A 57,671-nucleotide genomic window follows, 5' to 3' on the forward strand; every position below is an offset into this window, starting at 1 on the left:
TCTAAATTTGTTTGCATCATCTAGCGAACTAGAATCTGCTGTTAGAACTCAATCTGTACGAGTGCCCACACAGATGATTGCTTCATATTTTTAAAGAACGTTTCGAAACATTTCGTTGTTTCGAGGGATGTGCATTTTAAGCATTCCCATTTTTTTGTCAACACTTAATTTTGAATTTCTTTATAAGAAGTTTCGAACTTAAGTTTTACTTGACACTAACTCGTTGCTGCTTTGCTTTTCAGCGTAGCGCCCCGTGTCAGTGGGGTCGCATTATAGGGCGATCCGATTTTAGTGCAACTCTTTTTTCGATCTTTTTGATCGTTCGAACAAACATTAACCAAAACCCACTTTTTAGTATAAAAACCATGCAAAAAAGGACAAATCTTACTATCAGAACTATATTAATTATTGCGAAGTTTAATTAACTCGTTAAGATAGCTAACTCACTTGTTAAATTAATGTTTAACCTTCTTTCAATTGGTATATTTATATGAAGTCTTTTGATCATAAAGCAATTTTGATCACTTTGGTTATTGCAGTAGCGAGCTTTTTCATTGTTGATCTTGCATTAAGCTCTACTCAGCTCGACGCTGCTCTTATGCTTGCCGCAGGTATTATCATCGGTGGCGTAATAAGCCAGTTTTTAAAAAGTGATACACAACAAGAAAAACAATCAAACTTATCAACCACTACATTATATGTAGGTAATCTACCATATCGAGCCAACGAACATGTTGTCCGCGAGCTTTTCGAAGAGCAAGGGCAAGTATTTTCAGTTCGCCTACTTAAGGATAAAAACACAGGCAAACGACGTGGTTTTGGTTTTGTTGAGATGTCTAAGCAAGATGCAGAAAAGGCGATTACTCAACTCAATGAACGTGAATTTCAACAACGTACATTAAAAGTAAGAGAAGCAAAGCAAAAGCCTGAAGGTGAGATGGATCACTCACCCGCTTAATTAATCTTTATTTAAATTAATAATAGAGATTACTTCTTTACTACCCATTACTGGTGCCGTTGCATAGAAACGCACTTCCGATGCACTCGGCACCTTTTCTCCTACTACTATTTGACTTCCCAACAATGACACTGCGCGATTGGCTATTGCTTTGCCAGAATCAACCAGCTCCACATGCTTCTGTAAGCAATTCTTGATATCGTGAGCTATCAACGGAAAATGTGTACATCCCAACACTAGCCTATCAACAGTGGCTGGAATGTTAAGCCGAGCTATTTCCGCGCAAAGTGCCTCTTTATCCAACTCGTTATGCCAATAAAAGTGCTCAGCGATCCTTACAAGCTCCGTTGAATGCAAAGTTTCAACTTTACAACCTGAGGTAAAATCCATGATGAGCTTATGTGTATAAGCATTATTTGACGTTGCCGGTGTTGCCAATAGTGCGATGTGCTTGGTCTTTGAACTAGACGCAGCAGGCTTAACAGCAGGAACCACACCTATAATTGGAATCTGGGTATGTTTTCTGGCTTCTTCCAACGCGTATGTTGAAGCGGTATTACATGCAATAACGATAAGATCAACATTGCCCAAGTATTGCTGTTGCCAACGAATAAGTCCCTTGATACGTGATTTGATTAGCTCTTGAGGCTGAAGGCCATATGGGAGAAAAGCGTTGTCCATAACATAACTAAATGAAACCCCCTGCAAACATGCCTTTAAGTGCGACAGCACACTGGTGCCACCGATCCCCGAATCGAAAACCAAAATATGCGACAAACTTCATACCTCAAATCAATGAAGTATGAAGTTTGCCATGAGTCCTCGCGAAAATAAACTGGCTTAGCTTGTTTGTTTTTGCTCAACTTGCTCTTTATTTAGTTCATTCAGTTTACTAAAAAAGCTACTAGCATAATCCAAAAATTCATTTAGTCTCGACTGACCTTCATTCATCCAAGCAAGCAGGTTTGGCAACTCATTATCGGCATTGAGTCCCTTAGCTTGCTCTTGCACATCTGCTAACTGCTTATTCAGTGGCATAAATGCCTTCTCTAAGTCTTTCATTGGATTGCCTTGCTGATATTGAGCAATCGCAGCAGATGTTTTACTTTGTCTTAAATCCATCGTGAAATTAGTGATCTGATCTGAGTTTAAGCTAAGCGACTTTGCCAAATCGAAAGCTTCATCGTATTCACCACCGAAAAAAGAATCACTGACATTACGGATATCTTCCATCATATCGTTAATTGCCTGCTGCTCCTCTTCGTTCAGCTCACCATTTACCTTAATTGAGAAACTGACTTCGTGAGAGGACTTAGTGCCATATGCCATGCCATAATCATTACCTTTTTGCGCAACACTCGCAGCGGCTCCCTGAGCATACGCATCGGAGAATGAAATAACGACTTCATCCCCTTCAGCTGTAGTAAATGCATATTCAGCCTGATTAGAAAGGCTCGCAAACTGTGCGGCACTGATCGCTAATGCCTTTGGCGACTTTTCTTCAAACAATTCTTTTTCAAAATCATCTAAACCTTTAAAAATCCCTTCTCGTGATTTTTCAATACCATCTTCGATGTCGGAATTGAAAGCGCCCATGCCTTTTAACTCTTCGCTGGCTTCATCAATACCCTGTAGCACGCCCTTACGTGCCCCATCTAGCATGGATTTCAATTCGTCATCATTTTTGCCGTCGACTTTGGCTTTCTTCACTGCCCCCTGAACAAAATCGAGTACATTTTTGACAATAGATTCAAAATCAAATAGTGGCTTGTCTTTTTTATCTTGTGTCGGCTTCTCAATCCCCAACGCTTCTGCAAGCTTATCATCAAGAATTTTAGCTGCTAGCTTAGATTTATTCCCCGCATAGCTGTCCGAATTAATTTGGATATTTGGTCCTATCCCTTTGCTCTTTCCAGGCTTATGCTGCATCGCTGGATTGAGCAACTGATTTAATTGCCCGATTTTCATGGTATGCCCTCCAATATATTAGTTAGATTATCGGCATATTTGCGCAAAGCTAAAGTATAATGATTAAAAAAACAGCAAACCAGACGCATCAGTGATGCTAGACTGGACAAATTAGCAACGCTCCCTAAAATAGCGCCTCTTAATTCAACATAGATGGTTTTAGCATGGCAGTAATAAAAATTGATGATTCAGCATACGAGCAACAGTTAGCAGATAAAGCTGAGCGTATCACAACACAATTTGCACAGTTTGATGCACCTGCACTTGAAGTGTATGAATCTGCAACTCGCCATTACCGCCAGCGCTGTGAATTTAGAGTATGGCATGAGGGTGAAGATCTGTTTCACATCATGTTTGACCAGCAAACAAAAGAAAAGATCCGTGTTGATAGCTTTGATCCTGGTGCGCCGCTTGTCAATGAAATGATGCAGGTGATGATACATCAGCTGAAAGGCAACGAAATATTGCGTCGTAAACTGTTTCAGATCGACTACCTCACGACACTGAGTGGTGAAGTACTGATCAGCTTGCTTTATCACAAGCAGTTAGATGAAGCGTGGCAAACCGCGATGCAGACATTGAGAGCCGAGTTGCAACAAACCTATAAAGTTGATTTTATCGGTCGTGCTAGAAAACAAAAGGTTGTGTTTGGCAACGACTATGTAACTGAAAAACTAAACGTTAACGGTATAGAATATATTTATCAGCAGGTTGAGAACAGCTTTACGCAACCGAATGCGGAAGTGAATCAGAAAATGCTAGCTTGGGCGCAGTCCATTAGTGAACCGCTAAGCAACGACCTATTAGAGCTTTATTGTGGTAACGGTAACTTTTCAATCGCATTGGCAGGCTCATTCAATAAAGTGCTGGCTACTGAGATCTCTAAATCATCAGTAAAGTCTGCACAATTTAATATTGCAGCAAACAAAGTCGATAACTTAGATATTATTCGCATGTCGAGTGAAGAGTTTACACAAGCCATGAAAGGGCAGAAGTTTTCTCGATTAGATGGTATTGATTTACAGTCCTATGATTGCCAAACGATTCTTGTCGACCCGCCTCGTGCTGGTATGGATGAATTAACCTGTCGCTTAGTCAGCAACTACGACAACATTATTTATATCTCATGTAATCCAGACACATTAGAGCGTGATTTAGCCTTGTTATGTGAAACACATAAAATCGCACGAATGGCAATTTTCGATCAGTTCCCTTATACCCATCATATTGAATCTGGCGTTTACTTAGTGAGAAAGTGATCTCTAACGATTAACGACTGGCTGCCATCGCTGTGATAAGTGCTGGCAGTTGAGTTTCGCTAAAGACTTGAATACCTGATTGCTGTAATAAAGACGCCGTTAGCCCCTGCCCTACTATTTTTTTACCTGTATGACTACCATCGTAAATCAGATTGCTGCCGCAAGACGGACTGGACTCTTTTAACAACGCAAACTTTATATCGTGCTGAAGACAAGCCGCTAGCGCTTTTTTAGCACCGAGTTCAAACGCGGTGGTAAAATCATCCCCTTGTTTACTCAAAACTTTACCATCTGCTATTTCAGCCGATGGGCGAGGTGTTGGTAAACCACCAGATATTTCGGGGCACAGCGGTAAGACCCAATTTTTTTGCCGCCAATACTGCAACGTATTGTCTTGAAGGCTTTGTGAAGAGGCGTCATACCTCACCGGATAACCTAATAAACAGCTAGAAACTAAAACTTTAAACATAAAAAAGCCCCGCAACAATTGCAGGGCTAGTCTAATACAAATTAGATTTTATTTCTTTGCTAAATAATTCACCAAAGCTGCAATTTGCTCAGGCTTAGTCGTACCAGACTCACGAAGCAATAGCTTGTATTTACCGTTTACCACGAACATTGGTACACCTGTTAGCGCGCCTTTATCAGAAAGTGTCTTCTGCATTCGTTGCATTTTTGAAGCTTTAGTACGAACAGAGAAACTGGCATAAAGTTTATCAAACTTCTCTTCTTCAACACCTTGTGCAATAAAGATATCTTTTACATCAGCAAGTTCATTGATTTTTGCGCGCTTGCCATGGATATGATTAAACATGGCTGCAACTATCTTGTCTTTTTGTGGCAGCACTTCAGCAGTTGCAAGTGCTTGTGCCAACACCTGTTGGATCTCAGGCTCTCTTGGACCAACAAAATCTATATGGCTCTTTTTAAACTTAACGCCTTCGTCCAGCTTTGGTTTAACGTCAACGATTAAATTTTCCATTGCGTTACAGGCTGGACAATAAAAAGAAAAATACTCCATTACCTCAGGCTTTTTCGTGCCACGCTCGGCAATAACTTCATAATGCACACCTTCTTCAAATGGCGCAGCCTGAGCAAGAAGAGGAAGCATTAGTGCAACCGCTAAGCCTTTTAATACTTTCAACATACTAACTTTCTCCAGTCCTTATTTTTTTAATAGATATGCGATCAATTCATCAAGCTGCTCTTGGCTCTTGATACCTTTCATTTCGATTCTGTATTTGTCATTTACGATAAAAGTTGGAACGCCTGTAAGCGCACCCGCTTCAGAAAACTTTTCTTGTGCTTTAAGCATGTTATTTTCAGCACTCACAACAGGCATACTCGTTACAGCCTGCTCAAACTTTTCAGCAGAAATCCCATTTAACTCCATTAGTGTTTTCAAATCTTTAATGTCTAACAGTTTGTTTCTTTCAACATGAATAGCATTAAAAATCTTCTCGGCAATCACATCCGCTTTGCCTGCTTGATCAGCAATAATATAGGCATAGCTTAGGTTGCTCTGCGTTTCTGTAGGAACGCCTCGCAGGAAGTTCACATGGCTTTTTTCAAAGTACGCCCCCTCAGGTAAGTTCTTTTCAATCGCTTTTGCAATTGGCTCAAAGCGGAAACAGTGAGGACAGTAAAAAGAGAAAAACTCGGTAACTTTCTCTGATTTACTCTGTTCGGTTGTTAAGGTCGTGTAGTGCTCACCTTCGGTAAAGTCTGAAGCCATTGCTGCAATAGGCAAAAATAGTGCGACTAATGCGATTCTGAATTTCTTTAGCATGTTACTCTCTCTAATTTTAAGGAAATAGGCTCAAACTTGGTTCATCTAATGCGGCAAATTGCTCTTTTAACGCTAGGATCTGTTGTTCCCAGTATTTGTCTGTCGCAAACCAAGAAAAGTTCCGTTCGAATGCAGGATCCTGCCAGCGCTGTGCCAACCAAGCCATATAATTCACCATTCTCATGGCACGTAGCGGCTCAATTAACGCAAGCTCTTTTGAATCAAACGGCATAAATTCTTCGTAACCCATAAGCAGGGTGTCTAACTGTACCAATTGCTCGTTGCGGTCGCCACTTAACATCATCCACAAGTCTTGTATTGCAGGGCCTTGCTGACAATCGTCAAGATCCACCAACATCAATTGATCTCTAGACCACAATAAATTTCCAGCATGACAATCCCCATGAAGCCGAAGTGTTTTAGTAACTTGATACTTTGAGGTTGCTTTGTTAATAACTTGCTCAAGAATAGTAACAAATGGAGTATGTAGATGACTAGGTACTAGCTGGCTTTTTAGCAGTGTTTGTTGCGCATCAACCAAAAAACGCTGGGTATTGAGCTGTGGTCTATGCTCGAATGCTCGCTCAGCCGACAGACAATGCAAGCGCCCTAGATAGCGACCTAAAATTTCTAAGTGGTCTAGATTATCGAGTTCGAACTGGCGTCCACCAACGCTTGGAAACAACGTATAGCGGTAACCTTCATGAAAGTGCAGACTACGCCCAGCAATAATTAAAGGTGCCACAACTGGCACTTCAGCTTCTTTCGCTGCCAGCGCGAACTCATGCTCTTCAAGAATTTGTTCATCCGTCCAACGCGCTGGGCGGTAAAACTTCACTACATAACGCTTGCCGTCCTCAGCACCAAATTGATAAACACGGTTTTCATAGCTATTCAGGGCCAATAACCCCGTTGTAGGATATATCTCAAGTGCCTCAATCGCATCTAAAATAAGATCCGGTGTCAGTGCGTTAAAACTAAAATCGTTCATAATGTTTATAAAAAAGCGAGGTTTTATACCTCGCTTTTACCTTACTCTATTATCTTCCTTTGAAGAAATTGGTCGGCTGCGCCAGCCGCTCTTCTGGATCTTCTTGGTTAATAAGCACAAACTCAAATTCGGTTACTGGCTTTTTCAAATCATATGGATCAATCACAACAGAGAGTGGCACATCTAATGTCGTGCCTGCAGCTAAGTGCACCTCATGCTTACCGATCACCTGATAATTACTTAGACCCGTTATTGCAATAGAAAATTTCTGCTCAACTTGCGCTTTGTTTATCACTTTCAAGGTATAGGTATTTTCTACCAATCCCTCAATATTGACACGATATAGTTGATTTCTATCCCGAATAATATCAAGATCCATCGGCTTACGCATCGCAATATTCGCAACTAATGCACCAGTGATAACGACCAGGATCATTAAATAACCGATTAATTTACCACGTACTGGTTTGGTCTTTTCGCTAGATGATTCTAAATTGCGCTCTGTAGTGTAAGCAATTAATCCGCGCGGGTAGTTCATCTTATCCATAACACCATCACAGGCATCAATACACGCACCACAGTTGATGCATTCATATTGCAAACCATTACGAATATCGATACCGGTAGGACACACCTGAACACACAGGTTACAATCAATACAATCTCCTAGACCTAGCTCTTTTGGATCTTGCTTGCGTCCTCGAGGACCGCGACTTTCACCTCGTTCGCTATCATAAGCGACGGTAAACGTATCCTTATCAAACATGGCTGATTGGAAGCGAGAGTAAGGACAGATGTGTAAACACATAATTTCCCTCATCCAACCGGCATTACCATAAGTACAAATGGTAAACACGATGATGCTAATGACGGAATAAAAACCTGCTGAAAAAGTAAGTAAATCAGGGAGCAATGAGCGGATCGGGGTAAAGTAACCAACAAAAGTGATTGCGGTATACAGTGAAAAGAGTATCCAGCTACCGTGTTTTGCCGTTTTTCGCCAAAACTTGTCAAAATCCATCGGTCTCTGATCTAGTTTTTTCCGTTGGTTTGCTGTTCCTTCAAATTTTTCTTCAAACCAAATAAAAATAAACGTCCAAACGGTTTGCGGACAGGTGTAGCCGCACCATACCCGGCCATAGAAGGTGGTCACCAAGAACAGAGCAAATGCCGCTATCATCAGAATAAAAGCAAAGATAGTCAGATCTTGTGGCCATAGTGTCATGCCAAAAATATTAAACTTCTGCTCAAAAATATCGAACAACACCGCTTGATGGCCGTGAAAGTTTAACCAAGGTAAAACCATAAATGCCAACATACCAATAAAGCCGATACGCCTTCTTAGCAGTTGATGTAGGCCAGACACCGCCCGGACATATATGCGATTACGAGGATTAAAACGATCGGGCGTAGAGCTATTGAGCGATTTCCCTTCAGTGCCACCAATTGGCTTTTGAATTTTTACTTCAGACGGTATGTTTTTAACCTTGATTCTTTCGTTCTCCATGGAAGCTCCTTAGTGCTTTGGAACGAGATGCACTTGCTACAGTGACCTTGAAAAATACAGGCTAAACTATTGCAATGTGCCCCATGACATAGTTTAGCGCTTACTATTATACGCTTTGAAACCCTATGATTAATAGTAAGTTGAGCTAAAACCCACCATAAATGATGAGAGACCTGTTGCGACCTGACAGACAAGTTTATTACACTAGGAACAAGATTTTTGTTAGCTAGATCAAATCAGCGTCAGATTATGAAAAAATTCTTAGTATTAGCCATTATAGTCGTTGCTCTGTTTACTGTGGATCATCCATTGATTAAAGAGCCAAGAGATAGGTTACTCGGTCAAGGCGTTGAAGTGCTAAGCGAGTCCAGCAAAGTACAACGCAGTACGGCTGCAAGAATCGCCAGAGCCAACGTAGTAAAAGCAATTACCATGACAGATGACGAAAAGCGCTATATTGATGAAGCCCTTGCAACAGATGAAAAAGTAAGGCTTTTCCACCTCAAGTATTGTAAAGAAAACGACTATAACTTGTATTTTTACGGCCCCGATCTCGTCAAAATCTGTGAAATTGCAGAGCAAGCCATTCATGAAGCAAAGGGATTATAATGGACTTTAGTCAATTAAATAAAAAGTCGGCAAAATCCTTTAATGATCAAAAAGCACTCATCAAAAAGCTTAGTCAGGGACGTGTTGTCAATTGCCCAAGCTGTCAGCAACCCATAGCACTCAGTTTAAGCCAATCGACGTCAAATAGAGCTGTGGCGCAATGCCAGCAGGGTTGCACATTTATCGAGTTAGATCTCGCATAAAGGTTATTCAAATAGTCCACTATTCACTGCGGCAACTTCGACTAACTCAGCATAAGATGCGGCAAACTCGTCAGCCAATTGCGCTTGAGTTAGTTGAAACTCGGCCAGTGACTGTCCTATTTTGTCACAGTAAATCGTTAACTGTTGCTCACCAAGTGCAAAGAGCCCTAGTTGTTCTGTGCTCACTTGCAAAGCTTGTTTAATATCGTCGGCGAGCGGACTGGACATCAATTGCTCGTAAAAGGGCGTTGCCGCCATTAAAAATCCTTCGGCCCAATTAATTTTTTGCTCAAGTGGTGTTTCACCATTCCAAGGCAATTGAAATTCTGTTTCGTATACCTGCTCAGAAATCTCATGATGTAAGGCCATCAATGCAAACGCAATACTCTCATCTAATTCTGGATCCGCATTGGTTAAAGTCTTAAGCCACTTATCAACCTCAATACCGTTTGGGTCTATGCAGGTAGCAAATAAATATCCTTGTAAAAAAGCGATATCAATAGAAAGCTTGCGCGCAGAAAAGTAGTTTTCTAAATTCAGCTGATCAGCTGCAGTAAAAGAGAAGTCGTGCATAGTGTTGCCTTGAACTTAGGCGCCGTATCAGCGCCTACAAAAATACTTTTATATTAATAACTAAGCTGAGATTAGATTAATACCAATTAGTCTTAATACTTGCTCAATTTGAAGGAGCAAATCTGACGCTAACTGCGTTAAAAATTTCTCATTTAGAACAACTAAATAGCAAAATTTTCGCCTTGCCTACATGGATGTAGGTACCTTGGCAATAGCAGGACGCGTAAGCGGTGTTATCGACAAGATTTTCTCGCCTCAAAATAGGTCACTTAATTAAGCAAATTGGCATAACTAAAGTCTGATATGACAGAAGTATATTATAAATTTACTGGGTAGCGACCTTCGCCATCCGGTCTACCCAAAAACTTAACCGCATCGTGTACTTCTTTTGGTAGACTTGCATCTGGCTTAATATTACCAGATACGCGAAACTGGAAATTGGCAGCAAGTGTCGCATCAGCCTGTAAGCCCAGACGATTTTCAGGGTCAACAAGCACGGCAATATCTCCTGATTTACAATCGAGCTGGCCACTAAGGTCGCCGATACTAAACCAACCATTCATGCCTTTAACATCAATATTTGGACTACTTATCTCACCATTTAGTCCTTCACAGTATGGTGCACCACTTTGGTACTTTTTCACATTGACGATAACACGCCCTTTGGCATCAACCGGCAATGGCAGGGTTACTTGATCCATAGCCTGCTCAACACTGAAACGAAGTGAGGCATTATTTACCATCACTGATTTACTGACTAAATTCGATGAGAAATTAGCTTTTCCTGAGATCTCATTTTTATCTCTCGCATTACCAAACTGTACATTACCTGCCAGATCACCGAGTAGTAAAGCCGACGGTTCAAGCTCCCACTGAACCTGATTCAATTGAATGTTATTGAATCTCACACCGCTCACTTGACCATGCCAAACAGAACCATTTACTGCACCTAGCTGCAAATTAGCTGGCAATTGACCTTTAAAAACTTGCAGCAACACCGCTGCTGGCATAGTAAAAGCACTAAAAATAATAAATGCGAGTAAAAATATAATGAGTAGAGATAGTGTTTTTTTCATAATTATTTCTCTAAAACCAAGCGACTAACACGCACAAAGCCAGGTAAATTCCCTTGTGTAAGGTCTAGGTTTTCTACTTTTACTCCATGCTTATTTGTCAGTTCATCTATCCAAGCAACAAGTTTATTAAATTCCACATCATCGATGGTTAAACGCAGGCTTTCGCCACTAGGTTGCATTTTACTGATATCGATTTGAAAGCGGCCACGGGTGTTATTGACTATCTGGCTGATATTACCGCCGCTAATCACCTGTGCAGGGCTGTTAGATTTCAGCTTATTCACGCTTTGACCAACCCAATTTACGAGCTCGTGATTACGTTTTAGCTTAGCTTCGGCATCGCTGACAGCCTGATTTAAAGGTTTGAATATACCCATTATCAGAACAAAAACGACAAAAATAACGCCGGCAACGATCAGCAGTTTTTGTTCTTGCTCTTTTAAACCACGCCAATAGTTAACTGCTTGCTGCTTCATGCTGCACCTCGAATACGAATTTCACCCACCACAAAGTCACCATCATTGTTCAGGGCCCCCTGTTCAACGCTTACACCGCGTTGCTCTAAAATTGCTTTGACCTGACCAAATATCTGGAACTCTTTTGCGCGCGCTCTAATTCTGAGTTCATTCCTACGTTTGTCGTAACGTAGCGTTTCAGGAGCGAAAGCATCAACCTCTTCATAAATGGCCACAAAATGATTTGTTAATTCGAGCAAGCCGCCTTGCTCCGTACCAGATAAAGCATCAAGCTCATTTTGGATCTGTTTTTTCAATAAGTGCGGACGCACTACTTTATTTGGAAATGCCTGTTGATACATAGCAACCGCTTGGGTTTCTAGCTGATTAGCTTGATGACTTATTACATACAGTTGAGTGCCTTTAATTGCGATAAAGCTCACTACTGCCACGCTCGCCGCTATTAAGCCACTGCGCCAATCACGCCACCACTGCGGTTGCTTTTTCTTCGCAGCGAACCGACCTTGACGCAAATTAAAATCAATATTTGATAATGATTTCGCGAAGATGGCTAAAGGTAAATCGTAATCTTGTTGTTGCGCAGTGAGCGCTATCGTTTCTGAGAAATCACTTGCAGGGCTAAAATGCGCCAGCTGCTCAACACCCGCAATGGCGAGGTACTCGTTAACCCAGCTAAGTTCAGCAGTGCCAACTTGCCAAGCATTGTGTTTGAATAGCCATTGCTGCCCTAACTGCACGGCACTAGTCATCTCTTCATGAAGCGGCAGACATAAGGCGTCTGGTAGCGCTTTACTTACACTGATCCCTGCGTCATCGAAGGCACTAAACCAGCTTTGTAGCCAACTGCTATCACAAATCGCAACATCGATAGTATGTGTGTCGGCTTTCATACCCGGTTTACCAATTGCGATAAATAGCGCATCGATGTCGGTCGCGACATGTTCCTCAAGCATAAATGGTAAGGCTTGCTCTAGTTTCCTATTCCATTTTGCTGGTAATTCTAGCGTGCGTAACTGCACCGCTGTCGCTGGTAGTAACAAAACAACTGGTCTCGTTTGCGCTTTTTCGGCAAGGCTACCAAGCTGTTCACTCCCTTCTAATTCACCACTGGCAATAATTTGTTGTTGTTCTGTTGACCACACTAACCAGTGTATTGTCGCCTGGTGTGACTGATCCACACGGATCAATAATTGTTCTGTCACTCTACGCCTCCAAATTTACGAGCAAGCACGTACGCTTTACCATCTTTTGTTTCTATAATTGATGTGAGAGAAAAGCGTCGCTCATCAAACACAGCTGTTGCTCGCAACTGAAAATAATTGCTGTTAATCGTAAAAATTTTGGAAGTCTTGTTAGGGTCTTTGACCCCTTGATTCGCGACTTCCGTGTAAAATTCATTGATATCGGTAAAACCTTTTTTCGGCCTTGCAGAAATAATAGCTTCAGCACCTGATTTCGATAAACCAGGCATAAGCGCACTGAGTAAAAGCGCTTGTTCTGGCAATATCGTATTGACGTTTACCGCGAGCTCCTCACTACCGGGGATCACGCAAACATAAGGCTTAATTTTTTCCATCACCAGTGGGTTAAAGCCCTTAATCACTCGTAGCTCACTAACAGACGCCATCAAATTATTAGCCGTTAAATAAGGCGTCTGATTAGACATATACTCGTCTTCTTCTGCCCCTGAGCGGTAAGTAATGCTATCTTCGTCAAGCCAATCGTAGACACTATCAGCAAGGGCTTCCTCGCTTTCGTTACTCGGCAAATCCTCAATATTCTTCAAAAGCTCCAATAGCGCAGCATGGGCTGGGTTAGTATTCTTTCCACCAATCTGCTGACCACCTTGGTTATTTCCATTTGTTTGTGACTTTGCTCTCAAGGCATTCAGGTTTAGGCATGCCTGTAAGTCTGTAACTTTACCGCTCAACGTACCATGGTCAACGGGGTAAGGCACTTCTTCACGAGCCCAAGGCTGGTCTAGATTAACGGTATCAGGATCATCTTTTTTCGCTTGTATCAACGCTCTTTTGACTAATTCCTCAGCACCATAGCTATACCACTTGGCTTGTTGCTGAGTTTGAATATTCGAGGCCTTTTGTACCTGCACCATTAAACTACTCGCCATTTCAGCGGCAATTGTCGCTGCCAATGCAACGATGAAAAGTACGATAACAAGCGCTGCACCTTGCTGCTTCATGGCTGTTGCCCCTTATCATCAGCGACACCACTGCCTGGCGTTAAAAATAAACGGCTTATTGGATCCGAGTCTTTTCTTTGCAACGTCACTTTAATCGCTTTAGGTAACGATTTCGACTTCCAATCAGCTTGCCATTTTAGTTTGTCGTCCAAAAATTCAAACTTTAATTCTTCGACATCTTCCAAGATGACCTGCGCGCGTGGCTCTGTTCCATCTAGCTGATCAACGTATATTCGATAAATACGCTCAAGCTTGTCATCGATAACCCGATAGCCCACTGCCTGCAGTTCAGAGCGAGGCAATAAACTAATAGGGTTAGTCCAACCATCACGAACAAAAGCGATACCATCATATTGGCTCTCAAGCTCATACCGGCCATGGATGATATAAGTTGGGCTAAAATCCCCTGCTTCATTTCTGACTTCTCGCTTAGTGATCTGATTAAAATCCTGATCCATCAAGCGGAAAGTCGTTTGTAGACCTTCAATTTCGGCAATTTTTTCCGCTGATGCAGCTTGGGCCTTCAGCGTTGAATCTAAAATTTGGTGAGTCGCCGTCACCACCACCGCTAAAATAGCCAGTGCCAACAATACTTCTATTAGCGTGAAACCACGCTGAGGTGTATGCACTGTCACTACTTACTCCGGTACATAAAAGTGGTGATGTCATACACTGAGTTTTTGAGTTCAGGTTCGCGGAAAACGTGCACGGTGAGCTTTACAAAGCTAGGATCTGCGGTTTGTTGGATATGCTGTTGCCAATACCAAGTGACCCCGGCCATTTCCTCTTCGCCTTTGTTACCATTCTTCCCATGCCAGTCATCGCCTTGCGCACGCAAAAATACCAAGCGATTTTCTGCCACCCACGACGCATAGGTCTGCTCTTCAAGCGAGCCGATATGGTTTATATGTTCGCTTGTTGCTTGCATTGCAGCAATACCAGCGACAGCACAAATACTGAGCGCAACCATGACTTCAAGTAAGGTAAAGCCCAAGCTTTTTCTAGCGTTCATTCTTCAGGTTCCCGCTTCAGCCCTACTGGTGCCATAAATTCACCTTCGACAAAAAATATTGGCTCTTGAAGCTCTTTATTTTCCACACTTAATCTAAATGCGCTGACTTCACCGGAAGATAAAATAAGTACTTGCGGGATCTTGAGCTTTTTAAGTTCAAGCAAATTGTCGTCGTCGCCGCCACTCATCAACTCTCGCCAATTTGCTTGCTCAAGTAAGTTATCTTGAGACCAAGGCAGATCTTCTAAGATTAATTCCACTTTGTACTGCTCAGGCAGCTCAATTGGTTTGTAGATATCGTCGGCTTCGAAAGTTCGCCACTTCTCACCGTCAAAAACCAAAAACTCAATCACACCTTTATCTAAGTGAAAACCAAGTTCAACCTGATTTAGTACTGCAAATTCTGATGCAAGATTAATCGTCCCCTGCACACGCATAGCCATGGTTTCGAGCTCTTCCTCATCACTATCACTGACGGTATAAGTAATGAGGTTTACTGAAAAAGCAATGATCACCAAGACAATAAGGACTTCTAGTAAACTGAAGCCCTTTACCTTAGCTAATGCCGGTTTATGCAGAGGTGCTAACATAGATTAACGTTCGTCTTCCGTATCCCAGTTACCGATATCATCATCAGTTCCAACTTCGCCATCCGGACCCATTGAAAAGATATCGATTTGGCTCATTTCGCCAGGACTTACTAATTGGTAAGGATTACCCCATGGATCTTCTGGAAGCTTAGAAATAAAGCCACCTTCAGGGAAACGTTTTGGTACCGGGTCAATATTGGTTTGCGTTACCAAAGCTTCCAAGCCTTGCTCTGTAGTTGGATAGCGTTTGTTTTTTAGTTTGTACATCTTCATTGCGTCTTCAATCTGACGAATATCTAGACGTGCCTTTTCTTTTGCTGCTTCTTCTTGTTGACCCATCACGTTAGGCGCAACGATAGATAAGATCATACCGATGATAACAAGTACCACCATCACTTCTAGTAGTGAGAAACCTGATTGTTTTTTCACAATGTTTACCTCAATGCTGTTATTGATGACCATGCAAAAACATGCGATGGCCTTTCCTTTTTGACTACAATCCTACGGCTTTGTTCATCGCCATAATCGGCTGAAGAATCGCCATAACTATAAACAGTACAATAATTGCCATCGTCGCTATCATCGCAGGTTCTAGCAACTTCAGCGAGACATTTACCATACTTTCAAATTCTCTTTCTTGGTTATTCGCTGCACGCTCAAGCATCTGTTCTAATTCACCCGACTTTTCACCGCTGGCAATCATGTGCAGCATCATAGGTGGGAACATTTTGGTCTGTTGCAACGACGCTCTAAGGCTTGCACCTTCACTCACACGAGTCGCCGCTTCTGCAACGGAGGCTTTGATTTTTTCGTTCTCAAGTACTTGGCCTGAGATTTTCATGCCCTCAAGTAGCGGAACAGAACTCGATGAGAGAATACTTAAGGTACGCGCAAATCGTGCAGTATTGACACTGCGAGTTACCTTACCAAGACCTGGTAAACTCAGCAGCTTACTATCATACCAAAAGCGGATCTTAGGTTTTTGTAATGCTTTTTTAATCGCGTAGGTGCCAATGACAACCACTGCCAATGTGATCATCCAGTAGTTTTGTACAAAATTACTGGCAGCCATAACCCACTCTGTTGTCCAAGGCAGTGCTTGCTTAGATTTCTCAAAGGTCTTCAAGATCTTTGGTACTACCGTTCCCAATAGAATGGAAACAATCGCGATAGCAAAGATGACCAAAATAATGGGATACACCATCGCTTGCGTAATTTGGCTGCGCATATGCTGGCGCTGTTCAGTGTAATCGGCCAAGCGATTTAGTACTTCATCTAAGTGCCCTGACTTTTCTCCAGCGGCAACCATTGAGCGGTACAAGTGATCAAATACGTGAGGAAACTCCGACATACCATCTGCAAGTGTATAACCTTCAACGACTTTTGATCTTACCGCCATCAGCATACGCTTTAGTCTTGGCTTTTCGCATTGCTCAGCTACAGCCATCACCGCAGCTTCAACAGGTAAAGAGGATTGGATCAAGGTTGCCAACTGGCGCGTGATCAAGGCAAGATCTGATACCGAGGGACGGTAGCCTTTAAAAAGCGTAAAACCACCACTACTTTGGTTTTTATCTTTCTCCGCAGCAGGCAAAACTTCAAGTGGCATCATGGCTTTTTCTCTTAGCATCTGCCTAACTTGCTTCGCCGTGTCTGCTTCTAAAATTCCTTTCTTCTCTTTGCCTTTACCATCTAAGGCGCGGTATTCAAACGCAGCCATTAGCCTTCCTCACGTGTTACACGCATTACTTCTTCTAAGGTTGTTTGGCCAGCAAGTACTCGCGAACAGCCATCTTGTCGGATGCTTGGCGTACGCTTACGAATATACTTCTCAACCGCCTGCTCACCTTTACCGTTATGAATAAGTTCACGGATGGGCTCATCAACGATGAGAAGCTCATGAATACCCGTACGGCCTTTGTAACCATTGAAATTACACTCTTCACAGCCGACTGCACGGAAGATTTGCGTGCCACTGTCTTTGGCCACACCCAGTAGTTCACATTCTCGTTCATCCGCCAAATGCGCTTCTTTACAGTTAGGGCAAAGTGTTCTTACCAATCGCTGTGACAGCACGCCTAGTAGTGATGAACTTAAAAGGAATGGCTCAACCCCCATATCTTCCATACGCGTGATAGCACCAGCGGCCGTATTCGTATGCAGTGTGGATAATACCAAGTGGCCGGTCAAAGATGCTTGAACACCAATTTGCGCGGTTTCTAAATCTCGGATCTCACCAACCATCACCACATCGGGATCTTGACGTAGGATCGCACGTAAACCTCGAGCGAATGTCATATCCACTTTTGGATTTACTTGTGTTTGGCCAATGCCTGGGATTTCATATTCAATCGGATCTTCAACCGTTAAAATATTGCGATCCTTAGAATTGATTTGTGTCATGCCTGCGTACAAGGTCGTACTCTTACCTGAGCCCGTTGGACCGGTAACCAGTATGATGCCGTGAGGCTTGGCTATGATCTCTGCAAACGCATCGCGGTTTGCTTGGGTCATGCCCAAATCTTCGAGATCTAATCGCGCATTATTTTTGTCTAGTAGACGCAGCACCACTCGCTCACCAAAGCTTGATGGCATCGTCGATACACGCACATCCACGGCTCGCCCCGCAATCCGCAGACTAATACGGCCATCCTGCGGCACACGTTTTTCTGCGATGTCGAGCTTAGCCATTACTTTGATACGAGAAACTAATAATGAAGACAATTTACGGTTTGGCTTCAAGACTTCTTTCAGTACACCATCAACCCTAAAGCGAATAACTAGTTCTTGCTCGAATGTTTCGATATGAATATCCGATGCACCTTCTTTTATCGCTTCACTCAACATGGCATTAATTAGCTTGATGATAGGCGCATCATCATCCGCGGCAAGCAGGTCTTCTGTTTGTGGCAATTCTTCAGCAAGCGAGAACAAGTCCATCTCGTTGCCGATGTCTTCCATCATCTGTTGTGTTTCAGAGCTGTCTCTTTGATAAGACGCCTCAAGCATATGCTCAAAGCGTTCTTCATCTAAAGCTTCGAGATGTAATGTCTTTCCTGCAACTCGGCGTACCTCCATCAACGTTTCAAGATCGAGCGTACCTTTGTGAAAGAGCTTAGCCTGATCGCCATCAGGGCTGAGTAACACCCCTTTGCGACGTGCAAACGAAAATGGCAAACGTAAAGTGATTGCTGGGACGGGCGGCATTTCAGCCACCTCACCTAGTATTGGCTCAGCGCTTTGCAGCTGCGCTGCCATCTCTTCAGCTTCAGCTCCTAAATCCGGCGTGACTTTCTCATCAATCATTTTCACGCTCTTTTTTGTTTTGTTCTTTTAAGAACTCTTCATACGTAGGAGGCAGAGTAAGCTTATCATCCCACTTAGGTAAGATTGGCGTGTCTTCAAATGGCATTAGCTCAATGCCATCTTCTCTTTGTTTATGCTGCTCACCACGGATAAAGTTATATTTTGAATGGCTAATTTCATTCATACTGCGGCTATCACGTACAATAGTCGGACGAATGAATACTAATAGATTGCGTTTTTCCTTTTTAGTCCCTGTTGATCTAAATAGGTGACCTAATATTGGAATGTCACCCAATAGTGGTACTTTAGATACACTTTCTTGAACGGTTTCATCAATCAGACCACCTAAGATAACCATGCCGCCATCATCAGCGATAACCGTGGTATTGATAGCACGTTTAGCCACTCGAATATCCACCGACGTCGCACCTTTCACGCTTGATACTTCTTGTTCTATCGTCAGTTGAACCGCTGTGCCATCGTTAATCTGAGGGGTTACTTTTAATTTAATACCCACTTCTTGGCGGTCTACCGTTTGGAACGGGTTTGAATTATTGTCGTTCGCCGTTGAACCCGTAACAATTGGCACTTCTTCACCGACGATCATGGACGCTTCTTCGTTATCCATAGTCGTAACCGATGGCGTGGCAAGAATATTTGAGTTGGTATCAGTAGTTACCGCTTGAATGATTGCACCCCAATCATTCTTGACAATACCTGCGGCTAACCCATTAATACCGCCTAGAACTTTGGCAAGCCCAGTCAAATCGCCCTTAACAGTCTCATCATATTCTGTTGTTTTTCCAGATTCTGTACCTGTTATATTTTTAGTGACTGTTTTGTCACGAGCTTGCTCAGCAGCAACCGCTATGGATCCAATTGGTGCAGTTGTACCGTCATTAAACTGTAGCATACCGCCTTTTTCAGAGATCCATTGTAAGCCAAGGTTAATACCATCGGCTTCAGAAACCTCAACAACAATCGCTTCAACCAATACTTGGGCACGACGGATATCCAGTTTTTTAATAACTTGACTCAGTGAACGCATAGTGTCTGGCTGCGCCGTTATCACCAATGAGTTTGAGTCTTCATGCGCCTCAATGCTGGTTTCATTTTTGCTACTACTGCGAGTTCTTGCTTGCTGACCTGCGGCTTGCTCTTCTTCAATCGATTTACTCACGCCTTGAAGAACCTTAACCAGATCTTCAGCTTTTGCGTAATTCAGATAGAAGACCTGAGTATTGCCTTGGGATTGCAACTCGTCGTCTAAACGCTTTATAAGCTCAGCAGCTCGGCTACGCGCCTGTGACTCGCCGCTGACAATGACGCTATTAGTGCGGGTATCTGACACAATTTTCGGGATAAGGAAGTCTGGTACACCGCCTTTCCCTGAGTCTTGAAAAATCTTTTCAACGACTTTAACAACATCTTCAGCAGTGGCATGCTTCAGCTTAACGATATCAACACGTTTATCACCTGCTTGGTCAACCGTTTTGATTATATCAACTAGGCGATTCACCGAGGACGCGTGGCCAGTTAGCATCATCACGTTTGCTGAATTTAGATTGGTTACGTGACCACCATCTTTTTGGTCACTGAACTGACGAATAAGTGGACCAAGCTCTTGCACGCTAACGTTCTTCACGCGAACAACGCGTGTTACCATTACGTCACCATTACCTAGCTCTTCACCAGATACCAAAGGTACATTTGACTTTTTACCATCAGAACTACGAACTACCTTAAGCACACCGCTATCCATTTCAATAACAGAATAACCATACACTTCCAGCACGTTTAAAAAGAACTGATAATAAAGCTTTTCATCCATCAACTCATAACTGCGAACATTGATATTACCGCGCACGTTAGGGTCTATGATGATAGTTTTATTCAGCTTATCACTAACGATATTAATGAATTCATTAATATCGGTACCTTTGAAGTTCGCGGCATATTCAACCGCAGAAACAGAAAGTGAAATACCAGCAGCAATCAAGAGCGTTGCATACTTAGCTAACCCTTTTTTGGTTTTTGTGAGGTGTAGCTTTTTACCCATTATTCTAAAACTCCAAAATTAGTAACTTTACAGGCTAAACTGCACATCCATCACTTGACCGTCTCGCTCAATCGTGATGTTCGCATCTGTGCTCGTTCTAAGTTCATTAATAGCTGACATAGCCTGTTTCATATCCGTGAGCTGAAACCCATTAATTGCGATTGCTAAATCATTCGCTTTAAGCCCCACCTGTTCGAACAATTCAGGATCCTTTCCAGGTGAGAGACGATAGCCAATAACTTCGCCGTTACGCTGTTCCGGAGCAATCTTAATATAATCAAATAATTTACCTGGATCGCTGAGCAATTCCTGGCGACGATTTGCTAGTTCATTTCGAGATGGGGTTGGTGAAGCTGTGCTGTTGACGATTTTCTTTGACTTTGTTGGCATCGCCACAGTGCGACTAAACTCTATACCATCTAACATCAGCGTTTCAAAACGCCCACTGACATCCAAAATCACACGATCAGGTAACACTCGGGCAAGCTTAGCGCGAGTGCCTGTGATTGGTGCATCAACTGAGTAGGTCTCCTGGCGACCCTGAGACTCGATAATAGCAAGACCCGCACCATCATCTTGGCTTACCGCTACGATACCGGTTAGCCTAACGTTAAGCGTTGTTTCTGGTGCATCAGAAACCACGGGCTGTGGTTTGGTATCAGGCTTAGCATTTGCCTCACCAAACAAATTTTGAGCGACAATTCCTTGGCTTGTGATACCGCTACTTGATTGACTATACAGTTGTGATGCTGGAAGCAAGGGTTGTGTTTGTGGCACTGGCCATAACAACCAAAATAATTGCGAAAAGAGAAACGCAACGTAAACAACCGACAGGACAACAATGATACGACTCAATTTTGCGTGAGGCAAACCAAGCCAAAACTTCTGAAGCTGTTGTAACTGTAATTCCATATAATACTTTTCTTATTTTCTTGAACGCCCCAGTGTACCGCCTCGAAATTTTTTCAACAAGCGTGCATTTGTTAAACTTTTAATTAAATAGGTACACCGTAGGCCAATTAACTGAATCTAAACTTAACCTTGGAACATAGACACACATATTAGTTCATTTTTTAGGTAAAGTGCGATTAACTCACAAGTTTAGTGCCTGTCATCTACTTTGTTTGCATAACGAAATATGCTAAATTTGTTAGGTTAAATTTCACACTAGCAAATAGTTAACGAATTGTGACAAAACTCCAACAGGAAAACAACCAATCTGAACAGAAAGTTCGTATTGATAAGTGGTTATGGGCTGCTCGCTTTTACAAAACACGAGCGCTTGCTCGCGATATGGTCCAAGGTGGCAAAGTACATTACAACGGTCAACGCTGTAAACCAAGTAAAACGGTTGAAGTCGGCGCGGTAGTGAAATTAGCCCAAGGATATGAAGAGAAAGAAGTAACCATACTCAAAATCATGGAAAAGCGACAAGCGGCTCCAATTGCTCAAACTCTTTATGAAGAGTCTGAAGCAAGCATTGAAAAACGAACGCAAAACGCGTTGGCGCGCCAAAACAATAGCTTGTTTGCGCCTCGTCCTGCCACTAAGCCGGACAAGAAACAACGCCGTGAATTACTTAAATTGAAATCAAACTAGGATTTTCATTGATGCAGACTGATTTACTTCATCGTTATATTTTTGACAAGCTAGACGTACGTGGTGAGCTTGTACAAATAGAACAGACTTTTACTGACATCATTAGCGGTCACAACTACCCAGAGCCTGTGCAACACCTATTAGGCGAGTTATTGGTTGCAACCAGTTTACTGACCGCTACGTTAAAATTTGAAGGTGACATTGCGGTTCAGCTCCAAGGTGATGGTCCAGTAAAATATGCGGTGATCAATGGTAATCACAAACAACAGATGCGTGGCGTGGCAAGGCTGCAATCTGAGGTTTTGGGATCATCTATACCTGAGCTCATGGGCAAAGGGTATATGGTTATCACCATTACACCGACAAAAGGCGAACGCTATCAAGGCATAGTTCCCCTTTCTAAAGAATCACTTGCCGAATGTTTAGAAGAATACTTCGAGCAATCTGAGCAATTGAAAACCCGTTTATGGTTCGCAACAAGCCTAGTCGGCGATAAAGTGAAAGCGGCAGGTCTATTTTTACAAGTACTGCCCGTCAATAAAGAAAAGTCTGTTGCCGATTTCCAACATCTTGAAGCACTAAGCGACACGATTAAAGATGAAGAGCTACTAGATTTAGACGCCAATACCGTACTAACTAGACTGTATCACGAAGACAATCCTCAACTTTTTGAACCGCAAGCTATCTCGTTTGTATGTGGATGTAGCCGAGAAAAAACCGAGAATGCGCTGGCCAATGTCGGACTAGAAGCCTTGATGGAAGACTTGCAAAAACACGGCGAGGTCAATATTAGCTGTCATTACTGCTTGAAAAACTACGTTTTTAACGAGCAAGATATTAAATCGTTATTTAATTAAGTTGCGCTTTAGCCCTTAATTACAAAATGAAACCGCCATTTTTGGCGGTTTTTTTATGGCTATTGGGTGATACCGGTGTCATAAAACATACAAAAGTTATGACACCGGTATCATTGAAATTATTCAAGTTTTTTGACGTTTTTATGTAATTTTAAGCACTCTAAAGGCTCGAATATCTCAATTTCATCTGTTACTATAAATTTAGCTAAGGGCAAGAGTACCCCAGAGCTATCCCGTTCAACTCTCACTTTTTAGGTATAAACATGACTTCAAGCGCTACTCGTTTTGTCGATTTAACCGCAGCTGAACTTGTCGAACACGCTATCCGTCGTGGCGAGGGCACTTTAGCCGCAAATGGAGCTTTTGTTGCAAAAACTGGTCGTCGTACTGGACGTTCACCAAACGACCGTTTCATCGTAAAAGAATCAAGCACAGAAAATGACATCCAATGGGGTAACGTAAACCGCCCATTCGAAGGTGCTAAGTTTGATGCTTTATGGGCTCGCGTAGAAGCGCACGTTCTTGAAAATGACCACTTCGTCTCTCACTTAGAAGTCGGTGCGGATCCAGAGCACTATTTACCAGTCGTTGTAACGACTGAAACTGCTTGGCACCACATTTTCGCTAAAAACATGTTTATCGAACCTAACTCTTATAACAAAACTGATTTACCTGAATGGCAGGTGATGAACGTTCCTTCTTTTGTTTGTGATCCTGAGCGTGATGGTACAAACAGCGATGGTACCGTTATCATCAACTTTGCACAGCGCAAAGTGCTTATCGCAGGTATGCATTACGCCGGTGAAATGAAGAAGTCGATGTTCTCTGTACAGAACTTCTTACTACCAGCAAAAGGTGTGCTACCTATGCACTGTAGTGCAAACGTTGGCGAAGCTGGTGACACAACGTTATTCTTTGGTCTATCAGGAACAGGTAAAACTACGCTTTCTGCGGATCCTAAGCGTTTTCTTATCGGTGATGATGAGCACGGTTGGGCACCTGGTAGCGTATTCAACATTGAAGGCGGTTGTTATGCGAAATGTATCGACCTGTCACAAAAGAACGAGCCTGTTATTTGGGATGCAATCCGTTTTGGTACTATTTTAGAAAACGTCGTGCTAGATGAAACGCGTACTCCTGATTATACCGATTCAAGCTTAACGCAAAATACGCGTGCAGCTTACCCTCTTGAGCATGTTGAAAAGCGTAAAGTTGAAAACCGCGCGGGCGAGCCTCGTGCAGTTGTATTCTTAACTTGTGACGTGAGCGGCGTATTACCTCCAGTTTCAATCCTAAGCGAAGAAGCTGCGGCTTATCACTTCCTTAGTGGCTACACAGCGAAAGTAGGCTCAACTGAGATTGGTTCAACTTCTGATATCGAATCAACTTTCTCAACTTGTTTTGGTGCTCCTTTCTTCCCGCGTCCAGCAGGCGTGTACGCTGAGCTACTAATGAAACGCGTGCGTGAGTTTGGCGCTAAAGTTTACCTAGTAAACACAGGTTGGACTGGTGGTCCTTATGGCATTGGTAAGCGTTTTGACATTCCAACAACTCGCGCCGTGATTGATGCAATCGTAAACGATACATTAGAGGGCGTTGAGACACAGCACATTGAGGCACTAAATTTAGATGTACCAGTGGCAGTGGAAGGTGTTGATAGCAAGCTACTTAATCCGGTAAATACATGGCAAGATCAGGCTAAGTATGCGGAATATGCAGCTAAACTTGCGGCTGACTTCAAAGAAAACTTCGCTAAATACGATGTTTCTGAAGCAATCAAAGCAGCAGGCCCTCGCGGCTAACCTAAGAAAGATTCCTTTATCAAAAGCGCCCCTTGTTTGGGCGTTTTTTTGTGCCTAATTTTTTACACATGAATATCTTTCAACAAACTTATTATTAACATCTAGGTACATACATGCTTATATATTGCTGATTATTTAAACAGCACGTATAAGGAAAACCATGAAATTACAATTAAAAAAGAAACAACTAAAATCGCTGCAAGCGAAAGATCTAAACAATCAGGCGACCAGAAAAATTGCTGCCGCGGGCGCGACTTTTGGCTCTAGAGTTGATTGTGGCAGTTGGCAAATTTGTGATACTCACGTTGCAATTTGTGAGTCAATGGGACTTTGTCGTTCAGTAGATATCTGCTAATAACGCGATAACCAAGTCCTTTAATAGGGCGAAAACTCGCCCTATTACGACGTACTCCAAAGCTTATTTAGCACCAACTTTTTAAAGGTTAATACAAATTGTTTCATTGTGATTGGAATGATAGCCACAAGCGCAATTCCCTTATCAAAGTCAGGATTAACACAACAGTAAAGTGCAATCTCAGTTTTGCTGCTTTCTCTAAAGCGTGTAATTTCAGCCTCGCTGTAATTGGTTTTGCGTCCAACAGCTTTCAAACACCTTAGGCCATTATAAGGGCTTACCAAGCCAACTGGATTGATGGTGTCATAGAGAATTGCTATCGCGCTATTTTGAGACAAGCTATTCGGATAAACTTCGGCGATATTTTTTGCCATGGCCCTGAACATGGCGGGACTGAGCATGGTATCTGCATATAACAGTTTTCTACGTGGGTTACGTATATAACGTTTTAATACCTCGATAAGAGAAAACCTAAAGGTACTGTTTTTCCCTCTAAAGTCAGGCAAAAAAGCAGCTGAAGCGCCAACAATGCAAACATCCTTGTTGCTATCATCAAAGGTCAATAAGCAATAGCCGACAATGTCACCGCCTGATAAAAACAACCGGAGTCTGCGCTTTGTGCTTTCGCCTTTTTCAAAGTACAAAGCAAAGTAATGCTCTACCTCGACATTGGAAAAGCTTGTCGCTATCACTCGCTTCAATTGGTTTAAATACTGTGTATCTAACACTCCCTTTTGATAGCTTAAATCCCTATGCTTTATTGTGCTCAACTTGCTCGCCTACCCTATTGAAAATCATGCTTCCTCAAGCTTTCCCCGATAAGCTGGCAAAGAAACCTCCGCGATCAGACCACCACCATCTCGATTTCGTAGTCTTACTTTACCGCCGTGTGTGGTCACGATACGTTTGATAATGGCAAGCCCTAAACCACTCCCCTCACTCCCTCTAGCCTGATCTCCCTGTTTAAATGGTTCGAATACAGACTCTAACTCTGACTCAGGGATACCTGGTCCTCTGTCCATTACTTTTACGATAACAGCACGGTGCTTGGGGCTGTATTCTGTCGTCACCTCAATATCTTGTTCAGAATAACGGATTGCATTTTCAATCATGTTAGTAAACACCCGCTTTAACGCGACGGCATTCATCATCACCGCAGGTAAGTATTCCTCTGCTTGCAAGTGAATTGGTCGCTGATGCTGCTGCTCTGCATGAACGACTTCTTCAATAACCGTGTTAACGTCATCAGCCGACATTTCTGCACCGTTGTGATGACGGAGATATTCGATGAATTGGTCAATAATCGCATTCATGTCTTCAATATCGTCGATTATTCCCTCGCGCAGATAGTCTTCTTCATCCGACATCATTTCAGTTGCTAGACGAATTCGGGTTAAGGGTGTACGTAAATCGTGTGAAACACCAGCCATTAACAATCGCCTATCACTTTCTAGGTCTGCGATCCCCTTAGACATTTTATTAAACGCCCGAGTCACCTCTATGACTTCCGTGGACCCTTCTTCAACAAGCCGGGTTGAAAAGTCCCCGACCCCTACTCGACTAGCAGCAATTTGTAGTGATTTTAGCGGTTTGTTGAGATGCCTAGCAAAAAGCCACCCTCCTAACACACTTAAAAAACCAATACTGGAGAGGTAAAAAACTAAAAACTCCATTTTTGTTTCACTGAGTCCGCTAAGCGGTACTCTTACCCAATACCCTGGCGCTTGCGGTGCTTCGACCCAATAAACAACCGGATCTCCTTGGCTTATCCTGACTCGCGCAGAACCATTAAGTTGCTCCGACATACTACGAGACAGCAATGTATATTCTTTGGCCTGCCCCAGCCCATTTACATAGGCCTCTCTTTGTGTCATCACCTCAATGCCGGTTATCTCAAAAAATTTGCGAGATAGTGTATTGTCCACTTCAACACCATCTTCCCAATCAATGAAGACCGTTTTAACCTGCTTAGCGAGCATCAGATTCACTTGTTCAAAGGTTGGTTTGAAGACGTATAAGGTAACGGTAATGTAAGACACGACTTGATTTATCAATAGTAACGCGCCGACAAAGAAGACGGTTTGCCCGAATGCACTACGAGGTAACATGCTGGCTACTTCACGCCGTCAGGCACAAATACGTACCCAAGACCCCACACCGTTTGTATATAGCGAGGATTAGAGGCGTCATCTTCAATCATACGACGTAAGCGCGAAACCTGAACGTCAATGCTACGCTCAAGTGCGCTATAATCACGCCCTCTAGCAAGGTTCATTAACTTATCTCGACTAAGCGGCTCGCGAGGGTGACTCACCAGTGCTTTAAGTACCGCAAACTCACCTGAGGTAAGTGAAATTGTCGCTTCTCCATGTTGCATCTCTCGCGTCGCTAAATTAAGGGTAAAGTTACCAAAGCTCACTTCATTTTCTTCTGCCGCAGGCGCACCTGGTACTTCTTTGGCACGACGACGAAGAATGGCTTTTATTCGCGCCAGCAGTTCTCTTGGGTTGAATGGTTTTGGAATGTAATCATCCGCGCCAAGCTCAAGGCCAATAATACGGTCAACTTCGTCACCTTTCGCCGTCAACATAACAATTGGGATCTCATTCTCTTTTTGTCTTAAACGACGACAGATGGAAAGGCCATCTTCTCCAGGAAGCATCAAATCTAACACCATTAAGTGAAAGTTTTCGCGTTCAAGTAGTCTATCCATTTGTTCAGAATTGGCTGCGCTGCGGACGATAAATCCCTGCTCAACGAGATAACGCTCTAAAAGACTGCGTAAACGCATATCGTCATCAACTACGAGCACTTTGGTGGTTTCATTTCCCATTTATATTTCTTCTATTTATTAATTTACTAAAGCTTGCTGATCTGCGACATTTCGTGCACAAATCATCATCCTGTTCATTTAACGCTCATGGCGATAATGGACCATGATATTATTATGCTTAAATATAATTGAATTTGGTGCTTTTCGACACCATACATTGATACTAGATTGTTACCGAACATTACAAGGGTTTAACCCAAAATACCTGAGAAACATGAAAACGAATTTGATCACGCCCGAAGGATACCGCCAACTGCAGCAAGAACATGATCATCTGTGGTTTGAAAAGCGCCCAGAGATCACCAAAATTGTGAATTGGGCAGCGAGTTTAGGCGATCGCTCCGAAAATGCCGACTACACCTTCAATAAACGTTTATTAAGGCAAATAGATAGACGGGTGCGCTTTTTACGAAAGCGTATGCCCGAACTAAAAGTCGTGGAATACAGTCCCGAACAAGAAGGTAAAGTATTTTTTGGCGCTTGGGTAGAAGTAGAAAGCGAAGAAGGCGAGGTTCGTGCATTTCGGATTGTTGGACCTGATGAAATATACGAACGCAATGACTACATCTCCATCGATGCGCCAATGGCAAGGGCCTTACTAAGCAAACAAGTCGATGATGAAATTACGGTCACCACACCGCACGGCCGAAGACTTTGGTATATCAACCAAATCGAATATCGCAGAAACACCGAACAATGATAACATTGAGCTAAATTTTGTTTGCCCAAGATGAGTATTATCTAGGCAACACAGACCGATTAAGAAGAGTATAAGGATTTTGCATGAGCAATATCACACAACGTTTAGCAACTGAGCTTAACGCCAGAGAACAGCAAGTTAATGCTGCTATTAGTTTGCTAGACGAAGGGGCAACCGTTCCATTTATTGCACGTTACCGTAAAGAGGTAACGGGTGGCTTAGATGACACTCAACTGCGTTTGCTTGAGCAAAGGTTAGGTTACTTACGAGAGCTTGATGAACGTCGCGAGTTTATTTTAAAAACCATCGATGAACAGGGTAAACTCACTGCTGAGTTAAGTGCAGAAATACAAGCCGCTGACAGCAAAACCGTACTCGAAGATTTATATCTCCCATACAAACCAAAGCGCAGAACAAAAGGCCAAATCGCAATAGAAGCAGGTTTGGAACCCTTAGCTGACGCTTTATTTGCAGATCCAACGTTAGACCCAGAACAACAAGCGACTCCTTTCATTGATGAGAACAAAGGCGTTGCAGACAGCAAAGCAGCTTTAGATGGCGCTAAATTCATTCTCATGGAGCGTTTTGCAGAAGACGCTAAACTACTTGCTAAACTCCGTGCACACCTTAAAGACAACGCGCAAATCGAAGCAAGAGTCATTGCAGGTAAAGAAGAAGCTGGAAGCAAATACCGTGACTACTTTGAACATAATGAGCTACTAAGTAAAATTCCATCACACCGCGCGCTGGCGATGCTAAGAGCACGTAACGAAGGCTTTTTGCAGTTATCTATCAATCCGGAACCAAGCGCAGAGGACCCTGCTCAATTTTGTGCACAGATCATTGCTGATCATTACCGCCTAGCCGTCTCTGGTAAAGCTGCCAGTGATTGGTTAATGGGTGTGGTCCAGTGGGCATGGAAGATTAAAATCGCCCTGCACTTGGAAAACGAGTTCTTAGGGTCAATGCGTGAAAAGTCAGAGCTAGACGCTATCGAAGTTTTCGCGAAAAACCTAAAAGATCTGCTGATGGCTGCGCCTGCTGGTGCAAAAGTGACAATGGGTATTGATCCGGGATTACGTACTGGGTGTAAAGTCGCCATTGTCGATGCCACAGGTAAACTGATTGCAACCAGTACTATCCACCCTCATGCCCCTCAAAACCAGTGGGATAAGTCGCTGAAGACACTAGAGCAAATGTGCCGCCAATACAAAGTTGAGCTTATTGCTATCGGTAACGGGACTGCGTCTCGCGAAACCGACAAACTGGCCGCAGAACTGCTAAAAAGCGCTACCGAATTAAAGCTCAACAAAATCATGGTGAGTGAAGCTGGCGCATCGGTGTACTCAGCCTCTGAATTTGCCGCAAACGAATTTCCAGATCTTGATGTATCTCTACGTGGTGCAGTTTCTATCGCAAGAAGATTACAAGATCCGTTAGCAGAGCTTGTGAAAATCGAACCTAAATCAATCGGTGTTGGTCAATATCAGCATGATGTTTCTCAAAGCCAGTTAGGACAAACGCTAACTGCTGTGGTCGAAGACTGCGTAAACTCAGTAGGTGTCGATGTGAACACGGCATCGATACCATTATTAACGCGCGTCTCGGGTTTGAATAAAACATTAGCCAGCAATATCGTAAAATACCGCGACGATAATGGCTCTTTCACGGATCGCAAAGCGCTTAAAAAAGTTGAGCGATTAGGACCTAAAGCATTTGAACAAGCAGCTGGTTTCTTACGTATCGCCAATGGCGACGATCCACTGGATGCATCAGCAGTGCATCCTGAAGCTTACCCTGTTGTCAAAGCGATTTGTAAAAAACAAAATCTAGAAGTGAATACCCTTATCGGTAATCGCGAAGTCTTGAATGGCCTTGTGGCAAATGACTATGTAGATGATAAGTTTGGGGTACCAACGGTCACTGATATTATCAAAGAATTAGATAAGCCAGGCCGAGATCCTCGCCCAGAATTTAAAACGGCGCAGTTTAAAGCTGGTGTTGAGACAATCACAGATCTTAAAGTCGGTATGATTTTAGAAGGTGTGGTCTCTAATGTTGCCAATTTTGGGGCTTTTGTGGATGTAGGTGTACATCAAGATGGACTTGTTCACATTTCAGCACTCACGGATAAGTTTATTTCCGATCCGCGTGAAGTCGTTAAAGCGGGAGATATCGTTAAGGTCAAAGTGATTGAGGTTGATGTGCCTCGTAAACGCATTAGCTTTACCATGCGCTTAAACGATGAAATATCTCAAGCTCCAGCGCAAAAACAGAACGCTAAGCCGCACAAAGGAAAACCTGCGCCTAAGTCTTCTAAGCCAAAGTCACGAGATGCAGGTAACGCCGCGATGGGCAATGCGTTTGCTGAAGCCTTCGCAAAGCTGAAGAAGTAATCTCAATAACCTGAACTTGGGATAAGAAGTAAGTTCATCCACTAAACTCACTAAGTTCAAAAGCGTTATATCGCTCTAGCCAGGAGTTATTTCTTAATACAAGGCAAATTTAACGCAATAGTAAGGGATAACAGCTGCTAGAGAACAAGTTGTTATCCCGAGTTCAGGTTCAAAAGTGCAATTAACAAAGAAAAGCGCGGCCTTGGTCGCGCTTTTCGTTTGTCGGGGGTTTTAACTCGTTTTCACTGCAATGACCCGCGGAGGAGAAGGCCAATACCTACGGTTAAATTTGCACTGATAGCGATGCGGGTTGGTTAGGCATCGCTACATGTTGATAAAAGTTTGAGATCCTGAGCGATCTTGCTTGGATTTCAGGGTCAGCTTCAATTGGCATCGCAACAGCGTAAGGATCTGCATCCTGCTTCAGCTTGGCTTGTTCTTCTTCACTCTCTGCCTTTGCCTGTTCACCACTCAAGCGGCGAGTTTGGATGTTTTGCACCCGCTTGCTATCACTTTGCTCTTCACCACTGATAGAAGCTTTTGCCAACTCAGCCTGCGCCGCCGAGAGTTTTTGAGTCGCATCTGCTGCGATGGCTCTGTCAGCGCCAGATGGCTCTGCTGGTGCTAACGCTGCCGCTCTCACCGTTTGCATTTTTTCAATCGTGCCCTGCGGATCACCTTCAAGCGGCGCAACGTCGATCATCACCTCACCGCCAATAGCGTAGTTATTGCCATCAGGACCGCGCTGATATTCATAACTCGGTGATCCGGCATATTGCCCGCCTACTCTGGCATGAGCCTGCTCATGTAATCTTACTTCTCTATCTCGAGATTTTAATTCTTGAACGACCTGCTCATCTTGCTCTGTTTGTTGCTGCTCTTGTTCATTCTTTTCTTTTTCTTGGCCTTCGCCTTTTTCACCTTGCTCTTTGCCTTGAATGGTTTTGCTTTGCTCTGTTTTACCATCAGAACCGTAAACTTTTGCATCGTCTACGTTAGAAGAGCGGCCTTTTTCAGAATCGGAAAGGTTGCGGTTTTCGGTAAATGAGGGATTAGTTGGTGCAGGTTTTGGGATCGCTTCACGCAGCTGGTTATCGCGTACAACCGTTTCGGTGTACACGTTGGCAGTGTTTAAATTCATCGCCGGTGGTGGCGTTACTATGTTCATTACACTTTAATATCAATCAACGTACCTAGCACTTCATCTGCAGTGCGAATAGTTTGCACATTGGCTTTCGCGTTAAACTCTTCAACTTTTAAGGCTACCACTGATTCGGTCAAGCTTGGGGTTTCGCTCACAGGAGCTGTCACAGCTTCACCGGCACTGGCACCTTGCAACTGCCGCCCAGATGCACGTTCAGAATCGCTTTGTTGATCGATGGCAGCGCGGTTAATATCAGCACTTGCTTGGGCAATCCCCTGAGCTGCGCGGTTATAACCGTCGATTCCATTATTTAACACATCACCTATTGGCATATTCGCACCTAGATAAACCTTTTCTTACTGACTAATTATTGCGCAAAATATCAACAAAGAAAAGTAAAAGCGGCAATTTTTTGCCGCTTTATTATTCCAAATATCTAAATAATTGATTTAAGGAGTGATAAAAAGGCTTCTTTATGAGAGATAAAAGGCGCATGAGAGGCTTTTGCAAGCGTATGAGCCTTAAAATTTGGATTGAGTACCTGCATTTTCTCTACAGCCGCTTGTGGCACAAGAGAGTCTAAACGGCCGAATATGCCTATTGTGGGGAGTTGCAGCCGTGAAAATTCATCACGTAAGTCCTGCAATTTCAATATCTCCAGTCCACCAGCTAGTGCTTTCGCCTCCGCTTCCGGCAGTGTGCCTAGTAGCGCTTTGAGTTGTTTTATGTCTTCTCTGGCATGTTCACTGCCCATCGCTTGAATAGCTAAAAACCTTTCTATCGTTTTTGCGCTATTGGTTTGCAGTTGAGTCTCAAAGTTGTTTAGCACCTTAGGGGCTATTCCGGGCCAATCAGCTTGCTCACAAAAAAATGGCGTTGAAGCGACCAAAATAACCTTGCTAACTCTGTCTGGAAAATGAGCAGCTAAATACAATGCAAATAAGCCCCCCAAAGACCAGCCTATCAACACGCTTTGTGGCATCAGCTGCTCAGCAATAAGTAAAGCGTTACGCTCAAGAGAATAATCGCCCTCGGCGCTTGGTGTGCCACCAAATCCAGGAAGATTGACCGCTTTAATTACTGTTGTAGGTGCTAAAGCTTCCTCGCATAACTGCCACACCGCTTTGTTCATCCCCCAACCATGGAGCAGCACAACTTCATTTTGCATTTATCTGTTCTCTATACCAAACTTGACGCCATGATAGCTAACCCGGGATGGAAAGCAATGATCCAACTTAATCGGTTATTACCTAAAAAGTGGTGTCAGCCTTGTGTATGTTGTGAACAACGCACAACAGAAACCTTGCTTTGTCCACACTGCTTACACGCCTGCTTAGACTTTATGGATCAAGAGATTAATCTACTTAATTACCCCAATATTCAACGCATGGTTAGCCTTGAAGACTGCGATGGGTTAACCGTGGCGAGTTGGTACCGTACGCCTATAAACACATGGTTGCAAGGAGTAAAGTTTAACCACAGCAAAGCGTATCAATGTGCCTTAAATCTGCTGGCTCAAACACTATGGCAGCGCTTCGGTGAAGAAAATGGCTTCCCTGTAGACCTTGTTTGTTGTTTGCCACTACACCGAAGACGGTTAATCCGACGAGGTTACAATCAAGTTGAGCAAATTTGGCAAGGGCTACCACTCACCCAGACAATACTGAAAAGAACAAAGCACACCAAGCCGCAATCTGAGCTGACCAAGGCTAAACGAAAACGTAACTTAAACAATGCCTTTGTGCTCAGCCAACCTGTTGAAGGAAAAAATATCGTATTACTTGAGGATGTGATCACAACGGGCGCGACCATGAATGCAGCGGCAAAAGTGTGTAAACAAAACGGGGCAAAAATGGTGTGGGCGATGGCTATCAGCCTCACACCATTCGACGCTTAAAAGCGTATTATTTGCTTGATATCACGACAATAGATATCAATCAAATCGCTAGAAATCTCGCTGCACAGATAAGCTGTTCTGGACCTTATATGCCGTGCGCAAAGAACAACGCGTTATTTAGCAGTCGGCTAGAACCGAACCAAAAGCCACGAAATACCGGATTGTCAGTCATTCCTACAGCCACTCCACGTCCAGACTTTGACGCAATCAAGACAGAAGAACCTGCGATCTGTTCAACGTTAATATTATCAGCATACCCTGCCAATAAAGGCTTTTTAGTATACGTCAACGACTCGATAAATGGTTTATTATTACGATGCATCACCCAAGTGCTATTTTTAAAGACAGGTAATTCCTGGTTCTCAAAGCCAAAAGACAAAGGATGGCTTAAATCCAAACGCGCATCAAAAATTGCGCCGGCAATCCGCTGTTTTGCCGAAAGGCTATCTTGATCTGCAAAGGTGAGATTTTTGCTGTCAAACTGGGCTCGCATTTCTTTGCTTGAAACCATTTCAGCGTCTAGTAGCTGCTGTTCGATTAGCCACTGCGCACCACGCTTTTGCCCCCAAATCACACCGCCTTTAGCAACCCAACTCAAGAGCTTAGCTTTGCTCTTGTCACTTAAATCTCCATATTTACCATCAGCCAATAAAATGTGGGTATAGCGCGTAAGATCGAGTTTCTCGATATGCTGCTTTTCCACAATCGACGGGGCAAGTTTTAAATGCCTATCCAAATGATACCAAAGCTCACCCGCTTCATATTGACTTACACCCGCACCACCTATGATGAGCACTTCTGGCTTTTGCAGCTGCAGCATCTGTCTTGAACCAAAATCGACGCCACTTTGGGTAAGGCCTGTAGTCACACTATATACTGGAAGTGAAAGCTCTCTGGCGATTGTTTCAAGCTGAGTAAACCAGTCCGCTTGCTGCTGAATACCACTTGCAATCACCAATGTCCCGACCTGAAAGTCATGAGAGCCTGAGGTGGTTGACGCTGAAAATGGTGACATTGCAGCTGCTACTTTCACTCCAGCCTGTAAGAGTCGATTTGCTAATTGTGGCGCCAGGTAATGATGCCACTCTATGGTGTAGGCATAACTTCCTGCAACGGGAGCCAATAGATTTGAGTCAGTGCTCGATTCACCTTGAAGCTTTAAACCCCAGCCACTTTTTACTGCGGCAAAATCTAAATCATAAGCATACGGCATCGTCCAACCTGAAACATCGTAGAACGTGTTGTCCTTAAAATGCGTCTGTGTGCTAAATAGTGCTTTTATCAAGCGATATTGCGGCTGGGCCAGTGGAATGTATAAATCCCCTTGCTGATATTCGGTGTTATCAACTTCTTTGGCTTTTGAGAGGTATTTCACCTCTATCTGATGCTGCTTCAATAAATCCACAAACGCTTGAAAACGGTAGTTATCTTTGCCGCGAGCAACAACGTAACCGTTGATTTCATCTTTACTCGCAAGCTCGTTCACTTGTTGATAAAACTGCTGCTGATAATCAAGTAAAGCGCGTCGATGCGTCGTGCTGGCTTGAAATGTCGAGAGACTCGTCGTGACCTGATTTTTAATCGTTTCAGGAAAACTCAACACGCCATACTGAGTTTCTTGTGCATGCCCTCTACTACTCGCTTGTTCGAATAAAATGCCAACCGCACCATTTACGTCAGGGTACGTAGAACCTTTACCATAATAAAAGTCATCAAAACTCTCTTGAGTAAAATATAACTCCCCTTGCGCATCAAGAGCTTTGGCATGAAACTTACCAATCTCGTTGGTTAGCGCTACGTTTTGTAATGGGGTAATTGGGTGAGTCCTTGATGGGATCCCTGGTTGGAAAAAATACGTACTATTTGGTCCCATTTCATGAAAATCGGTCAGTACGTTAGGTTTCCAACGATGGAACGCTTTGATCCGTGCTTTTGATTCAGGATGCTGTAGTAGTAACCAATCACGATTGAGGTCAAACCAATAATGGTTAGTGCGACTAGAAGGCCAAGACTCATTATGCTCACGATGTGCAGGATCGGTTGATAGAGACATGCTCTTATTGGCGTTTGCCCATGTAGCAAAACGTGATAAGCCATCAGGGTTCAAGGCTGGGTCTAACAATATCACCGCATTATCAAGGAGCTGCGTAACAGACTCGCCCTGCGCCGCGGCTAAATAATATGCCATGAGTACCGCGGCATTGCTTCCTGAAGACTCATTACCGTGCACGCTATAGCCCATCCACATCACAACAGGCTGGTCTGAACGGTTTTGGCTACTGCTCAATGAAGCAATATGATCTTGCTGAATACGTGCCAAGTTTTGTTGGTTTTGTGGCGAGCTCGCTTTTAGGAGTAACAAAGGACGTCGCTCATGGCTAAACCCGATTGTTTCGACACTCAACCTTGGGCTTTCACTTGCAAGGGTATGTAGATAATTAACGATTTGATCGTGGCGCAAATGCCACTGCCCAACTTCATATCCAAATGCTTGTTTTGGCGTAGTTATTGTGGGATCAAATTTTACTTCATCGCCAAAATAATAGGCAATGGGCTTGGCCTGCAAGCTAAAGCTCAACAGCACGATAATACAGCTTATTAACCGCATGATAATGTCCTTTAATTCCGATTACTTTTCAAGCTAACAAGCACACCGCCGATTGCCAAATTTTTACGCCGAACACTAGCGACAACACGACGAGGAGAGTATGATACGTATTAACCGAGTAATTTAGTCAAGTATAGAGCGAATTATGATCCATATTTCAGATTCTGCCCAAAGCCATTTCGCGAAACTATTAGCCGATCAGGCTGAAGGCACCAATATTAGGGTTTTCGTGGTTAATCCAGGCACCTCTCAAGCTGAGTGTGGCGTGTCATATTGCCCAGCAGATGCCGTTGAACAAAGCGATATCCGCTTACCGTTTAATGGTTTTGAAGCCATCGTTGATGAAGAAAGTGCACCATTTTTAGAAGAAGCCGATATCGATTTCGTTACCGATAAAATGGGGAGTCAGTTAACGCTTAAGGCACCAAATGCCAAAGCTAAACGATTACGTGACGATGCGAGCCTAGCTGAACGCGTAGAGCACATGCTTGTGACAGAAGTAAATCCACAGTTGGCCAATCATGGTGGTCAAGTTAGCCTAGTAGAAATTACCGCAGATGGTATTGCAGTACTTCAATTCGGCGGTGGTTGTAACGGCTGCTCAATGATTGATGTCACATTGAAAGAGGGCATCGAAAAAGAGATGATCGCTAAGTTTGAAGAAATCAATGGCGTACGTGACATCACAGAGCACGCGCGTGGCGAACACTCTTACTATTAATGAGCAAAACCCTCATTTATCGCTTAGGGTCTCACCCTAAGCGAAGCCTCAAATTTTTCCTTTTTGGCCTTGTTATTGTGTTACTCGCGGGTGCTTTAATCGCACTGGGTTATTATCAAGATCATCGCTTTCAAATCGCAGGTTTAGTGCTTTTATTTCCTGGTTTGTGCTGTGCCTTTTACGGTTATATTGGTATTTTTTCTAATCGCTTTTCTCAAGTGATAGAAGCCAGAGAAAAACGCCGCCAAGCCCTAAAAGATAACGACCCATTTGCTTAACGCAGCTCCATTATTCGAGTAAAGCAGCTTCTCGAGAGAGCCGATGATATTTATATGCCAAAGTCAATCCACGCAACCCCATAAAACAACTCATCGCAAGCCAGAGCGCATGATTACCGAGTGGCAATGCAATCAAAAACGGCAAGAAGAAACCGAATACCGCAGAAACTAACATGCTGTTTCGCATTTCTTTAGCACGAGTAAGCCCCACAAAGATACCGTCAAATAAAAAGCAACTCATGGCAATCAAAGGTAATAGCACCAACCAAGGTAAGTAAGTACCTGCTAACGTTATCACTTCGGGGATATTGGTTAATAAGCTAATGATCCAGCCACCAGCTAGATAAAAAATAGCGCTGTATAAAAGCGCAAATGCAGCCCCCCAAAACAGGCTTACTTTTACCCATAATTGCAATTGCCCCAACGAGCCTTGTCCTTTTGCTCTGCCGACCTTAGCCTCCGCAGCATAAGCAATACCGTCCATCGCAAAGCTGACTAACATCAAAAAATTCAGTAAGACAGCGTTGGCCGCTAGTGTGATCTCACCAAGCCTTGCGCCATAGAAAGTCATGAAACTAAAGCAGAGTTGTAAGATTAAGGAACGAATAAAAATATCACGATTCAAGGTGAGTAAACTGAACCACTGTGCGCGCTTTGGTAGAGTGAATTTCAACGTAATACCGTGACGCTTTGCGACCAATGCGCTCAAAAACAAGGATAAGCCTAATGCCGAATAGTCTGCAATCAGTGAAGCCCAAGCTGCGCCTGCTACTCCCCACTCAAATCCGACAACAAATAAAATGTCCAAAGCTATATTCACTATGTTTGTGAACAACACCAGATAGAATGGCCCTCGCCCGTAATGCATCCCAAGCATAAAGCCCAGCAGCACAAGGTTTAACATTGCTGCAGGCGCACTAAATACACGGATTTGAAAATATAATTTTGCTTGCTCAAATACTTCACTAGAAGCATTTGAAAGCTGAGCAATAACTTGGATCAGCAGAGGAGATAACACAATCAAACTCATGGCGAAGAGCAGCGCAATGAGCATACTGGTATATAGTGAACGTGTTAGCTTGTCATGGTCCTGCTGGCCGCTTGATTGAGCGATCACCCCTGTTGTACTCATTCGCAAAAAACTTGCAAGCCAAAATAGTACCGAAATAGCGCTAGAGCCAAGCGCAATCCCAGCCAAAAAATGCGCATCTCCCATATGACCAATCACCGCTGTATCGACTAATCCTAACAGTGGCACCGTAATATTTGATAGTATCATCGGACCTGCAAGTAGTAAGAGGCTCAGATGTTGCGCTTTATGGCATTTAAGAAATTGATACAACATATTATTTTTGGTTTGGCCCTATTTTCAGCAAATAGTTGGAGTGCGGTTATCTTACAGTATCATCACGTGAGTGAGAAACTCCCAGCGGTCACCAGCGTGAGTGAAGAAACCTTTAAATCTCATCTTAACCACATTAAAGAACATGGTTTTTCAGTGATACCTTTACCACATTTGTTAGATAGCCTGAAGTCGGGTAAGTCTCTACCAGAAAAAACGTTAGCTATCACCTTTGATGATGGCTATGAAAACAATATCACTGCGGCGGCCCCGATCCTGGAATCTTTTGGCTTTCCTTATACTATTTTCGTCAACCCTCAACTTATTGACGAAAAGAAAAGCTATGTCATGACGTGGGATGAACTGAGAGCATTAGCAAAACGCGGGGCTATTATCGCAAATCATAGTGCTAAGCACGATTACCTCCATCTCAAACTAAAAGATGAAACAGCGGCGCAGTGGCGTGCGCGTGTTGAGGGCGATATCACATGGTCACAGCAGCGTATTAAAGAAGAAATTGGCCACGATTACCCCTACCTCGCATACCCGTACGGCGAGTTTAATCATGAATTACAAAAACTAGTAGCAGAGCTTGGACTTATTGGTATTGGGCAACACTCTGGTGCGGTTGGTGTTTCTTCAGATTTTACACGTATCGCTCGCTTTCCCGCATCAGGAAACTACAGCAACTTAGAAACATTAAAAACTAAACTCGAGACCAAAGCGTTCTCTCTACAAAAATTAGATTACCTTGATAGCGTCACGAACAATAAATCCCCAGCAATCACGTTGCATTTTAACAATAAGGATTTTCATCAGAGTCAATTTGCATGCTACGTTTCAGGTGTTGGGCAAGCTGAGCTGACATGGCTATCAGAAACCAGCGTACGTATCCAAACCCCGAAAGCACTATCCATAGGACGGTCACGATATAACTGTACTGCGCCTTCAATCAAAGACACAGGACGATATTATTGGTTTTCACAACCTTGGGTTATTGAAAAATAACAGCTTTGGGTAGGAACAAATTAGCTCTTACCCTTACTTTTTAACCGCGCTCAGCATGGTTTCAGTCACTTTACTCAAAGGTACCAGACTTTGCACTGCACCAAGCTCGTACGCTGCTCTAGGCATTCCCCATACTACACAGCTTAGTTCATCTTGTGCAAACGTCTTGGCACCAGCGACTTTCAAAGCTAGCATTGCTTTTGCTCCATCACTACCCATCCCCGTGAGCATAGCAGCACAAACATGCTTCCCCATTGGCACAAGGGAGTTAAATAACACTTCAACTGAGGGTTTATGACGATTAACAGGCTCAGTATCATCTAATCGGCAGACATATCCGGTTGCAGTGTGTGCCACCTTGAGATGTTTGTCTCCCGGTGCTATGAACACATGACCTGGTAATAAAACATCACCATCTTCCGCTTCTTTGACTGATACCGCACAGGTGCGATCCATTCTTTGCGCGAATGAGGTACTGAAAACTGGTGGGATATGTTGGGTGATAACAACAGGAGGCGCGTGTGTTGGTAATCGCATAAGCACTTCTCTGATCGCTTCAGTTCCTCCAGTTGAGGCGCCTATGGCTAAAATAGTATTACGCGAAAATGTATAGTTACGGCCAATTTCTAATTCGCTTTCCTGTTTTGGTGCTTTAAAAGCCCTCACTCTAGCACCAGCCGCTACTCTAATCTTCTTAACCAGTAAATCGGAATAAGACATTAAGGTATCAGTAACATTGCTGGTGGGCTTAGAAATAAAATCAACTGCACCTAACTCTAGTGCTTCTATCGTGGCGGGTGAGCCCTCTTGGGTCAACGTAGAGATCATCACAACAGGCATAGGCCTTAAACGCATTAAGTTTTTAAGAAAATTAATGCCATTCATTTTTGGCATTTCTATATCCAAAGTTAATACGTCAGGCGAAGTAGATTTAATGAGCTCTCTAGCTTCATAAGGGTCTTCCGCGGTGCCAACGACTTTAATACCATCCGCCTGACCTAGTATTTCTTTTAACAACCCACGAATTAACGGCGAGTCGTCAACAATCAGAACTTTGATCATATTTCACACCTAAAATAGCTCAATATCCGTTTTATTGTCTTGAGCCTCAATGTCATGTAAGTAACGCACTTCACGTTGTTCAATTGTGTTATTGTGCATGGTTCGTAACTTTTTCACTTGCGCTTTGCCACTTTGAGGATGAAAGATAACTTTTCTTGGCCAGGGGCCACCTACATCCTGTGAAATTAAATTCAAACTTTCCTCTTCCACATAGGCTTGAGCAAACCTGATGTTCCCTTCCCCAATATCAGTCATTGCGCTAATAATTTTTCCACCGCCAAAAAGTTTGATTTTTAAATTGCTTCTAGACGCCCCATTTTTGAGTACTTCATTTATCAGATACTCCATCGCCCAGTTACCATAACGACAATTTAGGTCATCCGCATGCACTTCTCGTAGCGCTTTCGCTCCGGGTAACATAAAGTGATTCATACCACCTATCCCCAATTTCTCGTCATATACGCAAGCTGCAATACAAGACCCTAATACCGTCGAAATCAATTCGTCCTGCTTAGATACATAAAATTCCCCAGGTAATACTTTTGCAACGACTTTAGAACGTCCTGAATCCCAAAAGCGTTTTACATGTTCGAATCCTCTGAGAACAGGTCTAAACTCTCTCATTCAACTGGCCTTTTTGATAAATGGTTTTACCTAGGTTTTTAAATTCCAGATGCTCTTTTCCCATCGTCTCGGAGTGCCCGATAAGTAAGTAACCATTGGGAACTAACATGTCATGATATTGCTCAAACAACTTATCTTTGGTTTCTTTATCAAAATAAATCAAAACATTACGACAGAAAATAACATCAAAGGGTCCTTTCATTGGCCATGGCTCTAGAAGATTAAGTCGTTTAAAATGGATGAAAGATTGCAATTTAGGCTTCACTTTATACATTGCTCCATCTGCACTTCTAAGAAACCATTTTTTGAGCTTATCTTCATCTAAACCCGTGACGTTATTTGCCGTATATTCTCCGAGACTCGCTTTGCCCAAGACGTTGGAATCTAGATCTGTTGCTAGCACTTTGACGTCCCAACCACTTGGAAAAGCATTCGCAATGGTCATCGCGATACTATAAGGCTCTTCACCTGTAGAGCATCCAGCAGACCAGATTCGGACTCTTCTGTCGTGTTTGTGCCTAGCAATAATTTCAGGAACTATTCTTTTCGTTAAGAACTCGAAGTGATGATTTTCTCGAAAGAAAGAAGTTAAGTTAGTTGTTATTGCATTAATAAAATGGCTAAACTCAACATCTTGATTTTCTTCCAAAAAAGACAAATACGCCTCAAATGATTTTAGCCCGTTGGCTCTTATGCGCCTTGCTAACCTTGAGTAAACCATTTCCCTTTTATGCGGCCCGAGTACTATGCCGCATGTGTCATAGACCCGAGCCGAAATTTCGGAAAAATCCTTATCGGTCAACAGAAACTCTCGCATCGTCGTATTCCTTCAGCCAACCCCACTAAGGAATTGGTCTATTACCAAACCCTAAAACTCTTCCCACTCTTCCGAGTCATCAGCAAACTGATTACTTCTCGTGTTTTGCTGCGAGGGCTTATTGGAGTTCATTGTCCGTTTTGGTAATTGCTTTTCTGGCGCTTTATAGTTCTTCGGTGACTCAGATATTTCTAAGCTACGGTGTGAAGATTCATCAAGAGTGAAGAAGTTTAATAATCTTCTCATATCATTTGCTTGCTCAGCCATCGACTCCCCTGCGGCTGACGCTTCTTCAACTAAGGCAGCATTTTGCTGCGTCATTTCATCCATTTGTGACACTGCTTTATTAACCTGCTCAATACCTGAACTCTGCTCAATCGACGCTTCAGCAATGTCAGAAATCATGTTTGTCACCCGCTTAACAGACTCAACTATTTCTTTTAGTGTTTCACCTGACTCATTAACCAGTAACGTACCATCTTCAACCTTACTTACACTGTCTCTGATCAGGTCCTTAATTTCTTTAGCTGCTGCGGCAGAGCGCTGAGCTAGATTACGAACTTCACCAGCAACCACAGCAAATCCTCTACCTTGCTCTCCAGCCCGAGCTGCTTCAACGGCTGCATTTAATGCCAATAGGTTTGTCTGGAAAGCAATTTCATCAATAACACCTATAATGTCAGCAATTTTCTTACTTGAATCATTAATTTCAGACATGCTTTCAACTGCGCGTGTGACTACTTCACCGCCTTTGGTCGCCTTGTCACAAGTATCTTCAGCCAACTCATTAGCTACTTTCGCGTTATCTGCATTTTGTCTAACTGTGCTCGTCATTTCTTCCATGCTAGAAGCAGTTTCCTCTAGCGAGGAAGCTTGCTCCTCGGTCCGCTGACTCAAATCTGCGTTTCCTTGAGATATTTCATCTGCACCACTGGCAACTAGATTTGCAGATGTACGTATGCGACCAAGCATTTCGGTTAACTTCTCAGCAGTGGTGTTTGCGTCTTTTTTGAGCTTTTCATAAGCCCCGCGATAATCGCCTTCAATACGCCTAGTCAAATTACCAGTCGCCAATGCGTCTAACATATCCCCCATGTCTGTAACAGTCTCATCGACAGTAGACACTAAACTATTTAACCCTTTGGTTAGTCTTAAATAGAAGCCATCTTTCCCATCTTCTGATAAACGAACACTAAGGTTACCAGCGTTAGCCGACTGAACGAGGCCATTCACCTCTTTCTCAATCGTAACTTCTTTGGTTCTATCTTCCCATTCGACAACGGTGCCCACGCGTTCATTATTGCCGTCAAATATCGGATTGGCGACTAGACCAAAGGTTCTTCCGCCGACAACGATTTCCGTTTTATACTCAGTTTCGAGCCGAGAAAGCATACTGCGTTGATGACTTGGGTTGCGGTGGAATACATCAATATTCGCCCCCATAAGATGGTTACTGTCAAAATTAGGCAGGTCACGCCTTAGGTCGCTCTCAGCATTTCTCATCATATCTTTCACTGCGCGATTCAAGTAAACGATCTCAAACTGCTCATTTGCTATCATCGTATTCGTTGAAACGTTGTCTAATGCTCTTCGGACGCGTAAGTTTTCAGCTGCGGCAGTTTTCTCTTCTTCTTCACGAACTAAACGCTCTGTTTTGTCGTCCCACTCTACAACGGTACCAATCCGCTTTTTCTCTTCATCAAACACCGGAGTCGCAATTAAACCAAAGGTGAAGCCAGCAACTTTGATATCTGTACTGTATACATCACTCAGTTTCTCAAGCAGATTTCTTTGATGGCTAGGGTTCGCATGAAACACATCAATACATTGCCCTACAAGCGTATCCACATCAAAGTTCGGTAATGATTTTCTAAGCTGCGTTTGATTGTCTCTCAACATTCGCACAACCGAATCATTAACATAAATAATATTCAATCCTTCGTCCGCTAGCATTACGTTTGCCTGACAAACGTCCAGCGCGCTCGATATACGAGCATTGTGACTCGCCAAGTCCGCCTGCTTTTTCTCTAGCGCTAATTCTCTTGTAAGGTCTTTCCACTCAACTAAAGTCGCGATCCTTTGCCCTTCATCATCGAAAACAGGCGTGGCAATAAGATCAAAGGTCAAACCTGCCACTTTGATTTGTGTGACATATGGACGGGTCAAATTAGCTAGGATGCCTCTCTGATGGCTGGGGTTTTTATGAAATGTATCAATGTTTGCACCAATCAAACTATCGACATTAAAGCCTGGCAATTCTTGCTGTAACTTAGCCTGATTTTTACGCAGCATACTGGTTACGGAATCGTTCAAATACACAATATTGAGAGAAGCATCTGCAAGCATAACATTGGCCTGACAGACCTTTAAAGCTAGCAACAAACTATGGCTATGATCTTGACTATCTACTGCGTCACCATTTAATAAATTAGCAACCGCTTTGTATAAGGATGATTGACGTGACGCATTACTTGCATTGAGTAAGCTAGCATCTTTACTCTCTATCGCGGGAACAATTTCCTCAACATCTTGCAACTTAGAAAGCAGAATATTTGCGCTTTGCTTAAGTAGTAAAATTGCCAGCACCACACTGACAGCTGCTATAACCATCGCCACATAGGCCTGTGTAGACATATTAATATTCAACATTTGAACACTAATTGCCAAGCCCACAAATATTATGGCACCCGCAATCAGAACCCTATTGTTGAGTTGACTTGCTAATGCTTGATCGCTCATGTTATCCCCCGACAACCAATTGCTCATTCTGCTTGACTTCAAGATCTAATATCTTCTTCAAATTTAAAAGTACGACCATTTTTTCACCAACATTTACAAGTCCTTGTACAAATTGACTATTTTCCGAGTCTTGAAAATCTGGAACATCCTTCGCTGTTTCTTCGTTGATGCTGTATACGTCAGAAACAGCATCAACAACTAACCCCATAATTTTTGTTGCCTCTTTTATTACAACGGAGACAACGATAACCACGGTTAGAGCTCCATATTCGATTTGCGGTAAGCCGAATCGAATCCTTAAATCTATGATTGGTACTATCGTGCCACGTAAATTAATCGCACCGTTCACATACTTAGGAGCATTTGGAATTGCAGTGACTTCTTCCCACCCTCTGATTTCCTGTACGGCCAGAATATCCATGCCATACTCTTCGCCCGCCATCATAAAGGTGAGAAATTGTGTATCGTCATCTCTGTCTGCAAGCATGACTTGTTCATTAATCGAGGCTTTTTCAGTGATCATGACACCACCTCATCTAACTCTTGTTCTACTAATAACTCTTGAGTTCCTGGACGCTTTAAGCCGCTCAGTTTGATAAGACCACTAATATCGACAATTAAAGAGACTCTGCCATCACCTAAAATTGTCGCCCCTGAGATCCCATTTACTTTCTGATAATTCGCTTCGAGACTTTTAATAACGACCTGTTGTTGCGCCAGTAAATCATCAACCAACAACCCCACTTTGTGATTATCACTCTCAACAACCACTAACAGTGTTTTATCCAACTCTTCTATTGCACCACCATGATTAAATAATTGATATAGCCTTAGTATTGGTATGTATTCATCTCGTAACCGTAGCACCTCTAAGCCATTACCTACTTTGCTCACTTTTTTAATATCTATTTGTAAAGACTCAACAATAGAAATAAGTGGAATGATGTAGGTATGCTTTGCAACTTTAACCAGTTGACCATCAAGAATGGCCAGCGTTAATGGCAATCTAATTGTAAACGTTGAGCCAACCCCTTTTGCTGAAGTTACTTCAACGCTGCCGTTTAATGCTTGAATATTTCTTCGAACAACGTCCATACCCACGCCGCGACCAGAGATATCACTCACTTCATCGGCTGTTGAAAACCCAGGCCTAAAAATAAGTTCATTAACCTCTTCAATAGTCAGCTCATCAGTTGCTTGAATTAGGCCATTGGCAATCGCTTTACTTTTTATTTTTTCGGTATTCAAGCCTCTGCCGTCATCCATGATTTCAATCACAATATTTCCACCTTGGTGGAAAGCATTCAGTGTCACCGTACCCACAGGATCTTTTCCGGCTTTTATTCTGTCTTCCGGTGTTTCTAAGCCGTGATCCAAAGAATTTCTTACTAAATGCACCATAGGATCGGAAATTTTTTCCATCACGGTTTTATCTAATTCTGTTTGCTCTCCTAGCAGTTTTAGCTCAACCTGTTTGTTCAACTTCTGTGATGTGTCTCTTACTAAACGAGGAAATCGGCTGAAGACAAAACTAATAGGTAACATCCTGATCCGCATTACATTTTCTTGTAAATCTCGCGTATTATGGGCTAATTGAGCGAGGCCTTCTTGCATCGCAGCAAGCGTATTTTCGGTCGGTTCTTGCTCGCCTAATTGAGTCAACATAGCTTGGGTAATAACCAACTCCCCTACCATATTGATAAGCGAATCAACTTTATCAATCCCAACACGGATCGAAGTCGATTCTGCTGATTTCTTGCTAGCCTCAGGCTTAGCCTTTGTCGCTGAGGATGTTTTTGGTACATCAATATTTTGAGTGTCGTTGCTCGACGCTTCTTTCTTCTCACTCTCTGGTTCTGGCGTTGTGGAGACACTCACATCATCTTCAAATAAACCACCACATAAGGTAATAGAAATTTCAGCATCATCCTCAACCCACTCAAATACTTCTTTAATCGCCGACTCTGGATGACTGGTTGTTAAGTATAACCGCCAACTGAGGTAGCAATCCTCTGGATTGAAGTCATCAATTTCAGGTATTGCATCACAAAACGCATGAGTTTCTAAATCCCCCAATTCTGATAGCTCACTTAACATATAGAGCGGTTCGTTACCGGTTTTAAACAAGTGGGGGAGCGGTTTAAAGTCTATTTGATAGGTTTGAGATTCTTGCCCTTGAGGTATGCTATCGGCAGTATCTGAGCTAACACTCTCTTTACCACCTAAAATCTCTTCAAATTTAACTTTCAACTCATTCGCATTGGAGAGATCTGGCTCTTCTTCGGCTTGTAATGCGGTTAGTAAGGCCCTTAAACAATCAACGGATTGGAGCAGCAAATTGACATGTTCAGCGGTCAACTGTCGACGCCCATCCCTGATTTGATCGAGTAAGGTTTCCAACACATGCGTGAAATTAGCGACAGAAGTAAAACCAAATGTTCCACTGCCACCTTTGATGCTGTGTGCTGCGCGAAATATAGTATTGATCGTTTCTGAGTCTTCATGGCCTGGCTGTAAATTCAGCAGCTCAGCTTCCATTATGTCTAGGCCTTCAAAGCTTTCTTCAAAAAAGACATCAAAAAATTGGCTTAAATCAATACTCATATCGACGCCTCTCTGTATCTATCTTATGACTTTTTTCAATACCGCTAGTAGTTGTTCAGGGTTGAATGGCTTCACTATCCAACCAGTTGCTCCCGCCGCTTTACCTTCTGTTTTTTTATCTAACCCCGACTCGGTGGTCAGCATTAGTAAAGGGGTGAACTTATAGTTGGGTAGGCTACGCAGCTCTTTAATAAGTGTGATCCCATCCATTACAGGCATGTTTACATCAGAGATCACGGCATCGAACCCTTGTTGCTTGGCAATAGATAGCGCTTCACTGCCATCTTTGGCTTCCGTAACATCAAAACCTGCTTTTTTCAAAGTAAAGCCAACCATTTGGCGCATTGACGCCGAATCATCCACAGCTAAAATCTTTTTCATATTCACCTCTTAATTTTCAATACTATGGAATAAATAATGGGTTAATCCCAACTCATTGACAGCCTGCGCTAAAGCGTCACTTTCACCATGCCATACAATTTTATGTTCTAACGAGAGCAAGTGTTTCTGTACGGCACAGAGCAGTTGTATAGATGCTGTATCGGCTCTTTGCACTTCACTAATATCAATCGTGATGTCTGATGTTTCCATAGAGTCTTGGAAAATCTGATGGTACAGGCTTTCCACATGGTTAATCGCCATTTCAGGTGGAAGTTTCAACATGAGCTGAAGACTATCCTTGTAAAAATGAGTAATAAAATTAGCTTAGACCGTGATGGTAAAAATGCCACAAAGATTGATTAAAAATCCGCAAATAATTAAAGCGTTAGAGGTAAGATAGTGCAGCGACACTAGGGTCGACCAGTGTCGCTATAAGACTAATTGATGATCTTCTCAAGGTCAGCAAGAAGTAGTTTGTCATCGATTGTAGGGACAGCTCCCACTGTATGTGTAGGTTTGAAAATAGCCTCAAGCTGACCTTTTGGGTTAATTAATGCTACAGACGCACTATGATCAACATAATACTCTTCTGTCTGTTCCTGATTTATTGCGTATATTAAACCGAGATCTCTCACAAACGGAAATAAAGCAGAATGCTCGGCAGATACCGCTTTAAAATCAGGATCAAAGTGCTTGATGTAGGCCAAACGCTTTTCTTCAGTATCTCGGTTGGGATCGACCGATACAAACCATACTTGTAAGTCACCTTTATTTTTTACAGATTGATATACGTGAGTTAATTTCAACAGCGTCATCGGACACACGTCGGGACAACTCGTGTAGCCCAAAAATAGCAAATTCCATTTATCGGTAAAGTCTTGGTTTGAGACTATCGCACCGTGTTGATCCCTTAATTCAAACGCTTTAACGTCCTTAGGCTTTGGGTACCAAACCACTTTTTCCGACACATCTGGTGCAGGCCCACAACCAAACAAAGTTAACATAGAGATAATTAACAGAAATTTTTTCATATAAATGCTTTATCCACAAAAAGTGCAATGAACACTATCAAAAGATGCCAGATAGAGAAATAAAATACCCTCATAGCATACTCTAAACTATTTGTTCTCATAAGCTTTGTCGCTTTGTAAATAAAAGCGACATTTGCCATACCAGAGACCAACAAGTAGATCCAACCAGACATTCCCACTAGATAAGGGAGCAAACAGACTAAAGTCAAAATGATGGTATAAAATAGCACGCAGAGTTTTGTAAATTCGTTTCCATGCGTTACTGGTAACATGGGGACTTCGGCTTTTTCGTAGTCTCGTTTACGAGCAATAGCTAATGCCCAAAAGTGGGGAGGTGTCCAAGCAAAAATGATCATTACTAACAACCAAGGCTCTGCACCAAGCTGACCAGTCTCACTGACCCAACCTAACAGGGGTGGCATCGCTCCTGCTAACCCCCCAATTACTATGTTTTGAGGTGTTGCGCGTTTTAACAATAACGTATAAATCACGGCATAACCGAATAGCGCGGCTAAGGTAAGTAGCGCACATAACTGATTGGCGAAAATAGTTAATAGAGCATACCCAGAAATTGCGAGGCCTATCGCAAAGATTAAAGCTGATGATACAGAAACAGAGTCTGTCGCTAACGGTCGGTTTCGTGTTCGCGCCATCTTTTTATCTATTTCTCTATCCACGATATGATTTACAGCTGCTGCACTACTCGAAAGCAAACCAATGCCAAACAAACTCATTAATTGTGCCAATAATGTTTTATCACTTTGTGGTGCTAACATCATCCCGACCCAAGCAGTAATAACCAACATACATACTACTTTGAACTTACACATGCCAAAGTAGGCTTTGAATAAAGTAGTTGCTTTTTGAAGCTCTGAAAAACTAGTTAATTGAAGCATGTTTTACTCCTACTTTTTGCGCCAAGCTGATAAAGAAACACAATTTCACCATTGCTAATAACACCATTGCTGCCATGAAGTTATGGAATAAGGTCAACAACAGAGGAAATTGGAAGTGTACGATTGCCCCCCCCACCAAAACTTGTATAGAAACTAAAGCTAAAACGACAAGCGCTGAATGTCGGAGTAAGTGGTTTTGACCAGCTCTAAGGAGTGGCCAACATGCAGCAAGTAGCGTTAAAACGGTAACAACTGCCCAAACCCGATGGATAAAGTGAATAGATACTCTAGATTCAAACGGTAACACTCCAAACTCGTAGGTCGCTGAAGCTTCAGGAAGCGTAAATAAGCTCTGCCAAGAGAAAAGCTGAAGGTTGTCACATAGTGGCAGCCCTGTACAATGTGGAGCAGCATAATTGGCTGCAAGCCACCCACCAAGCGCAATTTGTATAATCAACACACCAAGAGCCACATAACATAAACGACAGGTAAGGCTGGTTACACTAGCTGTAATAGTGGTGTATTTCAGCCTTAAAACCAATAACACCAGCAATGCAAGAATACTAAACCCACCTAGTAAATGACCCATCACAATGACTGGCTGTAAATTCATCGTCACGGTCCACATCCCAAGTGCCCCTTGAAATAACACAAGCAATAGCAGTAGATAGTAGTGACGGTTAGGGCTTTCTGTATTTTGCTTTTTGAACAGCCTTATGCATGCAAGTGCCAAAATAAGTAACCCGAGGAAGCTGGCAAAATAGCGATGGATCATTTCAATCCAAGCTTTTTCTGCTTCCACTTCTAAATGTGGAAAATTGTCTTTAGCCGCAGATAGTTCATGAGTCTCATTTGGTACTGTTAAAAAGCCGTAACACCCAGGCCAATCTGGACACCCAAGTCCCGCGTCACTTAAACGTGTGAAGGCGCCAAGTGTCACTACAGTTATTGCGACGAAACAGGCAAATATTGCGATTTTTATTTTTACCTTGGACATATTTACCTCCTAACTTGAACGAGAGTAATTCAATAATTTCTTCAAATCACTCAGTAGCCCTTTTTGCACATTTCGCATTTCTTCTAAGCTTACTACTGGTGCATACTTGAGTACAAATAACCCTGTTTTATCAACCAAATAGAGATAATTTTCGTCTAACTGGTTGAGGTATATCGGCAAAGAAGTAGCGTACTCAATACCTTTTTCATTTCGCTCTTGTAATACCACAAGCGATACTTTCTGCTGGTTTTTCCCCAGCGCTAAATACAAATTAGGTAAGCTATCTAGTAGTAAAGAACATTGCTTATTACACTGTTTTGGTCGCTGGTAAACGATACTCCACTCAGTATCTAAAACCAGCTCTGATTGGCGAACCTCCTGACTTAAAAATTCACCGTGATTAGTCGTGCTATGTGGTATCCAGCCTACCTTCAGGGCAACAAATGCCAACAGTAAGGGGAATACGAACAGCCCTATAAACCATGCCGCACTTTTAGACATTTTTATTCTCCTTTTTTGAAAGTTTCCAGCCAATTACTACCGCAGCCAAGGCAATAAGCAACCACTGTAAAGCATAAGCTTCATGTTTTTGCGGTGACATTACTACCGGTTGATAATGGGGCTCAGTCCCGGCAAATCTGTTTTTAGTCATGTAGGCAATTAGAGGTAAAAGAGGTTTACCTGACTCCGCAGATAAGTAATCAACATCAATATATTGGATCACAGATTGTTTTGTTGCCTCCTCTGCCGCAGACTTAGCTAAGGTGAACCGCTTACTAGCACTAGATTTGATATAGACAGGTAGAGAAACGGTACCACTTGGAAGAGAAAAAACGGTAGGCACGCGACTAGCTTGCTGTGGCACAAAACCCAAATTCACAGCTAGATACTCATCAGTTTCGGAAATTTTAATAATGCCAATTACATCAAAACCGACTCGGCCTTTCACGACTTGATTATCTAAATACCAAACCGCATCGCCTACAAAATTCCCTGTAATCGACACTTCAGCATTAACATATTGCGTTAGCGGCTGGGGTGTTACTTGCTGCTCATTAGCTACGCCTAGCGATTTTTCAATCTCAACTTTATGCTGCAACACATGTTTTTGCTGTGCTCTTTGCCACTGCCAATAAGAGAGCGAGCCACATAAAAGAACAACTATTAATGCTGCCAATATGGGGGGTTTTGATCTACCTTTAAAAAGTGCACCTAAATCCATCGGACACCCCTTATGATTAAAATTATTATTGTTGTACTGCTACTACTCGTTTTTCTAAATCTATTTAGAGCTATGCTAGTCATGCTCAAGTCAGAGCAACAAGAGTCGATGGCGAGGCTATTGCAACAAAGAGTTTATGCATCAATAGCTGTCGTACTTCTAATCTGTCTTGCTGCTCAATTTGGCTTTATAAAACTACACTCTTCACCCGTTGTTACAACACATAAACAAATACAAACAGGCACAACCAAACAACATCAACAAAATGCCAATACCAAGCCCCAGCTTGAAAAGCAAAGTGGTTCTTAGCGGTAAAGTGGCCCTTCAACACCCTGATCCATATAACGAAAAGAATAATCGCGCCAAGAGTGACATGAAAGCCATGAAATCCTGTCAGTAAAAAGAATGTATTACCGTAAACCCCCGACTGGAGAGTTAACCCCAGATCTTGGTAAGCGTGAATATACTCTTCCACTTGCAAGGTTAAGAATGCGACGCCAAGTAGTACTGTTAATCCCAAGAACGCCTTTACTTTCGCCCGTTGCTCTTTTTCTAAAGCTACATGAGCAAAGCTAAGGGTGACTGATGATGCTAATAGAATAATCGTATTGATCATTGGAAGTCCCTGCCAACCCATAGCTTGAGTGACAGTTCCATCTGGAGTTGTGAGCAATGGCCATACAGCTTCAAATTGAGGCCATAAAACCTCATTGGTACTGGCATTATTACTTGCACCGCCTAACCACGGCACAGCTATCATTCGTGCATAGAAAAGTGCACCAAAAAAAGCAGCAAAAAACATAACCTCGGAAAAGATAAACCATCCCATTCCTTGCTTGAACGAACGATCCATTTGGGCAGAATATAACCCATTTTGAGATTCTTGGATCACATTCCTGAACCAACCAAAAATCATATAGATCAGCACAGCAATACCCACGAGCAGTAGCATTACTCCACTATTACTGGTTGATTTAAGTTGAATAATCGTTAAGCCAGCGCCAACAGCGATAAAGAAAAGTGCAAAAGCCCCGACGATTGGCCATGGACTTTGCTCAGGCACGTAATATTTTTCTTGTTCATGGTTCATATTTGAACTCCTCTCGAGCAACTAGCATATTCAGTCCATCACTGTCTTGTTTGCTAACTCGCTCTGTAATATCAAACAACGTATATGAAAGCGTGAGTTCCTCAACATCACTTGGTAGCTCCGTATCTACATAAAACCTCAAGACAAACTCAACTTCTTCTTTGCCTTTCATTGATTGCTGATCAAAACAAAAGCAGGCCATTTTGTGTAAATACTTTGCAGCTTTCCCCGGGGACACTGAAGGGATCGCTTGCAACACACGCTCACTATCACTCAAGTTTTTTGCAATAAATTTGACATCGGTTAGCTTACCGGGTTGAACACTAACCGAATGTTCGACTGCATCGACCTTAAATGGCGCCTGGCTTTGACTATGCGTTGTGAAGCTCACATCTACTTGTCGACTTTGTGCAATTGACTCGCTCTGCTTTGCGATTTCCATGGATGGCTTACCATTTAGGCCTGTGACATCACAAAAAACGTCATATAGAGGAACCAGTGCAAAGGCAAAAGCAAACATACCTAGCGTCAACAAGATAAGCTTCTTAAGCAGGCGACCATGTTGCATTACTTAATCTCCGGTGGCGTTGAAAAGGTATGATAAGGAGCCGGAGATGGTACTTGCCACTCTAATCCCTCTGCCCCATCCCATACTTTCCCAGAGGCCTGCTCTCCACCTTTTATACATTTATAAACCACTGCAACAAACAACAGTTGAGAAAGACCGAATGCAAACCCTCCGATACTAATGATCGCGTTGAAATCAGCGAACTGTAGAGCATAGTCAGGGATCCGCCTTGGCATGCCAGCAAGACCAACAAAGTGCATTGGGAAGAACAATACGTTCACACTAACCAAGGAGAGCCAAAAGTGAAATTTAGCCAATTTGATATCAAACATGTGCCCCGTCCACTTTGGTAACCAATAATATGCGGCGGCCATTATTGAGAACACAGCTCCCGTAACTAACACGTAATGGAAATGCGCGACAACGAAGTAAGTATCGTGATATTGGAAATCGGCGGGAGTAATCGCTAACATCAAACCGGAAAATCCACCAATTGTGAAAAGTACGATGAATGCAATAGCAAAAAGCATAGGCACCTCAAAACTAATAGCACCTCGCCACATTGTAGCTACCCAATTAAAAACCTTAACGCCAGTAGGCACTGAAATGAGCATAGTTGCATACATAAAAAACAACTCACCAGCTAAAGGCATACCCGTTGTAAACATATGATGAGCCCAAACGACGAACGACAGCAGTGCAATTGAAGCGGTTGCATAAACCATTGATGCATAGCCAAACAGTTTCTTTCTTGAAAATGTCGGTACTATCGTAGAGATTATGCCGAAGGCAGGTAATATCATGATGTACACTTCAGGATGACCAAAAAACCAGAATATATGCTGGAACATAACAGGATCACCACCACCTGCTGCATCAAAAAAGCTCGTTCCAAAGAACTTGTCTGTCAGCACCATAGTTACGGCGCCAGCAAGTACCGGCATAACAGCTATCAGAAGAAATGCAGTTATCAACCAGGTCCAGACAAATAAAGGCAACTTCATCCATGTCATACCTGGAGCTCTAAGATTGACGATGGTCACGATAACGTTGATAGCACCCATAATAGAGCTAATGCCCATTATATGAACAGCAAAAACAAAAAACGCAGTATTGTCATTGCTGTACGTTGTAGATAGTGGCGCATAAAAAGTCCAACCGAAAGCAGGCCCGCCGCCTTCCAAAAATAATGACATCAGTAAAATTGCAAATGCAAAAGGTAGTATCCAAAAACTCCAGTTATTCATTCTCGGTAACGCCATATCAGGAGCACCAATCATCATTGGGATCATCCAGTTGGCAAGACCTGTAAATGCGGGCATTACTGCGCCAAATACCATTATTAGTCCATGCACTGTCGTCATTTGATTAAAAAAATGCGGATCTACAAGCTGTAACCCAGGTTGGAAAAGCTCGGCTCGGATCACCATCGCCATAGCACCGCCAATTAAAAACATGGTTAGTGAGAACAATAAATACAGTGTTCCAATGTCTTTATGATTGGTAGTAAACAGCCAGCGCTTTAAGCCTTTGGGAGCTGTATGGTGTGAATGTTCGTCTACGATGGCACTCATTACTTACCCTCCTCTAGTGCATCTATCTCACGCTGTATTTGGCTTGGCTGAATAACATCGCCAGTGTCATTACCCCAGCTATTTCTTTTATAGGTGATCACCCCCGCGATCTGCTTAATTGTTAATTGCTTTGCGAAAGATTGCATCGCAGTTCCTGGGCGACCTAAAAGTAGAATATCTATATGAGCTTTAATATCTCCAGTGACGACTTTACTTCCTTTCATTGCAGGGAAGACTCCTGGTAGCCCAAGCCCAGTTGGTTGATGGCAAGCTGCGCAATAAGCCATGTAAGTTTGTTCCCCAACCTCCATTAACTCTTCTTTCGAAAGAGTTTGTTGCGCAACTGCCTGTGACTCCGCCTCTGCTTTTGCTTTTTCAGCTTTAGCATCGTTAAGCCAACTATCAAATTTATCAGGACTTACGGCCTCGACGACGATTGGCATAAAGCCATGATCTTTGCCACATAATTCAGCACATTGGCCTCTATAAATTCCCTCATCGTTTACCTTTGCCCATGCCTCATTTATAAATCCCGGATTGGCATCCTTCTTCACCGCAAAATCAGGCACCCACCAAGAATGGATGACATCATCCGAGGTCATCAAAAAGCGGACTTTCCTATCTGTAGGAATAACTAAATGCTTATCAACTTCAAGCAGGTAATTTTCATTTTTTTCTTTAAGATCACTAATTTCATCTTTCGAAGTAGAGAGCAAAGAATAGAACTCAACATCATGCCCCATATACTCATAGTGCCATTTCCACTGAGAGCCTGTGACCTTAATGGTCAGATCAGCTTTACTCGTGTCTTCCATAGCAATAAGCGTTTTTGTGGCTGGTATTGCCATACCAATGAGTATCAGGAAGGGAATTGCAGTCCAAAGTATTTCCACTTTGGTGCTTTCATGAAATTGCGCCGCAACAACGCCTTTTGACTTTCTGTGTTTTATAAGCGCCCAAAACATAATCCCAAATACAATCACTCCAATGACACAACATATTAGAAATATGGTCATGTGAAGCTCATACACTTGATGACTAATGTCTGTAACACCTTGCCTCATATTGTAAGCGCTGTTAGCAAGTGAGGGCATGGCGATTAGCACCGCGATGAATGCTACAACTAATCGACAAATTTTCATTTGACGTCTCCTTCAAGACAACTCGTGGTTGTCTCTTGTTATTATTGGATGACTGTCATATTGTCTATTTGTACATAGACTTACTGCACGACTATTAACCAATTAGTCAAAAAACAAACAAATTGCAAGATTTTCGAGAAGACCGACTTTAGAATCAAAACTGGGGACTATAGGGAGTAAAACGAAGAATGATGAAAAATAGTGTATAAAGATCAGAAAACTAAAAATATTACTAAATGATTAAAGTCACTATAATTATCTAACTTTCACACAGTTAGAAAAGTTAATTATTACTTTCTAAACAAAATATAGTTAAAGCAAGCGCAACTTTATATTTAACGCTACGCTCGCTCTCATAAACTACATCCAGTCTGCACTTCGGATAACACCGACAGCTAACCCTTCAATGGAGAAATTTTGATGTTCTAGATCTACTTCAATCGCTTTAAATTCTTCATTCTCAGCATGTAAAAAAACTTTCTTTCCTTTCTTTTCAAGACGTTTAACAGTCACATCTTCTTCTACACGAGCAACTATCACTTGCCCATTTTCTGCCACTTGAGTTCTGTGAACAGCCAATAGGTCACCATCTATAATACCAATATCCTTCATGCTCATACCATTAACTCTCAAAAGGTAATCAGCATTAGGTTTAAAAAAACTAGCATCTACATTACAGTGGCTTTCTACATGTTGCTCTGCCAAAATAGGCTCACCAGCAGCAACACGACCAATAATAGGCAAACCAAGTTGTTCTGATTCATCCTCTACAAGTCGAATCCCTCGGCTTGCGCCTGGGACCATTTCG

At 42.7% G+C, this 57,671-nt stretch carries 60 protein-coding genes (1 of these 60 running past the window's edge); 14 read left to right on the forward strand and 46 right to left on the reverse strand.

Features of this window, described 5'->3' with window-relative positions; all coding sequences use genetic code 11:
* Positions 1-490: 490 nt before the first annotated feature.
* The gene (locus MHN32_RS15995; protein WP_010604387.1) at positions 491-958 is read left to right on the forward strand and encodes an RNA-binding protein; all 468 of its coding nucleotides are present in this window, start codon (positions 491-493) and stop codon (positions 956-958) included.
* On the opposite strand, the gene murI is transcribed toward MHN32_RS15995, so the two are convergent.
* The gene (gene murI / locus MHN32_RS16000; RefSeq protein WP_010604386.1) at positions 959-1,735 is read right to left on the reverse strand and encodes a glutamate racemase; all 777 of its coding nucleotides are present in this window, start codon (positions 1,733-1,735) and stop codon (positions 959-961) included.
* 63 nt (positions 1,736-1,798) lie between these two features.
* Positions 1,799-2,926 (reverse strand): DUF5610 domain-containing protein, encoded by a 1,128-nt coding sequence (locus MHN32_RS16005; protein ID WP_010604385.1) that lies wholly within the window; start codon positions 2,924-2,926, stop codon positions 1,799-1,801.
* Positions 2,927-3,090: 164 nt separating this feature from the next.
* On the opposite strand from MHN32_RS16005, the gene trmA reads away from it, so the two are divergent.
* On the forward strand, positions 3,091-4,185 hold the full coding sequence (gene trmA / locus MHN32_RS16010; protein ID WP_239422323.1) for a tRNA (uridine(54)-C5)-methyltransferase TrmA: 1,095 nt from the start codon (positions 3,091-3,093) through the stop codon (positions 4,183-4,185).
* A gap of 10 nt (positions 4,186-4,195) precedes the next feature.
* Here trmA and MHN32_RS16015 read toward each other — a convergent pair whose 3' ends face one another.
* From MHN32_RS16015 to ccoG, 5 genes are read right to left on the reverse strand one after another with little or no spacing between them, the layout of a single operon-like run.
* Positions 4,196-4,654, reverse strand: a complete 459-nt coding sequence (locus MHN32_RS16015) for a DUF523 domain-containing protein (RefSeq protein WP_239422324.1) — start codon at positions 4,652-4,654, stop codon at positions 4,196-4,198.
* Positions 4,655-4,702: 48 nt separating this feature from the next.
* Entirely contained in the window at positions 4,703-5,332 is a 630-nt protein-coding gene (locus MHN32_RS16020; RefSeq protein WP_010604382.1) for a thiol:disulfide interchange protein DsbA/DsbL, read from the reverse strand.
* An 18-nt stretch (positions 5,333-5,350) separates the two neighbouring features.
* Positions 5,351-5,974, reverse strand: a complete 624-nt coding sequence (locus MHN32_RS16025; RefSeq protein WP_239422325.1) for a thiol:disulfide interchange protein DsbA/DsbL — start codon at positions 5,972-5,974, stop codon at positions 5,351-5,353.
* A 16-nt stretch (positions 5,975-5,990) separates the two neighbouring features.
* Complete coding sequence (locus MHN32_RS16030) at positions 5,991-6,965, reverse strand: serine/threonine protein kinase (protein ID WP_239422326.1); 975 nt, start codon at positions 6,963-6,965, stop codon at positions 5,991-5,993.
* Between the two features lie 49 nt (positions 6,966-7,014).
* Complete coding sequence (gene ccoG, locus MHN32_RS16035; protein WP_239422327.1) at positions 7,015-8,472, reverse strand: cytochrome c oxidase accessory protein CcoG; 1,458 nt, start codon at positions 8,470-8,472, stop codon at positions 7,015-7,017.
* A gap of 249 nt (positions 8,473-8,721) precedes the next feature.
* On the opposite strand from ccoG, the gene MHN32_RS16040 reads away from it, so the two are divergent.
* Positions 8,722-9,081, forward strand: a complete 360-nt coding sequence (locus tag MHN32_RS16040; protein WP_026001103.1) for a hypothetical protein — start codon at positions 8,722-8,724, stop codon at positions 9,079-9,081.
* Positions 9,081-9,284, forward strand: coding sequence for a hypothetical protein (locus MHN32_RS16045; RefSeq protein WP_010604378.1), 204 nt, complete (start codon positions 9,081-9,083; stop codon positions 9,282-9,284). The genes MHN32_RS16040 and MHN32_RS16045 overlap by 1 nt, the downstream gene beginning before the upstream one ends.
* Before the next feature lie 3 nt (positions 9,285-9,287).
* Here the strand turns inward: MHN32_RS16045 and MHN32_RS16050 are convergent, their stop codons facing one another.
* From MHN32_RS16050 to gspC, 13 genes are all read right to left on the reverse strand, one after another.
* A complete protein-coding gene (locus tag MHN32_RS16050; protein ID WP_010604377.1) occupies positions 9,288-9,857 on the reverse strand; it encodes a UPF0149 family protein in 570 nt (189 codons plus the stop codon).
* A gap of 317 nt (positions 9,858-10,174) precedes the next feature.
* The gene (locus tag MHN32_RS16055) at positions 10,175-10,933 is read right to left on the reverse strand and encodes a type II secretion system protein N (RefSeq protein ID WP_010604376.1); all 759 of its coding nucleotides are present in this window, start codon (positions 10,931-10,933) and stop codon (positions 10,175-10,177) included.
* A 2-nt stretch (positions 10,934-10,935) separates the two neighbouring features.
* Positions 10,936-11,409, reverse strand: a complete 474-nt coding sequence (locus tag MHN32_RS16060) for a type II secretion system protein M (RefSeq protein ID WP_010604375.1) — start codon at positions 11,407-11,409, stop codon at positions 10,936-10,938.
* Positions 11,406-12,611 carry a type II secretion system protein GspL gene (gspL, locus tag MHN32_RS16065; protein ID WP_206471519.1) on the reverse strand — a complete coding sequence of 402 codons (1,206 nt, stop codon included), beginning with the start codon at positions 12,609-12,611 and terminating at the stop codon, positions 11,406-11,408. The genes MHN32_RS16060 and gspL overlap by 4 nt, the downstream gene beginning before the upstream one ends.
* Complete coding sequence (gene gspK, locus MHN32_RS16070) at positions 12,608-13,609, reverse strand: type II secretion system minor pseudopilin GspK (RefSeq protein ID WP_102057655.1); 1,002 nt, start codon at positions 13,607-13,609, stop codon at positions 12,608-12,610. Before gspK ends, gspL begins: the two co-directional genes overlap by 4 nt.
* The gene (gene gspJ, locus MHN32_RS16075; RefSeq protein ID WP_010604372.1) at positions 13,606-14,244 is read right to left on the reverse strand and encodes a type II secretion system minor pseudopilin GspJ; all 639 of its coding nucleotides are present in this window, start codon (positions 14,242-14,244) and stop codon (positions 13,606-13,608) included. Before gspJ ends, gspK begins: the two co-directional genes overlap by 4 nt.
* Positions 14,244-14,621 (reverse strand): type II secretion system minor pseudopilin GspI, encoded by a 378-nt coding sequence (gene gspI / locus MHN32_RS16080; protein ID WP_206471521.1) that lies wholly within the window; start codon positions 14,619-14,621, stop codon positions 14,244-14,246. The genes gspJ and gspI overlap by 1 nt, the downstream gene beginning before the upstream one ends.
* On the reverse strand, positions 14,618-15,211 hold the full coding sequence (locus MHN32_RS16085) for a prepilin-type N-terminal cleavage/methylation domain-containing protein (RefSeq protein ID WP_010604370.1): 594 nt from the start codon (positions 15,209-15,211) through the stop codon (positions 14,618-14,620). Before MHN32_RS16085 ends, gspI begins: the two co-directional genes overlap by 4 nt.
* A 3-nt stretch (positions 15,212-15,214) precedes the next feature.
* On the reverse strand, positions 15,215-15,640 hold the full coding sequence (gene gspG, locus MHN32_RS16090; RefSeq protein WP_026001105.1) for a type II secretion system major pseudopilin GspG: 426 nt from the start codon (positions 15,638-15,640) through the stop codon (positions 15,215-15,217).
* Positions 15,641-15,704: 64 nt separating this feature from the next.
* Positions 15,705-16,931 carry a type II secretion system inner membrane protein GspF gene (gene gspF, locus MHN32_RS16095; RefSeq protein ID WP_010378505.1) on the reverse strand — a complete coding sequence of 409 codons (1,227 nt, stop codon included), beginning with the start codon at positions 16,929-16,931 and terminating at the stop codon, positions 15,705-15,707.
* Positions 16,931-18,418 (reverse strand): type II secretion system ATPase GspE, encoded by a 1,488-nt coding sequence (gene gspE, locus MHN32_RS16100; protein ID WP_174171065.1) that lies wholly within the window; start codon positions 18,416-18,418, stop codon positions 16,931-16,933. Before gspE ends, gspF begins: the two co-directional genes overlap by 1 nt.
* 91 nt (positions 18,419-18,509) lie before the next feature.
* Positions 18,510-20,576 carry a type II secretion system secretin GspD gene (gene gspD, locus MHN32_RS16105; RefSeq protein WP_010604368.1) on the reverse strand — a complete coding sequence of 689 codons (2,067 nt, stop codon included), beginning with the start codon at positions 20,574-20,576 and terminating at the stop codon, positions 18,510-18,512.
* A gap of 27 nt (positions 20,577-20,603) precedes the next feature.
* Positions 20,604-21,488: a type II secretion system protein GspC gene (gene gspC / locus MHN32_RS16110; protein WP_010604367.1), complete on the reverse strand. Its 885-nt coding sequence runs from the start codon at positions 21,486-21,488 to the stop codon at positions 20,604-20,606.
* Positions 21,489-21,764: 276 nt separating this feature from the next.
* Here gspC and hslR point away from each other — a divergent pair, with 276 nt between their 5' ends.
* The 4 genes from hslR to MHN32_RS16130 all read left to right on the forward strand — a co-directional run bounded on the left by hslR (position 21,765) and on the right by MHN32_RS16130 (position 25,189).
* On the forward strand, positions 21,765-22,175 hold the full coding sequence (hslR, locus tag MHN32_RS16115) for a ribosome-associated heat shock protein Hsp15 (RefSeq protein WP_010378496.1): 411 nt from the start codon (positions 21,765-21,767) through the stop codon (positions 22,173-22,175).
* A gap of 11 nt (positions 22,176-22,186) precedes the next feature.
* Complete coding sequence (gene hslO, locus MHN32_RS16120) at positions 22,187-23,032, forward strand: Hsp33 family molecular chaperone HslO (protein WP_010604366.1); 846 nt, start codon at positions 22,187-22,189, stop codon at positions 23,030-23,032.
* Between the two features lie 263 nt (positions 23,033-23,295).
* Positions 23,296-24,834 carry a phosphoenolpyruvate carboxykinase gene (locus MHN32_RS16125; RefSeq protein ID WP_010378491.1) on the forward strand — a complete coding sequence of 513 codons (1,539 nt, stop codon included), beginning with the start codon at positions 23,296-23,298 and terminating at the stop codon, positions 24,832-24,834.
* Between the two features lie 160 nt (positions 24,835-24,994).
* A complete protein-coding gene (locus tag MHN32_RS16130) occupies positions 24,995-25,189 on the forward strand; it encodes a hypothetical protein (protein ID WP_010604365.1) in 195 nt (64 codons plus the stop codon).
* 44 nt (positions 25,190-25,233) lie between these two features.
* Here MHN32_RS16130 and MHN32_RS16135 read toward each other — a convergent pair whose 3' ends face one another.
* From MHN32_RS16135 to ompR, 3 genes are read right to left on the reverse strand one after another with little or no spacing between them, the layout of a single operon-like run.
* Entirely contained in the window at positions 25,234-25,959 is a 726-nt protein-coding gene (locus tag MHN32_RS16135; RefSeq protein WP_233525187.1) for a hypothetical protein, read from the reverse strand.
* A 24-nt stretch (positions 25,960-25,983) separates the two neighbouring features.
* Positions 25,984-27,297 carry a two-component system sensor histidine kinase EnvZ gene (envZ, locus tag MHN32_RS16140; protein WP_235368855.1) on the reverse strand — a complete coding sequence of 438 codons (1,314 nt, stop codon included), beginning with the start codon at positions 27,295-27,297 and terminating at the stop codon, positions 25,984-25,986.
* A gap of 5 nt (positions 27,298-27,302) precedes the next feature.
* Positions 27,303-28,022 carry a two-component system response regulator OmpR gene (ompR, locus tag MHN32_RS16145; protein ID WP_010378483.1) on the reverse strand — a complete coding sequence of 240 codons (720 nt, stop codon included), beginning with the start codon at positions 28,020-28,022 and terminating at the stop codon, positions 27,303-27,305.
* Between the two features lie 214 nt (positions 28,023-28,236).
* On the opposite strand from ompR, the gene greB reads away from it, so the two are divergent.
* The gene (gene greB / locus MHN32_RS16150; protein ID WP_010378480.1) at positions 28,237-28,722 is read left to right on the forward strand and encodes a transcription elongation factor GreB; all 486 of its coding nucleotides are present in this window, start codon (positions 28,237-28,239) and stop codon (positions 28,720-28,722) included.
* Between the two features lie 83 nt (positions 28,723-28,805).
* A complete protein-coding gene (locus MHN32_RS16155) occupies positions 28,806-31,118 on the forward strand; it encodes a Tex family protein (RefSeq protein ID WP_239422328.1) in 2,313 nt (770 codons plus the stop codon).
* 283 nt (positions 31,119-31,401) lie between these two features.
* On the opposite strand, the gene MHN32_RS16160 is transcribed toward MHN32_RS16155, so the two are convergent.
* The 3 genes from MHN32_RS16160 to bioH all read right to left on the reverse strand — a co-directional run bounded on the left by MHN32_RS16160 (position 31,402) and on the right by bioH (position 33,430).
* A complete protein-coding gene (locus MHN32_RS16160; protein ID WP_010604361.1) occupies positions 31,402-32,286 on the reverse strand; it encodes a putative metalloprotease CJM1_0395 family protein in 885 nt (294 codons plus the stop codon).
* A complete protein-coding gene (locus tag MHN32_RS16165; protein WP_010378475.1) occupies positions 32,286-32,594 on the reverse strand; it encodes a hypothetical protein in 309 nt (102 codons plus the stop codon). Before MHN32_RS16165 ends, MHN32_RS16160 begins: the two co-directional genes overlap by 1 nt.
* Positions 32,595-32,698: 104 nt before the next feature.
* Positions 32,699-33,430, reverse strand: coding sequence for a pimeloyl-ACP methyl ester esterase BioH (bioH, locus tag MHN32_RS16170; RefSeq protein ID WP_045988268.1), 732 nt, complete (start codon positions 33,428-33,430; stop codon positions 32,699-32,701).
* A gap of 57 nt (positions 33,431-33,487) precedes the next feature.
* Between bioH and MHN32_RS16175 the strand changes: the two genes are divergently transcribed.
* Positions 33,488-34,159 carry a phosphoribosyltransferase family protein gene (locus MHN32_RS16175; protein ID WP_235368853.1) on the forward strand — a complete coding sequence of 224 codons (672 nt, stop codon included), beginning with the start codon at positions 33,488-33,490 and terminating at the stop codon, positions 34,157-34,159.
* An 85-nt stretch (positions 34,160-34,244) separates the two neighbouring features.
* On the opposite strand, the gene MHN32_RS16180 is transcribed toward MHN32_RS16175, so the two are convergent.
* Positions 34,245-36,767, reverse strand: a complete 2,523-nt coding sequence (locus MHN32_RS16180) for a M14 metallopeptidase family protein (RefSeq protein ID WP_235368852.1) — start codon at positions 36,765-36,767, stop codon at positions 34,245-34,247.
* 145 nt (positions 36,768-36,912) lie between these two features.
* On the opposite strand from MHN32_RS16180, the gene nfuA reads away from it, so the two are divergent.
* Positions 36,913-37,488 (forward strand): Fe-S biogenesis protein NfuA, encoded by a 576-nt coding sequence (gene nfuA, locus MHN32_RS16185; protein WP_010378467.1) that lies wholly within the window; start codon positions 36,913-36,915, stop codon positions 37,486-37,488.
* Positions 37,488-37,766 carry a hypothetical protein gene (locus tag MHN32_RS16190; RefSeq protein WP_235368851.1) on the forward strand — a complete coding sequence of 93 codons (279 nt, stop codon included), beginning with the start codon at positions 37,488-37,490 and terminating at the stop codon, positions 37,764-37,766. Before nfuA ends, MHN32_RS16190 begins: the two co-directional genes overlap by 1 nt.
* A gap of 10 nt (positions 37,767-37,776) precedes the next feature.
* Here MHN32_RS16190 and dinF read toward each other — a convergent pair whose 3' ends face one another.
* Positions 37,777-39,108, reverse strand: coding sequence for an MATE family efflux transporter DinF (dinF, locus tag MHN32_RS16195; RefSeq protein ID WP_275440419.1), 1,332 nt, complete (start codon positions 39,106-39,108; stop codon positions 37,777-37,779).
* Between dinF and MHN32_RS16200 the strand changes: the two genes are divergently transcribed.
* Complete coding sequence (locus MHN32_RS16200; protein ID WP_235368849.1) at positions 39,073-40,116, forward strand: polysaccharide deacetylase family protein; 1,044 nt, start codon at positions 39,073-39,075, stop codon at positions 40,114-40,116. The two genes, dinF and MHN32_RS16200, sit on opposite strands and share 36 nt — an antisense overlap.
* Before the next feature lie 33 nt (positions 40,117-40,149).
* Here the strand turns inward: MHN32_RS16200 and MHN32_RS16205 are convergent, their stop codons facing one another.
* From MHN32_RS16205 to lexA, 18 genes are all read right to left on the reverse strand, one after another.
* Positions 40,150-41,178 carry a chemotaxis response regulator protein-glutamate methylesterase gene (locus tag MHN32_RS16205; protein ID WP_235368848.1) on the reverse strand — a complete coding sequence of 343 codons (1,029 nt, stop codon included), beginning with the start codon at positions 41,176-41,178 and terminating at the stop codon, positions 40,150-40,152.
* Between the two features lie 9 nt (positions 41,179-41,187).
* Positions 41,188-41,802 (reverse strand): chemoreceptor glutamine deamidase CheD, encoded by a 615-nt coding sequence (cheD, locus tag MHN32_RS16210; protein ID WP_010604353.1) that lies wholly within the window; start codon positions 41,800-41,802, stop codon positions 41,188-41,190.
* A complete protein-coding gene (locus tag MHN32_RS16215) occupies positions 41,789-42,619 on the reverse strand; it encodes a protein-glutamate O-methyltransferase CheR (RefSeq protein ID WP_095728126.1) in 831 nt (276 codons plus the stop codon). The genes cheD and MHN32_RS16215 overlap by 14 nt, the downstream gene beginning before the upstream one ends.
* Before the next feature lie 51 nt (positions 42,620-42,670).
* Complete coding sequence (locus tag MHN32_RS16220) at positions 42,671-45,358, reverse strand: methyl-accepting chemotaxis protein (protein ID WP_235368847.1); 2,688 nt, start codon at positions 45,356-45,358, stop codon at positions 42,671-42,673.
* Between the two features lies 1 nt (position 45,359).
* Complete coding sequence (locus MHN32_RS16225; protein WP_010604350.1) at positions 45,360-45,881, reverse strand: chemotaxis protein CheW; 522 nt, start codon at positions 45,879-45,881, stop codon at positions 45,360-45,362.
* Complete coding sequence (locus MHN32_RS16230; protein WP_235368846.1) at positions 45,878-47,962, reverse strand: chemotaxis protein CheA; 2,085 nt, start codon at positions 47,960-47,962, stop codon at positions 45,878-45,880. Before MHN32_RS16230 ends, MHN32_RS16225 begins: the two co-directional genes overlap by 4 nt.
* 18 nt (positions 47,963-47,980) lie before the next feature.
* Positions 47,981-48,343, reverse strand: a complete 363-nt coding sequence (locus MHN32_RS16235; protein ID WP_010378447.1) for a response regulator — start codon at positions 48,341-48,343, stop codon at positions 47,981-47,983.
* 9 nt (positions 48,344-48,352) lie between these two features.
* The gene (locus tag MHN32_RS16240) at positions 48,353-48,625 is read right to left on the reverse strand and encodes an STAS domain-containing protein (protein WP_010604348.1); all 273 of its coding nucleotides are present in this window, start codon (positions 48,623-48,625) and stop codon (positions 48,353-48,355) included.
* A gap of 155 nt (positions 48,626-48,780) precedes the next feature.
* On the reverse strand, positions 48,781-49,374 hold the full coding sequence (locus MHN32_RS16245; protein ID WP_010604347.1) for an SCO family protein: 594 nt from the start codon (positions 49,372-49,374) through the stop codon (positions 48,781-48,783).
* Positions 49,371-50,270 carry a heme o synthase gene (gene cyoE, locus MHN32_RS16250; RefSeq protein ID WP_029215745.1) on the reverse strand — a complete coding sequence of 300 codons (900 nt, stop codon included), beginning with the start codon at positions 50,268-50,270 and terminating at the stop codon, positions 49,371-49,373. Before cyoE ends, MHN32_RS16245 begins: the two co-directional genes overlap by 4 nt.
* Positions 50,254-51,267 carry a COX15/CtaA family protein gene (locus MHN32_RS16255; RefSeq protein ID WP_227386784.1) on the reverse strand — a complete coding sequence of 338 codons (1,014 nt, stop codon included), beginning with the start codon at positions 51,265-51,267 and terminating at the stop codon, positions 50,254-50,256. Before MHN32_RS16255 ends, cyoE begins: the two co-directional genes overlap by 17 nt.
* A gap of 9 nt (positions 51,268-51,276) precedes the next feature.
* Positions 51,277-51,768: a transmembrane cytochrome oxidase associated protein gene (locus MHN32_RS16260; RefSeq protein ID WP_239422330.1), complete on the reverse strand. Its 492-nt coding sequence runs from the start codon at positions 51,766-51,768 to the stop codon at positions 51,277-51,279.
* Positions 51,761-52,489: an SURF1 family protein gene (locus MHN32_RS16265; RefSeq protein ID WP_235368844.1), complete on the reverse strand. Its 729-nt coding sequence runs from the start codon at positions 52,487-52,489 to the stop codon at positions 51,761-51,763. Before MHN32_RS16265 ends, MHN32_RS16260 begins: the two co-directional genes overlap by 8 nt.
* Positions 52,490-52,703: 214 nt before the next feature.
* Positions 52,704-53,579, reverse strand: a complete 876-nt coding sequence (locus MHN32_RS16270; protein WP_239422331.1) for a cytochrome c oxidase subunit 3 — start codon at positions 53,577-53,579, stop codon at positions 52,704-52,706.
* Positions 53,569-54,147: a cytochrome c oxidase assembly protein gene (locus MHN32_RS16275; protein ID WP_102057671.1), complete on the reverse strand. Its 579-nt coding sequence runs from the start codon at positions 54,145-54,147 to the stop codon at positions 53,569-53,571. Before MHN32_RS16275 ends, MHN32_RS16270 begins: the two co-directional genes overlap by 11 nt.
* On the reverse strand, positions 54,147-55,721 hold the full coding sequence (ctaD, locus tag MHN32_RS16280; protein WP_102057672.1) for a cytochrome c oxidase subunit I: 1,575 nt from the start codon (positions 55,719-55,721) through the stop codon (positions 54,147-54,149). The genes MHN32_RS16275 and ctaD overlap by 1 nt, the downstream gene beginning before the upstream one ends.
* Positions 55,721-56,863 carry a cytochrome c oxidase subunit II gene (gene coxB, locus MHN32_RS16285; protein ID WP_010604340.1) on the reverse strand — a complete coding sequence of 381 codons (1,143 nt, stop codon included), beginning with the start codon at positions 56,861-56,863 and terminating at the stop codon, positions 55,721-55,723. Before coxB ends, ctaD begins: the two co-directional genes overlap by 1 nt.
* Positions 56,864-57,223: 360 nt before the next feature.
* Positions 57,224-57,671: the 3' portion of a transcriptional repressor LexA gene (lexA, locus tag MHN32_RS16290; RefSeq protein WP_102057673.1), read on the reverse strand. It continues 167 nt past the right edge of the window; the window shows 448 of its 615 coding nt (coding positions 168-615); its start codon lies beyond the right edge, outside the window; the stop codon is at positions 57,224-57,226.

Origin of the sequence: Pseudoalteromonas sp. Of11M-6 (assembly GCF_022347905.1) — a bacterium.
Taxonomy (GTDB): Bacteria; Pseudomonadota; Gammaproteobacteria; order Enterobacterales; family Alteromonadaceae; genus Pseudoalteromonas.

Excerpts from the sequence above, each read along its gene's own strand:
- MHN32_RS15995 (WP_010604387.1), top strand. The coding sequence starts at position 491 with ATGAAGTCTTTTGATCATAAAGCAATTTTGATCACTTTGGTTATTGCA.
- MHN32_RS16005 (WP_010604385.1), bottom strand. The coding sequence starts at position 2,926 with ATGAAAATCGGGCAATTAAATCAGTTGCTCAATCCAGCGATGCAGCAT.
- trmA (WP_239422323.1), top strand. The coding sequence starts at position 3,091 with ATGGCAGTAATAAAAATTGATGATTCAGCATACGAGCAACAGTTAGCA.
- MHN32_RS16015 (WP_239422324.1), bottom strand. The coding sequence starts at position 4,654 with ATGTTTAAAGTTTTAGTTTCTAGCTGTTTATTAGGTTATCCGGTGAGG.
- MHN32_RS16020 (WP_010604382.1), bottom strand. The coding sequence starts at position 5,332 with ATGTTGAAAGTATTAAAAGGCTTAGCGGTTGCACTAATGCTTCCTCTT.
- MHN32_RS16025 (WP_239422325.1), bottom strand. The coding sequence starts at position 5,974 with ATGCTAAAGAAATTCAGAATCGCATTAGTCGCACTATTTTTGCCTATT.
- MHN32_RS16030 (WP_239422326.1), bottom strand. The coding sequence starts at position 6,965 with ATGAACGATTTTAGTTTTAACGCACTGACACCGGATCTTATTTTAGAT.
- ccoG (WP_239422327.1), bottom strand. The coding sequence starts at position 8,472 with ATGGAGAACGAAAGAATCAAGGTTAAAAACATACCGTCTGAAGTAAAA.
- MHN32_RS16040 (WP_026001103.1), top strand. The coding sequence starts at position 8,722 with ATGAAAAAATTCTTAGTATTAGCCATTATAGTCGTTGCTCTGTTTACT.
- MHN32_RS16045 (WP_010604378.1), top strand. The coding sequence starts at position 9,081 with ATGGACTTTAGTCAATTAAATAAAAAGTCGGCAAAATCCTTTAATGAT.
- MHN32_RS16050 (WP_010604377.1), bottom strand. The coding sequence starts at position 9,857 with ATGCACGACTTCTCTTTTACTGCAGCTGATCAGCTGAATTTAGAAAAC.
- MHN32_RS16055 (WP_010604376.1), bottom strand. The coding sequence starts at position 10,933 with ATGAAAAAAACACTATCTCTACTCATTATATTTTTACTCGCATTTATT.
- MHN32_RS16060 (WP_010604375.1), bottom strand. The coding sequence starts at position 11,409 with ATGAAGCAGCAAGCAGTTAACTATTGGCGTGGTTTAAAAGAGCAAGAA.
- gspK (WP_102057655.1), bottom strand. The coding sequence starts at position 13,609 with ATGAAGCAGCAAGGTGCAGCGCTTGTTATCGTACTTTTCATCGTTGCA.
- gspI (WP_206471521.1), bottom strand. The coding sequence starts at position 14,621 with ATGAACGCTAGAAAAAGCTTGGGCTTTACCTTACTTGAAGTCATGGTT.
- MHN32_RS16085 (WP_010604370.1), bottom strand. The coding sequence starts at position 15,211 with ATGTTAGCACCTCTGCATAAACCGGCATTAGCTAAGGTAAAGGGCTTC.
- gspF (WP_010378505.1), bottom strand. The coding sequence starts at position 16,931 with ATGGCTGCGTTTGAATACCGCGCCTTAGATGGTAAAGGCAAAGAGAAG.
- gspE (WP_174171065.1), bottom strand. The coding sequence starts at position 18,418 with ATGCCGCCCGTCCCAGCAATCACTTTACGTTTGCCATTTTCGTTTGCA.
- gspD (WP_010604368.1), bottom strand. The coding sequence starts at position 20,576 with ATGGGTAAAAAGCTACACCTCACAAAAACCAAAAAAGGGTTAGCTAAG.
- gspC (WP_010604367.1), bottom strand. The coding sequence starts at position 21,488 with ATGGAATTACAGTTACAACAGCTTCAGAAGTTTTGGCTTGGTTTGCCT.
- hslO (WP_010604366.1), top strand. The coding sequence starts at position 22,187 with ATGCAGACTGATTTACTTCATCGTTATATTTTTGACAAGCTAGACGTA.
- MHN32_RS16125 (WP_010378491.1), top strand. The coding sequence starts at position 23,296 with ATGACTTCAAGCGCTACTCGTTTTGTCGATTTAACCGCAGCTGAACTT.
- MHN32_RS16130 (WP_010604365.1), top strand. The coding sequence starts at position 24,995 with ATGAAATTACAATTAAAAAAGAAACAACTAAAATCGCTGCAAGCGAAA.
- envZ (WP_235368855.1), bottom strand. The coding sequence starts at position 27,297 with ATGTTACCTCGTAGTGCATTCGGGCAAACCGTCTTCTTTGTCGGCGCG.
- ompR (WP_010378483.1), bottom strand. The coding sequence starts at position 28,022 with ATGGGAAATGAAACCACCAAAGTGCTCGTAGTTGATGACGATATGCGT.
- greB (WP_010378480.1), top strand. The coding sequence starts at position 28,237 with ATGAAAACGAATTTGATCACGCCCGAAGGATACCGCCAACTGCAGCAA.
- MHN32_RS16155 (WP_239422328.1), top strand. The coding sequence starts at position 28,806 with ATGAGCAATATCACACAACGTTTAGCAACTGAGCTTAACGCCAGAGAA.
- MHN32_RS16160 (WP_010604361.1), bottom strand. The coding sequence starts at position 32,286 with ATGAACATAGTAACGCCACCACCGGCGATGAATTTAAACACTGCCAAC.
- MHN32_RS16165 (WP_010378475.1), bottom strand. The coding sequence starts at position 32,594 with ATGCCAATAGGTGATGTGTTAAATAATGGAATCGACGGTTATAACCGC.
- bioH (WP_045988268.1), bottom strand. The coding sequence starts at position 33,430 with ATGCAAAATGAAGTTGTGCTGCTCCATGGTTGGGGGATGAACAAAGCG.
- MHN32_RS16175 (WP_235368853.1), top strand. The coding sequence starts at position 33,488 with ATGATCCAACTTAATCGGTTATTACCTAAAAAGTGGTGTCAGCCTTGT.
- MHN32_RS16180 (WP_235368852.1), bottom strand. The coding sequence starts at position 36,767 with ATGCGGTTAATAAGCTGTATTATCGTGCTGTTGAGCTTTAGCTTGCAG.
- nfuA (WP_010378467.1), top strand. The coding sequence starts at position 36,913 with ATGATCCATATTTCAGATTCTGCCCAAAGCCATTTCGCGAAACTATTA.
- MHN32_RS16190 (WP_235368851.1), top strand. The coding sequence starts at position 37,488 with ATGAGCAAAACCCTCATTTATCGCTTAGGGTCTCACCCTAAGCGAAGC.
- MHN32_RS16200 (WP_235368849.1), top strand. The coding sequence starts at position 39,073 with ATGTTGCGCTTTATGGCATTTAAGAAATTGATACAACATATTATTTTT.
- MHN32_RS16205 (WP_235368848.1), bottom strand. The coding sequence starts at position 41,178 with ATGATCAAAGTTCTGATTGTTGACGACTCGCCGTTAATTCGTGGGTTG.
- cheD (WP_010604353.1), bottom strand. The coding sequence starts at position 41,802 with ATGAGAGAGTTTAGACCTGTTCTCAGAGGATTCGAACATGTAAAACGC.
- MHN32_RS16215 (WP_095728126.1), bottom strand. The coding sequence starts at position 42,619 with ATGCGAGAGTTTCTGTTGACCGATAAGGATTTTTCCGAAATTTCGGCT.
- MHN32_RS16220 (WP_235368847.1), bottom strand. The coding sequence starts at position 45,358 with ATGAGCGATCAAGCATTAGCAAGTCAACTCAACAATAGGGTTCTGATT.
- MHN32_RS16225 (WP_010604350.1), bottom strand. The coding sequence starts at position 45,881 with ATGATCACTGAAAAAGCCTCGATTAATGAACAAGTCATGCTTGCAGAC.
- MHN32_RS16230 (WP_235368846.1), bottom strand. The coding sequence starts at position 47,962 with ATGAGTATTGATTTAAGCCAATTTTTTGATGTCTTTTTTGAAGAAAGC.
- MHN32_RS16235 (WP_010378447.1), bottom strand. The coding sequence starts at position 48,343 with ATGAAAAAGATTTTAGCTGTGGATGATTCGGCGTCAATGCGCCAAATG.
- MHN32_RS16240 (WP_010604348.1), bottom strand. The coding sequence starts at position 48,625 with ATGTTGAAACTTCCACCTGAAATGGCGATTAACCATGTGGAAAGCCTG.
- MHN32_RS16245 (WP_010604347.1), bottom strand. The coding sequence starts at position 49,374 with ATGAAAAAATTTCTGTTAATTATCTCTATGTTAACTTTGTTTGGTTGT.
- cyoE (WP_029215745.1), bottom strand. The coding sequence starts at position 50,270 with ATGCTTCAATTAACTAGTTTTTCAGAGCTTCAAAAAGCAACTACTTTA.
- MHN32_RS16255 (WP_227386784.1), bottom strand. The coding sequence starts at position 51,267 with ATGTCCAAGGTAAAAATAAAAATCGCAATATTTGCCTGTTTCGTCGCA.
- MHN32_RS16260 (WP_239422330.1), bottom strand. The coding sequence starts at position 51,768 with ATGTCTAAAAGTGCGGCATGGTTTATAGGGCTGTTCGTATTCCCCTTA.
- MHN32_RS16265 (WP_235368844.1), bottom strand. The coding sequence starts at position 52,489 with ATGGATTTAGGTGCACTTTTTAAAGGTAGATCAAAACCCCCCATATTG.
- MHN32_RS16270 (WP_239422331.1), bottom strand. The coding sequence starts at position 53,579 with ATGAACCATGAACAAGAAAAATATTACGTGCCTGAGCAAAGTCCATGG.
- MHN32_RS16275 (WP_102057671.1), bottom strand. The coding sequence starts at position 54,147 with ATGCAACATGGTCGCCTGCTTAAGAAGCTTATCTTGTTGACGCTAGGT.
- ctaD (WP_102057672.1), bottom strand. The coding sequence starts at position 55,721 with ATGAGTGCCATCGTAGACGAACATTCACACCATACAGCTCCCAAAGGC.
- coxB (WP_010604340.1), bottom strand. The coding sequence starts at position 56,863 with ATGAAAATTTGTCGATTAGTTGTAGCATTCATCGCGGTGCTAATCGCC.